The following is a 54,890-nucleotide window of genomic DNA, read 5'->3' on the forward strand; positions in this document are numbered from 1 at the left end:
GGGACGGCCCGCGTTCGGAGAGGACAGCGTGCCTGCGATCTTCAACCGGGTGCTCACGTTCCATCCGGATTTATCGCCATTGCCGCGACCTCTTCGCGGGGTAGTCGGCGCCTGCCTGTCCAAACGGCCCGAGAGCCGGCCCGCTGCCTCTGACGTGATGCTGGCCATCGTCCACTGACCCGGCGCTCGCCGGCTCCCCCGAAGCATGGCGGTGAGCGGACGCCGGGTCGCGACCGCTTCAGAACGGGAGTGAAGGGGCGGGTGGCGCCTCGGGTGCACCCGGCAACCCGCCGACACTCGGCAGCAGTGACTCGCATGCCTTCACCGCCGCCCCGTACTTCTTGGAGAGCACGTCGACGCGGTCACCCTTGATCGTGAGGTTGACGAGGCCATCGCCGGAGACGGTGACCTCGGGGAAGTCGGGCAGCGCGTGCGATCGCATACAGGCGGTGAACTCCTTGGCGTCCCCGGCGAACGGCGCGGACGGGGCTGCCGCCCACCCCATGACCGCGGCCAGGGCGGCGGCGAGCAGGACCGCTCTTCTGATTGTCGGGCCGAACATGATGGTTCCTCCATCGCTGTAGCCGAGTGGTGGGATCAGAGAACGTGGAAGGCGGTTACGAGGCGGGAACGACGGCGGTTACCCCGATGCCGAGTCTCTGCGCGGCGTGTTGCGCCGCCTGCTGGCCGCCGGGAAGGACCAGGAGCGGCTCATCGAGGCCCTGCTCGTCCTGGCCCACAGCCAGCAAGGACTGGACCGGAGACAGCCCGTCGACCTGGCCGCGATCACCTCGCAGGCGCTCAACCAGCCCCCACAACCGGGACGAGGGCAGGGGCGAAAGGCAAGACGAAAGCACCGTCGAGAGGCGGAGCGAAGGGCGGAGCGAGAGTCGGGGCGAGAGTCGGGGCGAGGCGCGAAGCAGGGGCCCGGTCGAGGGGCACGGCGAAGGGGGGTGGGTTCGGATCGAGGCCGTGCTTGACCCGGCGCTCGCGTCCGGCGACCGCGATCTGATCGAACGGCTGGTGACGAACCTGCTGGACAACGCTCGGAGGCACAATGCGCCCGGCGGCTGGATCAAGGTGTCGACCGCCACGCTGTCCGGCCGGGCTGTGCTCAGCGTCGCCAACAGCGGTCCGGTGATCCCGCCCGACCGGGTCCACACGCTCATGCAGCCGTTCCAGCGCCTGGAAACGGGCAGGAAGGCCACGGGCGACGGGCTGGGACTCGGCTTGTCGATCGTCGCCGCCATCGTCAAGGCGCATCACGGCCTTCTGGAGGTCCGGCCGCTGCCAGAAGGCGGGCTCGAGGTGACCGTCGTCCTGGTGTCCTGACCAGAGCCTGTCTCTTCCATCAGGTACGGCGCGGATGCCCGACTTGATAGGCAAGTCACCACTTGCCTATTGTGGGGCTGTGGCGGAAGATGTCTTCAAGGCACTGGCCGACCCCACCCGCCGGCGCATCCTCGATGAGCTGGCGGAACGGGACGGCCAGACCCTATTCGAGATTTGCGCACGGCTGGTGGCCAAGCACGGCCTGGGGCTGTCCCGCCAGGCGATCAGCCAGCACCTGGCCGTGCTGGAATCCGCCGGTCTGGTCCATTCACGGCGCCAGGGCCGATACAAGTTCCACGATCTGAATACCGAACCCCTTGAGCACATCGTGACCCGGTGGCTCAGGCCCGATACACCGAAGGGCACCCCATGAGGATCCACCTGTCCAGCGTCTTCGTCGACGATCAGGACAAGGCCCTGCGTTTCTATACCGACGTGCTGGGCTTCGTGAAGAAGACCGAGGTCCCGCTGGGCGAGGACCGGTGGCTGACCGTCGTCTCGCCGGACGATCCCGACGGGACCGAACTCCTGCTGGAGCCCGACGGCCATCCAGCGGTGAAGCCGTACAAGGCGGCGCTGGTCGAGGACGGCATCCCGGCCACCGCCTTCGCCGTGGACGACGTACATGCGGAGTTCGGCCGGCTGCGCGAGCTCGGGGTGCTCTTCACCCAGGAGCCGCTGGAAATGGGCCCGGTCACCACCGCGGTGCTGGACGACACCTGCGGCAACCTGATCCAGATCGTGCACCACACGTAGGACCTGCTCCTGTGGCCGGCAGCGGCAAGATCGAAGACACAAGCCTGCGACACAGTCCGGCCGGGATCACCCTGACGGCATGACGGCCCCGGCGGGATGGCATTCAGGGTGTGTACACGTACGGGGTGGTCGTCGTGAGGGGGAGGAAGCCGAGGCGCTGGAGGATGGGACGGCTGTCGTCGGAGGCGTCCACCTGGAGGTAGCGGTGACCGCGTTCGGCGGCGATGCGGGTGCGGTAGGCGACCAGGGCCCGGTAGATGCCCTTTCCGCGCCAGGCCTTCACGGTGCCGCCACTCCAGAGGCTGGCGAACTCGGTGCCGGGGTGCAGTTCCATCCGGGCGGCGCTGACCGGGGTGTCCCCGGCCATCGCCAGGACGGCGACGAGGCGGCCGGTGGCGAGTTGGGTGAGCAGACCGCTTCTCAGGCTGCCGGAGTCGGTGCCGAAGGCCTGGTCGTGGACGTCCATCATGAGGTCCACGTCGGCGGGTGCGGTCACCGGGCGCAGGTGGACGGACTCGGGGAGGTCGATGCCCGTGGGCAGGTCGGAGACCTGGGCGACCATGAGCGTCTCCATCGGCTCGGGCACGAAGCCGGCCGCCGCCAGCCGGTCGGCGAGGTCGGCCGGCCGGTCGTGGGCGTACAGCTTCCATTCGAACTCGCGGCCCAGGTCCGTGAAGTAGCGCACCTGCTCGGCGATCGCCGCCTCCGCCGTGGTGTCGTCGAGGTCCGACCAGAGGATGCCGGCCCAGCCGTCGCCGATGTGCCGGACCACCCCGCCCGCCCGCTCGACCCGGTCACTGGCGCCATCGGGCTGCGCACCGGAGCGGAGTTGACGGTCGAACGTCTCGAGCACCGCTTCGCGATCCATGCGCACACCTCAGCATCGCGGGAACGGGCCTCGCAACAGGAATTCCGAGTCGGCGATCAGGCGCACGACGAGCATCCGGCTGACCGGCCGGGTAGAGCTTGACGAGCATCTTGCCGTGCATCATCCGCAGGAAGGCGGCCTGCGCCTGCTCGATGCCCTCCAGCACGGTCGATTCCGTCCGCCAGCCGACCCGCCGCCTTGCCGATCCACTCCGGGAACAGGATCGACCACCGGCCGGCTCGGTGGCCGGACAGCCGGCGTCGCAGCCGAAGGCGGACACCGGCTTCGCCGCCGGCCGACCCGATCACCCGGACCGGCCGGACGTTGCGTTGCTTGACGCATCCTTGACGGCCCGGGGCGTCCCTTTCCGATTACTCGCGGGTATGCGACAGGTCGACAGGGATCGGAGCGAATGGGATGGCTACACCGATGCCCCGAGACCCGCGGGGCGTGCGCGAGCGGTGGTCGGCGTTCCGCGCCTCGGCGTACCTGCCGGCGACCGTCCTGGTGCTCATCGTCTCCGCCGGGGCCGGGCTGTTCGCGGGCTCCTACACGTACGCGATGGCGAACCCGACGCCGCATCAGGTCCCGATGGCCGTCGTGGGCACCGCCGGGCCGGTGAAGCGGGCGGCATTCGTGGCGGGGATGGAGAACGAGCTCAAGGCGGCGCTTCAACTGCAGAATTTCCCCACGTTCGAGGCGGCGGTCCATGCGGTGGACCAGCAGCAGGTGTTCGGCGTCATCCAGGTGGAGGGGCACCGGGCGCGGCTGAACGTGGCCAGTGCGGCGGGGGCCACGGTGGCGGAGTTGCTCTCGAAGGCGGCGCCGGAGGTGGGGGCGCGCATCGGGGTGCCGGTGACCGTACGGGATCTGAAACCGCTGCAGCCCGGTGATCCGCGAGGGCTGGCTCTCTTCTACATCTCACTCGCCGCGGTGGTCGTGGGCTTCATCGGAGCGGCCCAGCTCAGCACGCACGCGTCCGGGCTCGGGCCGGTGCAGCGGATCGGCTTCACCGTCGCCTACGCCCTGCTCGGCGGGTTCGCCATCGCGGCGGTGGTCGACTGGTTGCTCGGCGCGCTGCGCCTGCCGTTCATGGAGTCCTGGCTGATCCTGGTGTTGACGATGTTCACCTCAGGAATGGTGTTCACCATGTTCCACGCCCTCATCGGGCGCTGGGCCCTGGTGCCGACCTGGGGACTGATGGTGCTGGTCGGCAACCCGTCGTCCGGTGGTGCTGTGTCATGGCCGCTGCTGCCCTCGCCGTTCGGGGCGATCGGGCGCTGGTTGCCACCGGGCGCGTCGGTAAACGCCCAGCACACGGCCGTCTACTTCGGCGGAGACCAGCACCCGCTGCCGTTCCTCGTGCTGGCGGCGTGGGCGGTGGTGTCCTGCGCGGTGTTCCTCGCCTGGCGCCGCAGGCAGGAGCGCCGGGGATCAGGGTGAGGCGTGGCGGCACGCTCTGAGAAGAGCCAGGTACTCCTGCCGGGTGATTCGATGCACGGCCAGTCCGAGCCGGTTTCTCTCGGTGAAGCGGTGCAGGTCGTCCGGCGACCACGGACCGGGGATGTGGTGCAGCGGCTGGTTCCGGCCATCCATGACGAACAGGCCGGACAGTCCCTCGTGCTGGTAGAGGAGCAGGCTCGCCACCCCGCCGTCGGCGTGGCCGATCGCGATGTCGGGCAGCTTCTCCCTGCCCTGGTCGATGTGGAGCCCGCCGGCGGCGGTGATCGACAGGTTCGGGCCGACGGGCGGTCCGGCGATCGCGCCCATGCGGGCTCTGCGCCTGCGCAGGCCGGCCCGGATCGGACCGACTGCGAGCAGCATCGGGCTGAAGGCGACCATCAGCCACTTGACTTGGATGAGGTCGATCAGCAGCATGCCGACCGTCGCCAGCCCTCGCCAGGCGGTGCCCAATCCCGCCGAGACGAGGTACACCATGAGCACCAGCCCGGCCAGCCCCGCGCCGTAGATCAGCGGCATGCGCCAGCGGGCCGGGCGTGGCGCGCCCAGGCCGTGCAGCCGGCGCCAGCCGGGCGCGCGTCCGGAGAGCAGCGAGCGGACCTTCGGCCCCGGCTCGCGTTCGCCGTCCACGAGGGGGAGTCCCGCCTGCATGGCGAAGTCGCGCACCTGCGAGGGCTGCCAGTTGGCGGGCAGGTCGAGCATGACCAGGCCGTCGGCGTCGAGAGCGGCCAGCCCGGTCACCAGTTGCGTCGACGACCCGCTGTCCGGGGCTTCCATCACCTGGTCGTAGAAGTAGTGGTAGAGGGAGGCGGGCCTGACCCGCACGGACTCCCCGTCCGCGGAGGCGGTCAGTGCATCGCCGTCCCACGAAAGGACCGTGCTCGGGCACGGGGCGCCGGCGATGGCGCCTCCGCACGGAACCAGCCTCACGTCCACGTGATCACACCCCATGAACCCCTACCCACTATGACGAACGGGGCGGGGGCGGAGTTTCAGATCACGACTTTGACGACGCCGGTGAGCGCGAGCTGGAGGAGGGCCAGCGGCACCAGGCCGGCCCAGGCGAGCTTCTGGAGCTGGTCCTCGCGCAGGCGCGGGAAGCTCACCCGCACCCAGATGACCACGAAGGCCAGCAGGAACACCTTGACCAGTGTCCACAGCCAGCCGGGCAGCAGCGGTCCGTGCCAGCCGCCGAGGAACAGCACGGTGGTCAGGAAGGACAGCACGACGATCCCGGCGTATTCGGCGAGCATGAACAGGGCGAACCGCATGCCGGTGTACTCGGTCATCGGGCCCATGATGATCTCGGATTCGGCGATCGGCATGTCGAAGGGCGGGCGGCGCAGCTCGGCCAGCCCGGCCATGAAGAACACCACGCCGCCGATCGCCTGCCAGGGCAGCCACCACCACTGCCACGCCTCGACGATGCCGGGCAGGGACAGCGTGCCGGCGGCCATCGCGACCGAGGAGGCGGCCAGCACCAGCGGGAGCTCGTACGACACGAGCTGGGCGGCGGCCCGCATGCCGCCGAGCACGGAGTATTTGTTGGCCGACGCCCATCCGGCCATGATCGCGCCGAGCACGCCGATGCCCATCACCGCGAGCACGAAGAACAGGCCCAGCTCAAGGTCGACGCCGACGAAGCCGTCGTCGACGGGAATGGCGATCAGCACGACCAGGTAGGGCACGAGCGCCACGCCGGGGGCGATCATGAAGATGCGCCGGTCGGCGGCGGCCGGGATGACGTCCTCCTTCTGCGCGAACTTCACCCCGTCGGCGATGAGCTGCGCCCACCCGTGGAAGCCGCCCGCGTACATCGGCCCGAGGCGCGACTGCATGTGCGCCATGACCTTGTGCTCGGTCTGCCCGACGATCAGCGGCAGCACCAGGAAGATGACCAGGATGACGGCGAATCGCAGCACCACGTCAAGCATCGGGCGGCCCCCAGTCGGCCGGCACGCCGGGCGGCAGCGTCTTGCGGCGGCTCGGCGCGCCGTGCCCGGACTCGCCGGGCTCCTTGGCGCCGGGCCACGGCTTGGCCACGCGGGCGGCCAGGATGAAGTCCTTGCGCAGCGGATGCCCTTCGAACCCGTCGGGCAGCAGCAGCGGCACCAGGTTGGGGTGTCCGTCGAAGATCACCCCGAACATCTCGTACGTCTCCCGCTCGTGCCAGTCGGCGCCCCGGTAGACGGCCACGGCGGAGGGCAGGCGCGGGTCGGCGCGCGGCACCCGGGTGCGCAGCAGCAGGCGTTCGCGGGAGTCGGGGTTGTAGACGTGGGCCACGATCCCGAAGGCGTCCGGCGGCTCGTCGACGCCGGTCAGCCAGTCGAAGAAGGCGAATCCGAGCTCGTCGCGGGCGGCCGTCAGCAGCTCGATCCAGTCGGCGGGGGCGACGTCCACGACGGTGTCGCCGAAGGTGTCGGTGATCTCGGCGCGGTCGCCGAAGCGGCCGGCGGGGAAGCCCGTCACGTCTCGTCCCCGTGGGCGCGGGACCACAGATAGCGGTCGCCCAGCTTCTCGGCGGCGATCTTCTCCTGGAGTTTCATGATTCCGTAGAGCAGTCCTTCCGGCCTGGGCGGGCAGCCGGGCACGTAGACGTCGACGGGAACGATCTGGTCGACGCCGTTGGTCACGCAGTAGGAGTCCCAGTAGGGGCCACCGGTGTTGGAGCAGGCGCCGAAGGAGATGACGTACTTCGGGTCGGGCATCTGCTCGTAGAGCCGCTTCACGGCGGGGGCCATCTTGTCGGTGACCGTGCCGGAGACGATCATCAGGTCGGCCTGGCGCGGCCCGTTGGCGAACGGGATCACGCCGAACCTGATGAAGTCGTGCCTGCTCATCGACGTCGCGATGAACTCGATCGCGCAGCAGGCCAGCCCGAAGTTGAACACCCACAGCGAATAGCGCCGCCCCCAGTTGAGGACGAAACGCATGGGCTTGGGGGCCAACCGGGAGATCGGCCCCACTGTGGGCATCGGGAGATCCGTCGCTGCCATGAGGCCATTGTTACTCGGATCACTGGTGAGGCAAAGGTGACCTTCCGCCCGTCTCGCTAGGTCCAGCTCAGCACGCGCTTGCGCCAGGCGTAGAGGATGCCGAGGGCGATGAAGCCGAGGAAGACGAACATCTCCACCAGCGTCGTCACGCCGTAGCCGGGCGCGTCGAAGACGGTGGCCCACGGGAAGAGGAAGACGGCGTCGACGGCGAAGACGACGTAGAGGTAGGTGAAGACGTAGTAGCGGACCTGCGACTGGGCCCAGCCGTCGCCCACGGGGTCGACGCCGCACTCGTAGCTGGTGAGTTTCTCGGCGGTGGGCCGGGTCGGCCGGAGCAGGCGGTTGGCCAGCATGGCCCCGGCCACGATGGCGACGCCGATGGCGAGCAGCGCCGCGACCAGCAGGTAGGACCCGAAGTAACCGTCCATGTACGGCATGGTAGCTCGGTCAAAGCCTAACGCCCTATACCCCCAAGATTGGGCAAACGCCAAGATCTGCCCCATAAGCTGACATCCATGCCTAAACTCCGAATCTTCGGAGGAATCGCGCTGCTTGTCTGCTCCGCCACCGGATGCGGGCTGGCGGCCGCCTCCCCGGAGCACGACAACCTGGTCCCCGGCGATCCCACGAGGATCGAGTTCGTCGACCCCGCGACCGTGACCGGGCTGGCTCCCAGGACGCTGAGCGAGGGCGAGGCCGCCGGCAGACACGTCTACATCGGCTACCCCGAGTTGCCGAACGCCGCGGAGCTCAACGACAGGCTCCGCGCGGAGGCGCAGCGGCAGCTCCGCGCCTTCCGCGAGGCCACCCGCGCCGCGGGCTACCTCGCCCGTCCTGAGCTGAACGTGGACTGGCAGCTCACCGCCGCGGGCGACGTGGCCGGCGTGCGACTGCGCACCGGCGAGTTCCGCGGCGCCGACTGGGGCAACACCAACCGGACATTCTGGTACGACCAACGCAGCGGCCGGGCCACCGACTCCGCCGGGCTGCTGTCCGGCCAGTCCGCCCTGCGCGAGGTCGCCGCCCTGGTCAGGGAGCGGCTCAAGGAGCGCGGGCAGGAGGTCGACAGGGAGCAGGTGACGCCCGACCGCGACCGGTTCGACTCGATGGCCTTCAACGGGGCCGGAGATCTGGTCGTGGAGTTCGACGACTGCCAGATCGGGCCGTGCTCGCTCGGGCGCCTGGCCGTGGCCGTGCCCGCGCGCCAGGTGGAGCCGCTGCTGTCGGAGATGGGACGGCGTGCGCAGCAGGCCGCGCGCCTCGCCGCACAGCGGGTCTCGGTGAAGCGGCCGACGACCGCGCCGCCCGTCGGCCCCGTCGCGGCCAGCACCGACGCGGGCAGCGTGAACTGCGGCCGGACCAAGTGCGTCGCGCTGACCTTCGACGACGGGCCGGGGCCGTACACGGCCGAACTGCTCGACATCCTGCGCGAAGCGGACGCCCGGGCGACGTTCTTCCCGGTGGGCGGCAACGCCGTGGCCCGGCCCGAGCTGCTGCGCCGGATGAGCGCTGAAGGTCACCTGGTCGGCAACCACAGCTGGGCGCACCGCGACCTGTCGAAGCTGGCGACCAGCAAGATCGCCGACTCGCTGGACCGTACCGAGGAGGCGGTGACAGCCGCCATCGGCCAGCGGCCCACGCTCGTGCGCCCGCCGTACGGGGAGGTGAACCTGGACGTCAGGAACGTCGCCCACGAGCACGGCCTGTCGCTCGTGAGCTGGGACGTCGACACCTACGACCAGCGCGGCTCCAGCGCCCGCGCGATCGCCGACCGGGCGGTGGAGCAGGCGCATCCGGGGGCGATCGTGCTGATGCACGACGTCAACCGGGCGACCGTTGACGCAGTTCCGGACATCCTCAAACGGCTGCGCGGGAAGGGATACGCCTTCGTCACCGTTCCAGAGTTGTACAGCGGCCAGATGCGGGCCGGACGGCTTTACAGGTCGGGGGACGAACCCGTGCGCAAGCAGCCCCTGACGTAGGACATGCGGCGGAGGGACGTATAGTTGGCGCTCGTGACCCGAACCGTCCTCTTCGCACGCCTGCATGTGGACCTCTGCAGGCTCGCCTCAGGGCTGTGTCGTCGTTCTCCCAGCTCACCCTGACTTCTCCCGACCGCGTTTACCCGCTTTGTATGGCTTGCAAACGCGTGACCTTCTGAGGATCTAGCATGGAAACAGAGAACGCGCCAGAAGCACCGCGCCCCGGCGCGTCGAGGAGGACCGAGCTGTGACCAAGCAGGTTCAGCAACTCGATCGCGTGATCATCAGATTCGCCGGAGACTCCGGCGACGGCATGCAGCTCACCGGTGACCGGTTCACGGCCGGCACCGCCGAGTTCGGCAACGACCTGTCGACGCTGCCCAACTTCCCCGCCGAGATCCGCGCTCCCGCAGGGACCCTGCCCGGCGTTTCGAGCTTCCAGCTCCACTTCGCCGACCACGACATCCTCACTCCCGGCGACGCGCCCAACGTGCTCGTGGCCATGAACCCGGCGGCGCTCAAGGCCAACCTCGGCGACCTGCCGCGCGGCGCCGACATCATCGCCAACATCGACGAGTTCACCAAGCGCAACCTGCAGAAGGTCGGCTACGCCGCCAACCCGCTGGAGGACGACTCGCTGGCCGAGTGGCGGGTGCACGCCGTGCCGCTGACCTCGCTCACGGTCAAGGCCCTGGAGGGCTTCGACCTGTCCAAGAAGGACGCCGAGCGCTCCAAGAACATGTTCGCCCTCGGCCTGCTGTCGTGGCTCTACCACCGGCCGACCGAGCACACGATCAAGTTCCTCGAGCAGAAGTTCGCCAAGAAGCCCGAGATCGCCAAGGCCAACATCGCGGCCTTCCAGGCCGGCTGGAACTACGGCGAGACCACCGAGTCCTTCTCCGTCTCCTACGAGGTCAAGCCCGCCAAGCTCGCCCCCGGCGTCTACCGCAACATCTCCGGCAACCAGGCGCTGGCCTACGGACTGATCGCCGCCTCGGTGCAGTCCAAGCTGCCGCTGTTCCTGGGCTCCTACCCGATCACCCCGGCCAGCGACATCCTGCACGAGCTGTCCAAGCACAAGCGGTTCGGCATCCGCACCTTCCAGGCGGAGGACGAGATCGCGGGCGTCGGCGCGGCGCTGGGCGCGGCGTTCGGCGGGGCGCTCGGCGTCACCACCACGTCGGGCCCCGGCGTGGCGCTGAAGGCGGAGACCGTCGGCCTGGCGGTCACCACCGAGCTGCCGCTGCTCATCGTGGACGTGCAGCGTGCCGGGCCGAGCACCGGCATGCCTACCAAGACCGAGCAGACCGACCTGCTGATGGCCCTGTTCGGGCGTAACGGCGAGTCTCCGGTCCCGGTCGTGGCTCCGATGTCGCCGAGTGACTGTTTCTACGCGGCCATCGAGGCGGCCAGGATCGCCGTCAAATACCGCACGCCCGTCATGCTGCTGTCGGACGGCTACCTGGCCAACGGCTCGGAGCCGTGGCGGCTGCCGGAAGTGGCCGATCTGCCGGACATCTCGCAGGAGTTCACGACGGCTCCCAACGGCGAGGACGGCGAGTTCCTGCCGTTCAAGCGCGACACCGAGACGCTCGCCCGCCCCTGGGCCATCCCAGGCACGGCCGGCCTCGAGCACCGCATCGGCGGCATCGAGAAGGCCGACGGCACCGGCAACATCTCCTACGACCCGGACAACCACGACCGGATGGTCCGGGTGCGCGCGGCCAAGATCGCCGGGATCGACGTGCCGGACCTGGAGGTCGACGACGCCGACGGCGACGCCAGGGTGCTCGTCCTCGGCTGGGGCTCCACCTACGGCCCGATCGCCGCGGCCGTGCGGCGCATCAGGAAGAGCGGCGGCAAGATCGCCCAGGCCCACCTGCGCCACCTCAACCCGCTGCCCGCCAACACCGGCGAGGTGCTCAAGCGCTACGACAAGGTGCTGCTGCCCGAGATCAACCTCGGCCAGCTCGCGCTCCTGTTGCGAGCCCGCTACCTCGTCGACGTCATCAGCTACAACCGCGTGCGCGGGCTCCCGTTCAAGGCCGAGGAGCTGGCCGAGGTCATCCAGGACGTGATCGACAGTGACTGAGCTCATCAACGGGAAGGGCCTCACGCTCATCCCCAAGACCGATGCCAAGCAGACCCTCAAGGACTTCAAGTCCGACCAGGAGGTGCGCTGGTGCCCGGGCTGCGGCGACTACGCGATCCTGGCGGCGGTGCAGAGCTTCCTGCCGGAGCTGGGGCTGCGGCGCGAGAACATCGTGTTCGTCTCCGGCATCGGCTGCTCCTCCCGCTTCCCCTACTACCTCGACACCTACGGCTTCCACTCGATCCACGGCCGCGCGCCGGCGATCGCGACGGGCCTGGCCGCCTCCCGGCCGGACCTGAGCGTGTGGGTGATCACGGGTGACGGCGACGCGCTGTCGATCGGCGGCAACCACCTGATCCACGCGCTGCGCCGCAACGTCAACCTCAACATCCTGCTGTTCAACAACAGGATCTACGGTCTGACCAAGGGCCAGTACTCCCCCACCTCCGAAGTCGGCAAGATCACCAAGTCGACTCCGATGGGGTCGCTGGACAAGCCGTTCAACCCGATCTCGCTGGCACTCGGCGCCGAGGCCTCCTTCGTGGCCAGGACCATCGACTCCGACCGCAAGCACCTGCAGTCGGTGCTGCGCGAGGCCACCGCGCACCGCGGCACCTCGCTGGTGGAGATCTACCAGAACTGCAACATCTTCAACGACAACGCCTTCGAGCAGCTGAAGGACCCGGAGATCCGCGACGACATCACGCTCAGGCTGGAGCACGGGCAGCCGATCGTGTCGGCGTCCAAGGCGGTCGTCAGGGCCGGCAACGGCAGCCTCGACGTCGTCCCGAGGGCCGAAGCGAGCGAGGACCGGATCCTCGTGCACGACGCCCACAACCCCGACCCGTCGGTGGCCTTCGCACTGTCGCGGCTGGACGAGCCGGCCTTCGAGCACGTGCCGATCGGCATCTTCCGCCAGGTGGACCGCCCCGCCTACGACGTGCTGATGGCCGAGCAGCTCGAGGAGGCCGTGGCCCAGAAGGGCGCCGGCGACCTGGGCGAGCTGCTCATGGGTGGCGACACCTGGCGCATCGGCTGAGCGGTGCGCGCCGCCGCCCCCTGGCGGGGCGGCGGCGCCTCAGATCTTCGACAGCACCCGGTCGCTGACGAAGCAGAGCATCCCGAACTCCCTCGCCCGGCGTTGCGCGAAGTCGCACAGCTCGTCGCTGTCGGCGTAGTCCAGGGCGTAGAGGTCGATGTCGAGGCCGAGCAGCCGCTCGGCGACGGACGCGTGCACCTCCAGGACGTCGTCAGGCCAGGGCGCGTAACTCTCGTCGTCCACCCAGCGGGCCGAGAACGACTCGAACAGGATGCCGTCCACCAGGTCGGCGATCTCCGGCAGCAGGCCGAACCCCCGGTTGGCCAGCAGGTATTCGGGCCTGGCCTCCTCTTGGATGGCCGCGATGAGGATCAGCAGGTGGGGCAGGTCCTCGGGATAGTTGTGCTCGATGTTGAGCGTGTCGAGGAACAGGCCGCGAAAGCCGGTGGCCATGGCCTGGGTGGCCTGGTCCACGACGTGGGCCACCCAGCGCGGGTCCCCCACGTAGACGAAGGCGCCGCCCCAGTCGGGGTTGCGCTCGGGGCGGTGCCAGGGTGCTTGCGGCCCCACGTCCTCGGTCAGCGACAGGTAGCCCAGGGTCTGCACGCCGCGCTCGCGCAGCAGGTCGAGCTCCTGCCGGGAGTAGAAGTCGGCCTGCAGGACGACCTTGTCGAAGTGGGAGAGCCTGTCCAGCTCGCCCGCCCCGTAGTAGAACGCGATGGGCTGCGTCATGCCGTCCACGACTCCCGGTACCACTCGAAGGTGCGCCGGACGCCCTCCTCCAGCGGGACGCGCGGCTGGTAGCCGGTGAGCTCGCGCAGCAGGGTGAGGTCGGGGCAGCGGCGCGCCACCGACCCGGCGGGCGAGGGCAGCTCGCGGATCTCGGGGTTGACGCCCGCGATCCGGAGGACGAGCTTGGCCAGGTCGCCGATGTTGGTCTCCTCCGCGTCGTTGCCGATGTGCACGATCCTGCCCGCGGCCTCCGGAGTGGCCATGAGGCGGACCATCGCCTCGGTGGCGTCGTCGACATGGCAGAAGGCCCTGCTCTGGTCGGAGCCGTAGAGGGTGAAGGGGTTCTCGCCGCGCGCGGCCCGCAGCGACAGCTCGGGGATGACGTGGTCGGCGCCCATGCGCGGGCCGTAGATGTTGTGGAAGCGGCCGACGACGGCCGCGAACCCCTTGGCCCGCGCGGTGTGCAGCACCGCCGCCTCGCCGAGCATCTTGCTGATGGCGTAGGTGAAGCGCGGCGAGGCGACGTCCTCGATCATCAGCGGCACGTCCTCGGGGGTCGGCACGGGCACCACGCCCGCGCTCACCCCGCCCGCGTACGCCTCGCTGGTGGAGGCGAAGAACAGCCTGTCACCGGGCCCGATCCAGTCCAGCAGGTGCATCAGGGCCAGCGTGTTGACCCTGATGACCCTGGCCGGCTCGGACTCGACGTTGCGCACGCCGACGACGGCGGCGAGCATGTAGACCTGGTCCCAGCCGGGCTCCAGCGCCCGATACGAGGCGGGGTCGGTCAGATCCGCCGACCGCACGTCCACCTGGCCCGCGAGCTCGGCCAGCGCGAGATCCCGGCGCCCGCGGGAGAAGTCATCGCAGATGGTGACCTCGTGGCCGTCGGCGCGCAGCCGCCGGGCCAGGTGCAGCCCGATGAACCCGGCCCCGCCCAGCAGGAGCGCCCTCATGACCGGCTCCCCTGCGCGGTGTAGCCGATGCCGGCGTAGCGAGCCCCGCTCGCGGTCACCGCGGCCTCGTCGAGGATGCGCCAGGAGTCGAACAGCACGCGCAGCTCGGAGGCGGCGAGCCTGGTCTCCACCTCGATCTCCCGGTAGTCCGGATGGTCGTTGATGATGATCATCGCGTCGGCGGCGGCGAAGGCCTTGTCCAGGCTGACGGGCTCGCCGCCGTACTCGCGGATGACCTCGTCGGTGACGAGGGGGTCGTGTCCCCGCACCACCAGGCCCGCCGCCGCGAAGACCGGCAGCATGTCGGCGATGGGCGTGCCGCGCATGTCGTCGGTCGCGGGCCAGCCCTTGTACGCCCAGCCGAGCACCGAGAGCCTGAGCCCTTCCGTGCGGCCGAACTCCTGCCTGATCAGCTCCACGACCCGCCCCGCCACGTGCGCGGGCAGCTGCTCGTTCAGCGCCCTGGCCCTGCCCACGAGATACGGCTCGCGCCCGGTGCTCGCCAGCATGATGTACGGGTCCTTCGACAGGCAGCCACCGCCCACGTAACCGGGCTTGGCCAGGTCCGGCCTCGGGTAGTCGAGGTTGGTCGCCCTGATGACCTCCAGCGGGTCGAGCCCGTGCTGCTCGGCGATGAGCGCCAGCTCGTTGCCGAAGGCGTAGATCACGTCGGTGTGGCAGTTGTTGGAGAGCTTGACCATCTCGGCCGTCTCCAGGCCGGAGACGGGCACGATCTGCGTGGCCAGGCCCTGGAACAGCTCGACACCGGCGCGCAGGCTGTCGTCGTCGAGCGCCCCGATCACCTGGGGCAGCTCGACGAGCTCGCGCAGCGCCTGTCCCTGGATGGTGCGTTCGGGCGCCATGACGAGCCGGGGTCGCTCCCAGCGAGCTGCGAGCGCCGGCAGCACGATCTCGCGGCTGGCGCCGATGGGCACCGTGCTGCGGACGACGACCAGCGTGTCAGGGTGGCAGCGCCGCGCCACCTCCTCGGCCGCGGCGGCGAGGTTCCGCAGGTCGGGCACCCCCGTGGACAGGTCGACGGGCGTGGACACCGACAGGATCGCGGCGTCCAGCGGTTCGGCGGGGAGCCGGTCGGAGATGAAGATCCTCTCGCCGAGGAGGTCGTCGAAGGCCTCGGCGACGCCGGGCTCGAACACATGGATCCGCCCGCTGGACAGCGCTTCGACCACGCGCGGGCTGACGTCGACCCCGTGCACGATGTAGTCCTTGCGAGCCAGTGCCGCGGTCAGCGTCAGACCCACGTAGCCCATACCGACAACGCCGACTGTTTTCGGCATCCAGCGCTCCTTTCATTGTTTCGTTCACTGACAAGGGGGACTTATGCGATCAAGGTCGACCATGGTGACGTTCCCCGCGATACCGCTCCTGCGATAGTGAGCGCAGGCCGTCTTGATGTTCTCCGGTGATCTCGCGTAGTCGGTGGCGAGCACGGCCTTACCCTGCTTTCGCAGAGCCAGGGCATCGGCCAGATTCTCCTGGCACCAGCTTTCCCGGCATGGCCGATCGGTGGCTCTGAAGAACAGCTCTTCCATCCCGATGCCATCAATCGCCCCGACATATCCGGAAAAATGCCTAAGTTCGGGGGAATTCTGCGGAACGACGGAGAAGCCCGGACGAATCTTTTTCGCGTACGCGCTGATTTTGATGATCAGGTCGACCATTTTCCGGCCCAGCGTGGCCCGGGTCTCCCCTGGCACCCGTGCCAGGTCGATCTCCTCGTAGGCCAGCGGCGTGTCGAGATAGACCCCGTCGAAGCCGGCCCGCAGCGCCTGGTCGACCTTCGGCCTGATGACCTGGCTCCACCAGCCCGGCTCCCAGTACTTCACGAAGTGCTCGTCGGGCCAGTCCGCCCAGATGTTGAGCATCAGGTCGGCGTGCCGGTCTCTCAGCGGCTCGAACTCGGTCCTGAACTCCTCGATCGAGCCGATCTCGAAGTAGGCCAGCACGAGCTTGCCGCTGCCGCGCACCCGCGCGACCTCCTCGGCGGTGAAGGCGCCCTCGGCGGTGCCGTCCCGCGAGAGGTCGACGATCGCGAGCTGGTGCGGCGCGCGCGCGACGGCGTCCAGGCGGCCCTCCGGGTAGCGCTGCAGGACGTAGGTGAAGGAGGTGACCTCCCGCAACGCGGGCGCCGACCTTCCCTCGGCGCCGGTCACGCAGCCCGCCAGCGCGGTGAGGACCGCCAGCGCGGCGCCCACCGGCGGGAAGGAACAGCCCTTCATGCCATCGCCTTGATCGACTCGCCGAGCCCGTACTCCGGCTGCCAGCCCAGTACCTGCCAGGCCCTGCGGATGTCCGCCCTGCTCCAGCCGACGGCGGCGGAGCGGACCGACGCGGGCGCGCTCTCCCGCACCTCGCCCGTGAAACCCGCCTGCGCGGCCTGCATCGCCACCGCCTCGCGCACCGTGACGGCCCGGCCGCTGCCCACGTTGATGACCCGCTCGGCCAGCTCGGGCACGAAGGCGGCCCGCACGATCGCGCCCGCCACGTCCCGCACGTCCACGAAGTCGCGGTAGGCGCCTAGCGGCCCCAGCTCGATGCGCGGGGTGCGCTCAGCCACCGCCCGCCTCAGCATGTCGCCCGCCCTGCCCAGCACGCTCTCGGCGCTGATGCCGGGGCCGACCGGATTGAAGATCCGCAGGGACGCCCCGTCGACCCTGCCGTCCGCGGCCGCCTGCTCGACCAGCAGGCTGCCCGCCAGATGGCTGATGCCGTAGGCGCCGGCGGGCCGTGCCGGATCCCGCTCGTGCACGGAGTGGCCGTACTCGACCGGACCGTACTCGGCGGCCGAGCCCAGGCGGACGAACCTGGCCCGCGGCGCCGACTGGGCGATCGCCTCGATGAGGACCGCGGTGGCCGTCGCGTTGCCGCGCAACAGCTCGTCGTAGCCGCCCGACAGCCGGCCCACACAGTTGAGCACGGCGGACGGACGGGCGGCGCCCAGCAGGCCGGCGGCCTCGTCGGGCGTGGCCGCGAGCAGGTCCAGCACCGCCCGGCCGGGGCAGAGCAGTCTGGAGACCCGGGGGTCCTCCGACAGCAGGGCCTTGACCTGGCGCCCGAGGAATCCCGTGGAGCCGAAGAGCACGACGGTCGTCATCGCACCGGTTCCCGCGACGGGAGCAGCTGCGGCCTGATCTCGTCGAATCGGGCGTTGGCCTCGTCGTAGTCGTCGGGGCGGCCGATGTCGAGCCAGTAGCCGTCGAACTCGTAGATGCCAGGCGGTTTGTCCCGCGCGAGCAGGTCGAGAACCAGCTCGTCGAAGCCGAAGGACATGCCTTCCGGGTAGCTCGCGATCGTCTCGCGCGACAGCGCGTAGACCCCCATGCTCACCAGATAGCTGAGCAGGGGCTTCTCCCTGAAGCCGATGATGTGCCCGTTCTGCGCCTCCAGCACCCCGAAGTCGATCTTCACCACGCGAGGTGAGGTCGCCACGGTGAGCGGCACGTCCGAGGTGACGTGGCGGGCCAGCAGGTCGGCGTAGTTGAGGGTGGTGAGGACGTCACCGTTCATCACCAGGAAGTCGTCCGGCAGGCGGTCCCTGATGGGGAACAGCGGCCCGATCGTGGACAGCGGGGTGACCTCTTCGGTGTAGTCGACCGACATGCCCCACCGCGACCCGTCGCCCACGAATGCCCTGATCAGCGGGCTCAGGTGCCCCACGGCCAGCGTGGCGCGGGTGAACCCCTGGTGGGTGAGCTGCTGCAGGATGATGTCCAGGATCGCGTACTCCTCCCCGATGGGGACCAGCGGCTTGGGCAGCGCGGAGGTGTACGGGCGCAGGCGAACCCCCTTGCCACCTGCGAGTATGACGACGTGCATAGTGGATCCCTCCCATGGTGCGTGATCAGCGGTATCTGCGAACGTCCTTGAGGCTGGCGAGCATCAGGGACAGCAGGATGACGAGGAAGAGCAGGCCGGCGCCGAGGAAGAGCATGACGTCGGCCAGCGCGGACTGGGTGCCGGGCAGCAGGAGGCGCGCTCCCGGATGCACGGCGAGGGCCAGGCCCTGCGCCACGCACAGGTGCGCGACCTTGCCCTGGTTGGCCAGCAGGAAGGTGAGGAAGTAGGCGCCGCCGACGGTCACGTGCGCGGCGGCCATGGCGGCGCTCGCCGCCGACAGCGCGTGCGTGGCCCACAGGAAGGCGAGGGGCACCGCGGACAGGGCGGCCAGCGCGCCCAGGCAGATCAGCAGCCCCTTGGCGACCAGCCTCCGGGTGTGCGAGGTGAAATCCGCCGGATAGCAGAGCTCACGCAGCGCCGCTCTGGTCTGATCCTCGAACACGTGCGCCCGGTACTCCAGGATCCCCATGCCGAGCACCAGCCCCGCCCCGGCGATGGCCAGGTCGGTCCGGTCGAGCACGTAACGGGCCTCCGCCTGGAGCAGGAAGACCGCGCTCAGCGTGCTGTAGAGGAAGGAGGGCAGCAGGCCCCGGATGTCGACGCGGATGAGCGTGCGCAGCGCGGGTTCGGCGGCGGGCTCGTCGCGGCCCTCGGCCATCGTCAACAGGATGGCGGCGCCCACGATGGCGGCGATGCAGACGACACCCATGCAGACGGTCAGCAGGCCGACCCAGCTGTCGCCGATGGCGATGTAGGCGACGCCGGCCACCACCGCGGGCAGCATCATCACGGCGAGCCAGCCCTCGCGCCGGTAGAACAGCAGGATTCCGGAGGCGATCTGGAACGCCATCTGCATCACGCAGAGCGCGACGAGCGCGACCGGACCGTTCCTGACCGTGGCGATCACGGTCGCCGTCAGGACGGCGGCGCCGACCCCGAGCACGAGGCCGGTGCGTAGCACCCGTCCCGCCGAACGTGGGCAGCCGCGCCCCATGAGCGTGTAGGCGATCTGCGCGGCGGCGCTGCCGAGCACCCAGCCGATCCCCGTGGTGAGGACCAGCCCCGGCATCAGCCACTCCGTGCCCACCAGGCCCGAGGCAGCGGGCAGCAGTGCCGCGGGCAGGCCGTAGAGCAGCCCGTGCAGCATCTGCGCGGCCGGGCGGGCGCGCCGCAGCACGGCGCCCGCCGGTGGCCGGGGCGCGCCCTTGGCCACCATCCGCGCGTAGGCGGCCTCGGCGAGCGAGAAGATGTCGGCATGGCCGTACCTCTCCCGGGCGATCTTGTCGTTCAGCCCTTCGCTCTCCAGGATGGCGGCCACCTGCAGGGGCTCCACGGCCCGCGACAGCCTGGCGGCCATGGGCTCGATGAGATCGTCGATGTCGGCGTCGGACGCGGTGCCCTCGTTCGGGGCGAGGGTCGTCATGGGGCGGCTCCGCCCGCGGGGATGAGCTCCTCGTAGACGCCTCGGTAGTCGTCCAGGGACTGCTGGAGCGTGAAACGTTCCATAACGCGGCCACGGGCGATCGCGCCGAGCCGCCGGCGCAGGCCGGCGTCTTTCAGCAGGCGCACCGCGGCGTCGGCGGTGGCCACGTGGTCACGCGGCGGCACGATGAAGCCGGCGTCGCCGACCGCCTCCGCGACGCCGCCCACGTTGGTGCACACCACCGGTCTGCCGCAGGCCATGGCCTCGACCACGGTGTAGGGGAACCCCTCGGAGATGCTGGTGAGAGCGACGACGCTGCCCGCGTGATAGGCGGCGACCGGCGTCGAGACGCGGCCCTCGAACACCGCGTCGCCCTCCAGCTCCAGCTCGGCGATGAGGGCGAGACAGCTCTGGTAGTAGGTCTCGTTGCCTGTGGGCACGCCGCCGAAGATGCGCAGCCGGGCCTCGGGGATCTTGTCGCGGACGATCGCGAACGCGCGGATCAGGGTGTGCAGGTCCTTCAGCGGGTCCACCCTGCCCATGAAGACCAGCGTCGGCTCCTCGGGATCCGACTCGGCCAGGGGGAAGTCGTCGGGGTCCACGCCGTTGTACATGACGCGGATCCGGTCGGGGTCGGCGCCGTTGTGGAGCTGCCAGCGCCGGTTGTACGACGAGTGCGGGGCGATCCGGTCGGCGGCCACGTAGGCGGCGCCGGCCAGCCGCCTGAAGAAGCTGAGCAGCAGCACCCGGACCGCGTGCGAGACCGGCTCGTTGACGTACTGCAGATACCTCTCCCGCAGGTACACGCCGTGCTCCGACAGCACGATCGGCGTGCCGTAACGCCACTTGGCGGCCATCGCGACCAGCATGCTCAGCCCGTTCATCGCGACGTGGGTCAGGTCGGTGCGCAGCGGCGGCTCGGCCAGGGGGCGCAGCATGTGGCCCATCAGGTCGCCCGCCGTGATCGCGTCGGCCAGGTTGAGCCCGTCGGTCCTGTTCCAGTACCAGGTGTCCATGAGCTGGGTGAGCGACTCGTTCGCGGTGAGCGCGCCGGCCAGGTCGCCGCCGTCGCGGGCGAAGCCGTACAGCGATTCGAGCACCGACAGGAACTCGTCGCTGCCCGCCCCCATGACGGCGGGGGTGAGGACGATCTGGAGGAAACGCCCGTACGCCTCGCCGAACGCGGCACCCGGCGGCCGGGTGCTGCGCCGGTAGCTCTTCTTCCACAGCGGGAGGTTGATGACCTGTTCGAGGTTGGCGGGCAGGTCCCAGACGGGACGCTCCCCGCCGTCCACGGTCATCGTCACGACATCCCACCTGTTGTCGGGCATGCCCCTGATGAGCTGGTCCATCCAGACGCTCACGCCGCCCATCGCGAACGGGTAGGTGCCTTCGGAAACGAACGTCACCTTCACGGCCGCACGCTCGCCGGCACGGTGACGGGGACGCCCGCGGTCAGCGCGACGTGCGCGCTGGTGTCGGTGCCGTACGGCGTCGCCCCCGGCAGTGCCGCGTTGGTGGCGAAGACCGAGGCGTTCGCCGCCGCGGTGAAGGTGATCGTGCCGGCCGCCCGGTCGTAGACGGCGTTCACGCCCGCGAGCCCGGCGAAGTGCTGGGTGCGGCGCTCGACGTACTGGGCGAGCGCGCCCCAGTTAGGCGTGATCAGCGGCACGTTGTAGTAGCCGTTGTACTTGGCCAGCACGGCGTCCAGCCAGTCGAAGACCAGACTCTGGTTCCCTCCGTAGTTGCGCAGGTTGCCCTGGTGGAAGGTGTGGCTGTAGACCGACCCCGACATGACGTGCTGCATGGCCACGTCGCTCTCGTGACCCAGGACCTGGGCGTAGGTCTGGTTGACCGGCCAGTAGGGGAACGATCCCGAGGGGCCGTAGTAGGAGTTGTAGAAGAGCGTCTCCTCGTCCGGCGTGGTCGTGTGGTAGGCGATGTTCGTCGGCCAGTCGGGCACGACCATGAGCGAGGGCCGGAGCGGGTGGTAGATGCCGCAGTTGAAGCACGACGGCCGGTGGCTGGCGAACGACATGTTGCCGTGCAGATACTTCACGCCCAGGTCGTCGGCGGCCTGCAGCAGGTCCGGGTTCGAGGCGGCCAGGCCGTGGTCGGTGGGCGGGTCGATGTCGTTGTTCGGATCGGGGTGATAGACGCCCAGCCCCGAGTACTCGCCGGTCTTGAGCACCGTCGGGTCCACCTGCAGGCCCAGCGCGGCGGCCCTGGTGAGGTTGTCCTGGATCTCGGCGCGGCTGGTGGCGTAGTCGAGGACGTTCATCTTCGGATGCGTGAACGTGTGGTTGATCCAGGTGAAGGAGGAGGCGCGGCAGCGCGAGTAGCTGGTGAGCCCGTCCGTTCCCGGCAGGGTCAGCAGGCACATCGACGGCGCGGACGGGTCCGAGCCCTCGCCGTTGTAGGCGACGTTCAGCTTGAAGTTCGCGGCCAGCGGGTTGGCCGCGCGGAAGCTGTTCTGCTGGCCGTAGGTGCTCACCGCGTCGGCCCTGGACATCCGGTAGCCCGGGTCCTGCTCGAGCGTGCCGTTGGCGTACAGGTGGTCGGTGTGGCTGAACCAGTCGTCGACGTCGGCGTTGAGGTAGTGGCGCCGCTCGCCCAGGTGCAGCCCCTTGCTCGCCCACCGGAACACGCCGTAGGTCAGCAGGTCGGCCTGGGGCAGGTACTGGTTGGAGGTGAAGGTCAGCGCCATGCGCTCGCGGCCGTCGGTGGACGTGCTGCGCACCCCGAGGACGTCGCCGCCGTCGGTGATGATCGGGTCCGCCGGGCAGCCCCCGGCGATCGTGCTCCGGTAGACGTAGGACAGCGAGATGGGGATGTCGACCCCGGTCTTGAGGTAGTCGAAGACGCTCGCGCCCGCAGTGGTCAGGTCCGTGCTGATCGGGGTGCCGCCCACGCCGCCCTCGCTGCCGGCACGCAGGCAGTAGTCCTCGGGCCAGGTCCCGTAGGCCGTGTAGAGCGAGGCCTGGCGGACGCTGTAGTCACGCTCATAGGCCCATAGAACGTTCCATTCTGCGGCGTCGAAACCGCTGACGTAGCCGGAGCCGTCGAAGTAGAGCAGCGAGTTGTTGGTCAGCAGGATCGCGTTGTACCTGCCCGTACCGTCGGCCTGGAGCAGGTCGGCGGCGGCGAGCGGCTGGGTCCTGCTGTAGACGACGTCGTACGGCGCGCCCACGCGGTCGAGCACGGACTTCCAGGTCGCGACTCCCCAGTCGGCGGGGTCGACCGCGACGACGAGCGCCCGGAGCCCGACCCTGTCGCTGGCGGCGGCGGCCAGCGCGGAGGCCGACGTGGCGGCGCGGGCCGAGCGGTTGACCGGCAGGACTCCCTTCGCCTTCACCTTGGGCAGCGGGCCCAGCTTGTCCGCTTTCGGACGCTGGATCGGCGCCCGTGAGGGAGCGGGATGTCCTTTCGGATCCTTGGGCCCCGATACGGCGGCCTGAGGACTGGCGGCGAAAAGGCCGAAAGTCAACGTGATCGCACCGGCCAGCGCGATCGTTCTGCGTGATCCTACCGAATGGCGTTCAGTGAACAACCGAAATAAACGCACCTGTATCACCCATCTGAGCCCCAAACCCCTAATAACACGTAAGACCGACGCACACCCCACCGGCCAGCCTTGAGTGTGCGCAGATCGGGTTTCACTTGCGTTTCACCGAGATTTCCCAGACGGCGTTTACATAGCTTGAAGAATCAATATCCTCCCCGGTATAGGGAGGTCCGTGAACGGCACGGGAAGGGGAGCCCATGCAGTTCGGTGTTCTGGGAGCACTGGAAGTGGTGGACGGGGAACATCACTTATCAGTTCGCTCCATCAAGCAGCGCAGCCTGCTCGCCATGCTGCTGTGCCACCACGGCACTGTCGCGCGCAGCGACGTGCTCATCGACGCCCTGTGGGGCGGCGAGGCCGGCGACGCCGGCACCAAGCGCCTGCGGCTCCAGCTGCACCGCCTCAGGCGGATGCTGGGAGCGGGCGCGGAGATCACCCACCAGTCGACCGGCTACCTGCTGCGAGCGCCGCTCGACACGGTGGACGCCTGGAGGTTCGGCCGGCTCGTCCAGCAGGGGCGTCAGGCGCTCGCGGCCGGGCACCTCGCCAGGGGCGGCGACCTGCTGCGCGAGGCCCTCGGCCTGTGGCGGGGACCGGCGCTGTCCGGCCTGGACGACATCCCGTTCCTGCACCGCCAGGCCACCCGCCTGGAGGAGGAGCGGCTGGCCGCTCTGGCCGACCGCATCGACGCCGACCTGCAACTGCGGCGGCACGCGGACCTGATCGGAGAGCTCACCGTGCTGGTGCGCGAGCACCCGCTGCGCGAGAGGTTCCGCGGCCAGCTCATGATCGCCCTGTACCGGGGCGGCCGCCAGGCGGAGGCCCTGGAGGTCTACCGCGACGGCCGGCACATCCTCACCAGCGACCTCGGGCTGGAGCCCTCGCCGGAGCTGCGCCGGCTGGAGGTGGCGATCCTGACCAGCGACTCCTCGCTCGCCGTCACGCGCCCGCCCGTCGCCCACCGGACGGTCCACGCCCGCCGCGGCCACCGGCACGGGCACCCCGGGGCGAGCTGCCCGCACTGCTCCAGAGGCTCGCGATAGCTGGCGCATCGGCTGGTTTTTGGCGACTATGCCAGGGTGGCGAAGACGTGGTGGTATGTCGTGGCCGCGGTCGCCGCCCTGGTGCTCGCCGTGACGATCGCACAGGAGCTCGGCGAGCCCGCGCGCACGGCGCAGCGGCCCCCCGCGACAGCGCCCCCCACCAGCACGGCGCCCGCCGTGGTGCCCGCCGGATTTCCCGACGCCGCCTCCACGGGCGTGTCCCCGGGCACGGAGCTCGCGGTGGTGACCGGGGACCAGACCTTCGCCAGGGACGGCGAGGTCGTCGAGGGCAAGGAGTTCCGCGGCTTCGTCGAGGTGACCGGGCGCGGCATCACCTTCAGGAACTGCCTCTTCAGCGGCGGCGTCGCCGACAGGGTGCGCCCGCTGCTCGACACCGAGCACGCCCGCGACACCGTGATCGAGGACTCCGAGTTCCGCCCGGCGCACCCGTCACCGTCCGTCGACGGAATCTGGGCCGCCTCCACGAAGATCTACCGCTCGGAGTTCACCGGCACCGTCGACGGCGTGAAGGCCCACACCGGCACCCTGGTGCAGGACTCCTACATCCACCACCTGAGCTGGTTCGCCGCCGACCCCGACCAGGGCGGCGGCCCCACCCACAACGACGGTGTCCAGGCCTTCGCCGACCAGCGCGGCGTGAGCCTGGTGCACAACACCATCGACCTGTCCACGACCCGCGACCCGAACGCCGCCGTCCAGTCGTCGGCGGACGAGCTGCGCGTCGAGGGCAACTACCTCGACGGCGGCGCCTGCGTCGTCAACATCGACCACACGCCGCTCGGCCGCCCGCTGACCGGGCAGCGCGTCACCGGCAACCGGTTCGGCCGCGCCTCCGCGCACGACTGCCCCATCCTGCTGAGCACCCGATCGGAGCTCGCCGCCGGCTCGGGCAACGTGTGGCACGACACCGGGGAGCCCATCCCCGCTCCCGAACGTCACGACTAGCTGGAGGGCACATGTCCGCCTGGCACGACACGCGGGTCCTGGTCACGGGCGCCACCGGGTTCGTCGGCGCGCACCTGGTCAGGCGGCTCGCCTCCCTCGGCGCGCGGGTGCACGCGATCAGCCGCCGCCCGCCCGCGACCGCCGAGCACGGCGAGCACTGGCACGCGGCGGACCTGAGCGACGCCGCCGCGACCGCGGACCTGGTGGCGCGGACCTCCCCCGAGGTGGTCTTCCACCTGGCCGGCGAGGTCACCGGCGTGCGCGAGCCGCACGTGGTGGCGCCGACGCTCGCGGGCAACCTCGCCGCGGCCGTGAACCTGATGACCGCGCTGACCGGCACGCCGGTGCGCAGCGTGGTGCTCGCCGGGTCGGTCGAGGAGCCGCGTGACGGCCTCGCGCCGAGCTCGCCGTACGCCGCCGCGAAGGCCGCCGCCACCGGTTACGCCCGGATGTTCCACGCGCTGTGGCAGGTGCCGGTCTCGGTCCTGCGCGTAGCGATGGTGTACGGCCCCGGCCAGGCCGACACCGCCAAGCTGGTGCCGTACGTGACGCTGTCGCTGCTGCGCGGGCAGGAGCCCGAGCTGACCTCCGGCACCAGGATGGTCACCTGGGTGTACGTGGAGGACGTGGTGGACGCGTTCGTCCTGGCCGGCGCGAGCGGAGCGGCGGCCGGCCACGTGCTCGACGTCGGCACGGCCGAGCCGGTCTCCATCCGCGACACGGTGGAGCTGCTCGCCAGGGTGGTGGGCGGCGTGGCGAGACCGAGGTTCGGCGCCGTGACGGCCCGGCCGCTCGACCGCACGCAGCGCTCCGACCTGGGCCCGGCCGAGCTGGTCCTGGGGTGGCGTCCCGTGACCGGGCTGGAAGACGGCCTCCGCCACACCGTCGCCTGGTACGCCAAACACCTGTAACGGTCCATCTCGGGCGGCGATATGTCTCCTGGCGGCTTTCTGAGCAGGGGGCGGGATGCGTGCTGTAACCAACCTGACCGTGCACGGCATCGGCGAGACGACCCGCGGGCTCGACCCGGGCGAGGACCGGACCTGGGTGAGCGTGGCGCAGTTCGAGCAGGTGATGGACGCGGTGGCCGGACGCCAGGACGTGCGGATCACCTTCGACGACGGCAACGCCTCCGACGTCGAGATCGCCCTGCCCCGGCTGGTCGAGCGCGGGCTGCGGGCCGAGTTCTTCGTGCTGGCCGGGCTGCTCGGCGAGCCCGGCAGGCTCGACTCGCGCGGCGTGTGCGAGCTGCTGCGCGCCGGCATGCGGATCGGCTCGCACGGCTGGGCGCACCGCGACTGGCGCACGATGGACGCGGGGCAGGCCGCCGAGGAGCTCTCCGCCGCCCACAACCTGCTCGGCCAGCTCGTCGGCGAGCCGGTGTCCCGGGTGGCCATCCCGTTCGGCTCCTACGACAGGCAGGTGCTGCGCCGGCTCCGGCAGGCGGGCGTGACCCGCGCCTACACCAGCGACGGCGGCAGGGCCCGGCCGGACGCCTGGCTCCAGCCGCGCAACAGCCTCAGTCGCGACCTCGACGGCGGCTGGATCTCCCGCGTGCTGGGCGGCGGCCCGTCGATCCCGCGCCGGGCCGCCAAGCTGGCCATGCGCCTGTACAAGCGGGTGCGCTGATGGCCCGCGTCGCCGTGGTGATCGTCACCTACAACAGCGCGGACGTGCTGGAAGGCTGCCTGGCCTCACTGACCGCGGGCGCCGGCGAGGTCCAGCTCGCCGACGTGGTGGTGGCCGACAACGCCTCCAAGGACGACTCGACCGCCATCGCCGACCGCGCCGACCTGCCCGTCAAGGTGGTCCAGCTCGGCAGGAACGCGGGCTACGCGGCGGCGGTCAACGCCGGGATCGCGGCGCTCGACCTCGACGACGTCGACGGGGTGTACGTGCTCAACCCGGACTGCCGCCTGCGCCCGGGAGCGATCGCGCCGCTGCTCGCGTGCCTGCGCGAGCCGGGCCGGGGCATCGCGGTGCCGTACATGGTCAACCCGGACGGCTCTCTGCAGCCGTCGCTGCGCAGGATGCCGACCGTGGGCAGGGCGGTGGTCGAGGCGGTGATCGGCGGTGAGCGGGCCGGGCGGCTCGGCACGCTGGGTGAGCTGGTGACCGATCCGCGCGACTACGCCCGGCCCGGCGCGTTCGCCTGGGCGACCGGGGCGGCCATGCTGATCTCGCCGCGGGTGGTGCGCGAGGTGGGGGCGTGGGACGAGTCGTTCCTGCTCTACAGCGAGGAGACGGACTACTGCCTGCGCGCCGCCGACCTCGGGTGGAGCACCTGGTACGAGCCCGCCTCGGTGATCGAGCACATCGGCGGCGACTCCGGGGTGAACCCGATGCTGGCCGCGCTGCTCGTCGTCAACAAGGTGCGGCTCTACCGGCGGCGGCACGGACGGCTCTCCGGGCTGGCCTACTATCTGGCCGTGCTGGCAGGCGAGGCGCTGCGGGCCCTGGCCGGGCGGCGCACCTCGCGGGCCTCGGTCACGGCGCTGCTGCGGCCGTCTCGCCGGCTGACGGCGCTGCCCCGATGACGCGCCAGGACGGCCGCCCCGGTGACAGGAGCGCGCGGGAAGGCAGGGCCATGCGCGTCGTGCCGTTCGACGAGCTCGGCGCGGCGGAGCTGGACGCCTGGCACGCGCTGCGGGCCGCCAACCCGGCCCTGGACAGCCCGTACTTCCACCCGGGCTTCGCGGCGGCCGTGCACGCCAGCGGGCGCACCGTACAGGTGTCCGTCGGCACGGGCGGCGGCGAGGTCGCCGCCCTGCTGCCGCACCACCGCGAGGGGCGGGTGCTGCGGCCCGTCGGCTGGCCGGGCGCCGACTTCCAGGGGCCCGTGCTCGCGGCGGGGACCGCTTTCCGGCCGCTCGACCTGCTCGCCGGAGGGGCCACCTCGTACGAGTTCGACCATCTGGTGGACCAGACGCCCGGCTTCGACCCGTGGGTGATCTCCCGCAGGCCGTCGCCGTACCTGGACGTCACCGGAGGGCTGCAGGGCTACCTGGGCCGGGCTTCCAAGAGCGGCAAGGACAACATGGGCCAGGCCCGGCGCAGGGCCGCCAAGGCGGAGCGCGAGCACGGCACGGTCCGCTTCGCGGCGAACTCGACCGACCCTGGAGCGCTCGCCCTGGTGATCGAGCTGAAGCGGGCGCAGTACGCCGCGACCGGGGCCCGCGACTACTTCGCCGACCCCGACCGGGTGCGGCTGCTGGAGGGCCTGCTGCGCACCCGCGACGGGTCGTTCGGCGGCGTGCTGTCGACGCTGCACGCCGGCCCGCGGCTGCTGGCCGCGCACTTCGGGCTGCGCGCGGATGGGGTGCTGCACTGGTGGTTCCCGGTGTACGACCCGGAGTTCGCCAGGCTGTCGCCGGGCTGGATGCTGCTGCGCGAGCTGGTCGGCGCCGCGCCCGCTCTCGGGGTCTCACGGATCGACCTGGGCAGGGGCGAGGACGAGTACAAGCGCCGGGCCAAGACCGGCCAGACGCAGGTCTGCCAGGGGGTCGTGACCAGGAATCCGGTGCGCCGGGCCGCCGCCGTGGCGATGGTCCGCGCGAGATCGGCGGTGAGATCTGTCCGTTCTCGGACACAACCGTAACGTTCCAATCGACATGCCCGACATATCCGTTGGAGGCGGGGAAGATCGCTGCCCCACGGTCCACGGCGGAGGGCAGCTATGCGGATCAGCGTCTTCGGGCTCGGCTACGTGGGATGCGTCTCGGCGGCCTGCCTGGCCTCGATGGGGCACGAGGTCGTGGGCGTCGACGTCAACCCGGTCAAGGCGGACATGATCAACGGCGGCCGGGCGCCGATCGTCGAGGAGCGGATCGGCGAGCTGGTCGAGCGGGCGGTGCGCGACGGGAGCCTGCGAGCCACCACGGACGCGGCCGAGGCGGTCGCCGCGACCGAGGTCTCCCTCGTCTGCGTCGGCACGCCGTCGGCGCCGAACGGCAGCCTGTCGACGACCTACCTGGAGCGCGTCGCCGAGCAGATCGGCCGGTCCCTGAGCAAGGGACACGTCGTCGTCTTCCGCAGCACCATGCTTCCCGGCACCTGCGCCGAATTGCTCGTGCCGATCCTGGAGCTGTCCTCGGGACTGCGGGCCGGGGTGGACTTCGGGGTCGCGGTCAATCCCGAGTTCCTGCGCGAGGGCACCAGCGTGCGCGACTTCTTCGCGCCGCCCAAGACGGTGATCGGCGAGTCGGACGAGGCCAGCGGGGACGTGGTGGCCGCGCTGTACGACGGGCTGCCCGGCGAGGTGTTCAGGGTGCCGATCCCGGTCGCCGAAATGACGAAATATGCGGATAATGCGTTTCATGCGGTGAAGATTGGCTTCGCGAACGAGCTCGGCGCCGTCTGCCAGGCTCTGGGACTCGACTCGCACCAGGTCATGGACGTGTTCCTGGCCGATCGCAAGCTCAACATCAGTCCCGCCTACCTGCGTCCCGGCTTCGCCTTCGGCGGCTCCTGCCTGCCCAAGGACCTGCGCGGCCTGGTGTACGCCGCCAGGAAGGCCGACGTGTCGGTCCCGCTGCTGTCCCACGTGCTGCCGGCCAACGAGGCGCACCTGCAACGGGCCTTCGACCTCGTCACCGCGCCGGGACGGCGCAGGATCGGGCTGTTCGGCCTGTCGTTCAAGCCGGGCACCGACGACCTGCGCGAGAGCCCGCTGGTCGAGCTGGCGGAACGGCTCCTCGGCAAGGGTTACGACCTGCGCATCTACGACGCCAACGTGTCCCTGTCGCGGCTGATGGGCGCCAACCGGGCCTACATCGCCGAGCGGCTGCCGCACCTGGGCGACCTGCTCAGCGACTCGGTCGAGGAGGTTCTGCGCCACGCGGAGGTGTGCGTGGTCGGCTGCACCGACCCGGCCGTGCTGGAGGCGCTGGACGGCACAGGCGGCGGCGACGGCAGGGCGATCGTCGATCTCGTGCGGATGCCGGGCGCCGCGGCGCACCGCGACAGAAGGGACTACGTGGGCATTGGCTGGTAGAGCGCTCATCCTCGTCGAGAACCTCTCCGTACCCCTCGACCGGCGCGTCTGGCAGGAGTGCACCGCCCTGCGCGAGGCCGGCTGGGAGGTGCACGTGATCTGCCCGCTGGGCGCCAAGCACGACACGGAGCCGGAGGCCGTGATCGACGGCGTCCGCATCCACCGCTACCCGCTGCACGCCGCCACCGGCGGCCCGGCCGGCTACCTGCGCGAGTACGGCTCGGCCCTGTGGCACACCTTCCGGCTGGCCAGGCGGCTGACCGCGCGGTTCGGCCGGTTCGACGTGGTGCACGGCTGCAACCCGCCCGACCTGTTCTTCCTGGTCGCGCTGGCCATGCGGCGCAAGGGCACGCGGTTCGTCTTCGACCAGCACGACCTGGTGCCCGAGCTCTACCTGTCGCGGTTCGGCCGGGGGCGCGACCGCCTCTACCGGGCCGTGTGCGGGCTGGAGCGGCGGACCTACCGGGCCGCGCACGTGGTGATCGCCACCAACGAGAGCTACCGGCAGGTCGCGCTGTCACGCGGCGGCAAGCGGCCCGAGGAGGTCTTCGTCGTCCGCAGCGCGCCGGTGGTGGAGCGCTTCCACCAGGTGCCGCCGGACGAGTCGGCCCGGCGCGGCAAGCCGTACCTGCTGTGCTATCTGGGCGTGATGGGGCCGCAGGACGGCGTCGACTACGCGCTGCGCAGCCTGGCCCGGCTGCGTGACGAGCACGGCCGCAGCGACTGGCACGCCGTGTTCGTCGGCGGCGGCGACACCTTCGACGCGATGGTGGCGCTCTCTCGCGAGCTGGGCCTGGACGACTCCGTCGAGTTCACCGGCAGGATCCCCGACGAGGACCTGATGCGCTACCTGTCGACGGCGGACGTGTGCCTGTCCCCCGATCCGCTGAACCCGCTGAACGACGTCTCCACGATGAACAAGGTCATGGAGTACATGGCGATGGCCAAGCCGATCGTCTCCTTCGAGCTGCGCGAGGCGCGGGTGTCGGCCGGCGAGGCCGCCGTGTACGCGCCGGCCAACGACGAGTCGGAGTTCGCCAAGCTGATCTCCCGGCTGCTGGACGACCCGGAGGAACGGCGGCGGATGGGCGAGATCGGCAGACGGCGGGTGGCCGGGCCGCTGTCCTGGGAGCACTCGAAGAAGGCGCTGCTGGCCGCTTACGAGGCCGCCGTGGGATCGCGGTGACGGCTGCCGGCGTCCGTACCCCATCGCGCCCGGCTGCCGCGCAGCCTGGTGAGGACACGGTCGGCGGCCAGGACGGCGACGTAACAGGCGGCGTCGAGGGGGCTCACCGCGCGCCGGGCGACCAGCTCGCGCAGCGCACCCGCGCGCAGCGTGCGCGCCGGCCTGCCCAGCTCGGCGAGCTGCCTGTTGCCCTGCCGCACCCTGACCCGCCTGGCCAGGTGGGCGCGGACCGTGCGGGCCGGACGGACCACCGAGCGGGCCTCGGACACCACGGCCCGCTCCCCCGGGGCGAAACTGCCGTCCACCCAGCCGTCGTCGGAGATCACGTCCGGCAGCGGGAAGGCCCGCTCGTGGCCCTTCTCGGTGAGCACGTAGACGCCCACGCCCGCCAGGGCGCGGACGGGCGCGATCAGCCGGTCGTGCACCCGGTGCACCCGCCTGACCAGTGGCCCCGCGCCCGTGAGGTCCCATTCGGGCACCGGCGCGCAGGCGAGCACGCCGGGCCTGGCGGCCGCCTCCGCCAGCGCCCGCACCGACGCCGCGTCCAGCCGTACGTCCGCGTCCAGGTAGACGCGCGGGAAGGCGCGGCAGGCGGCGTCGCCCAGGCGCAGCGCGTTGACCTTGCCGGGCATCGAGGTCTCCAGCACCCGCACCCCCGCGCGGGCCGCGGCGCCCGCCGTGCGGTCGGCGCAGCCGTTGGCCACCACCACGACGTCGAACTCGCCGGGCGAGGTCCCGGCCAGCAGCGCGTCGAGCCCCCGCCCGATGACCGCTTCCTCGTTGTGCGCCGGGATCACGACACTGACCTTCGGCTTCATCACACCGCCTTCAGTAAGGACGACTCATGAGAGTGGAGCGAGGCGAGATCGAGGGCGTGCTGCTGTTCGCGCCCACGCCGCACCGCGACCAGCGTGGCCTGTTCACCAGGACGTTCGACGCGGCAGTGGCCGCCGAGGCGGGCCTGTCGCCGGGATCGTTCATCCAGGACAGCCAGTCCCGGTCGCGCCGCGGCACCATCAGGGGGCTGCACGGACGCTCCGGGAGGGGCGAGGCCAAGCTGGTGCGCTGTGCCAGGGGCGCGATCCACGACGTGCTGGTGGACGCCAGACCGGGCTCGCCCACGTTCGGGCGGCAGCTGACGGTCCGGCTCGACGACGAGGCGTTCGTGACGCTGTACGTGCCTCCGGGGCTGCTGCACGGCTTTCAGGCGCTCACCGAGCCCGCCGACACCTGCTACCGCATCGACCGCGAGCACGATCCAGACGAGGATCTCGCCGTCCGCTACGACGATCCGGATCTGAAGGTAGCGTGGCCCCTGCCGGTCACCGGGGTCAGCGACCGCGACCTGGGCGCGGGCTCCTGGGCCGGGCTCCTGGGCCGGCTCGGCGGCTGAGAGGTGGCGGCGATGCGCGGACTCCTGGTGCTGGTCGCGCTGCTCTCGTTGGTGGTGGCCTGCCAGGAGGCGCCCGCCGTCACACCGGCTCCCACCCCTGACGGTCCCCGGCCGAGCATCCAGCGGCCCGACGGCAGCTCCTGCCCCGACCACCCCACACCGGCCTGCACGGGCGCGCCGCGGCAGCGCGAGCTGACCCCGCTGCAGCTCAACACCGAGAACGTCGCCTACCGCGTCCAGACGCCCGGCACCGTGCTCGACGGCGTGCACATCGCCGGGCCCCTGCTCATCCACGCCGACGACGTGACCGTCAGGAACAGCGTGATCGACGGTCACGTCACCAACGCCGACGGCGAGCGGTCCTTCCGCTTCGCCATCGAGGACACCACGGTCGGCACCACGAAGGCCTGCGGCCCGCTGCCCGCCATCGGTCACGACAAGTACACCGCGACCAGGGTGCTGGTGCAGGGCCACAGCGACGGCTTCCGCGTCTCCGGCGACGACGTGCGGATCCGCGACTCGTTCGTGAAACTCTGCTCGGACTCCGGCGACCACTCCGACGGCATCCAGGCCTACAACGGCGGCAAGGGGCTGCTCTTCCACCACAACACCGTCGACCAGCGCGACGCCAAGGACATCACCGCGCCGATCTTCCTGGTCGACGAGAAGTCGAGTGACGTCGTCGTCACCGGCAACCTGGTCATGGGCGGCACGTTCAGCATCCAGGTGCGCAACGCGGGCGGCAAGCAGGTGGTGCGCGACAACAAGCTGGTCGACAGATCGTGGGTCTACGGCCCCGTCGACTCCGAATGCGGCCGCACCGACTGGGCCGGCAACGAGCTGGTCACCATAGACGCGGACTATCGGGTCACCTCGATCGTCGGCCCGCTGCGCTGCGAGGGGGCGAGCTGATCGGCCCGTACGGCGCGTAGCAGCGCGCCCGCCGCGCCGATGAGCACGAACGACAGCCCGGTGACCGTGGCGAACGACAGCAGGTCGAAGGTGAACGACCCGACGAGCGGCACCAGCAGGCAGGCCGCGATGGTCAGCCCGAGATCGCGGGTCCCGGGGTCGGCGGTCAGGTGCCTGGCCTTGAGCGCCGCGTAGAAGGCCACCACGAACAGGCCGGCGTACGCCAGCGTGCCGATCAGCCCGGTCTCCACCATCGACAGGATGTACTGGTTGTCGAAGATCTGGTGCTTGGGGGCGTACCAGGTGCCGAGCCCGCGGCCGAGCCAGAAGTGCCTGCCGATCTCGTGCGAGGCGACGGCGTAGTCGTGTGTCCTGTACTGGATGCTCTCGTCGTTGGACAGGTTGGAGAACAGCCCGAAGATGGTGCCGAGCAGTCCCGGCACGGCCAGCCTGATGACCACCAGGAACCCCGCGGCCACCAGCAGCGCGTGCAGCCGCCTGCGGCCGGACCAGCCGGCGAACAGCACCACGCCGACCACGAGCAGGCTGAGCATGGCCGAGCGCGACACCGAGAACATCAGGCCGAGCCCGATCAGCAGCGTGCACGCCCACCAGCGCAGCGCGGGCTCGGCGCGCAGGCGCGCCTTGGTGGCGTAGTGCGCGGCCAGCGGGAGCAGCATCGCGCAGGTCACGCCGAACTCGATGGGGTGGCCGGTGGTGGCGGCCACCCGGCGCAGGTCGGCCCGCTCCAGCACGAACGAGTCGCCCTCGGTGGAGTAGCGCAGGATCGGCAGCTCCAGCATCCTGGTCAGGTCCACCGAGAACAGGAACTGCAGCGCCCCGATCACCGAGATGACCGCCCCGCCGACCACCAGCGTCTTGAGCAGGAAGTCCAGCCGCCGGTGCCCCCGCGCGCCGTCGCACACGGTGAGCGCGATGCCCACGCTCGCCACCACCAGCACGAAGGCGTGGTCGGTCAGGTTGAGCTCGTCCGACTCCATGTACCCCCACGTGGCGAAGCCGTAGGTGGCGACCATGGCGGTGAAGTAGGCGAACAGGGCGGTGCGCACCGGGTTGCGGCCCTTGGCGACCCCCAGCGTGAGCGTGAGCTGCGCGCACAGCCACAGCAGGGCCGCGGCCAGGCTCACCACGTTGGCGGGGGTGAGCGAGAGCGGCAGGAGCTTCAGCACCAGCCGCGCGGGCACGATCAGCAGCGCCACGGCGAAGACCGCGGCGATGGTGGCGCCGTCGGCGCGTCCGTGGACCGGCGGGGCGTCGGGAAGCCGCGCGACCACCGGCTACGACCCCGCCTTCTCGGCGGAGACGAGCTCCCTTTCGGCCGGCTCCCGCTGCGGTCGCCGGCCGGCCAGACGTGCCCGCACCGGGCCGGTGAGGCTCTCCGCGGCGAACGAGGCGCACAGCGCGGCGATGATCCCGAGGCCGAGGGCCGCGGCTCCGGAGCGGAGCTTCCTGCCCTGCTGCGCGACGGGCGTGGTGGGCGGCACGGCCGCGCTCATCGTGATGTACGTCTCGCGCGGCGCCTGCACCTGCCGCTGGCGCAGGTCCAGCTCCCGCTGGATCCGATCCATGACCTTCAGCGTGATGGCCGTGGCCGCCTCCGGGGTGCGGCTCTCCCCCTCGACGAAGACCAGCGGGCCGGTCGCCAGGGACTCCAGGTTGTTGGTGCCGTTGGTGACCGCGTACGTGGTGTCGCCCTCTGCGGTGCCCATCGCGGCGACCATGTCGGGCGTGCTCATCGCGCTGATCAGCATCGAGGCCGCCACGTCGAGCCCGTGGTCGAAGTTCAGCATCGGATTGACCCGGGGAATGGGCTGGTCGGGATCGGGCGGAAGCGTTCCGCCGCTGGTGGGTGCGGTAAGCAGGAGAACCGCGGTGGTGGTGTAAGTGGTCGGGATCGTGGAGTAGGCGTAGAAGGCGCCGCCGACCGCCAGCAGGAACGCCGGTAAGGCGACGTACCACCGCCGGACCAGGACGAGGATGGTCCCCCAGAAATCCACGCGCCCTCCCCTGCGAGTTCCGCCTCATGGATGTCGCGTTGAACCCGGTGGAGCGTTACATAAAACCCTGTAACGCCATCCTTAATACCGCGATATGGGGATTACAGGTAACTCAGCATGGGGGGACTGGAGATTGCCTTCATGAGCGAGCTGGCCGTCGTGACGCCCACCTACGGCCCCGACGCCGAGCTCTTCGCCCACCTTCACCGATCGGTCCTGGAGCACACCTCCGACGACACGGTCCACCACGTGATCGTGCCCCCCTCCGACCGCCCGCTGTTCGCCCGGCACGAGGGTCCGCGCTGCCGGCTGTGGACGTACCGGGAGATCCTGCCGCGCCGCTACCTCGGCCTGCCGGGCACGGGGCTGTGGATCAACGCCGGGCGGCCCTGGCCGCCGCTGCGCGGGTGGGTGGTCCAGCAGGCCGTGAAGGTCGCCGTCACCGCCCGGCTGGACGCGAAGGTCGTGCTGGTCGCCGACTCCGACGTGGTGCTGGTCAGGCAGGCCCGGCCCGAACACTTCCGCCGGGACGGGCGGGTGTCCCTCTACCGGGTCGACGACGGGGTGCACGAAGGCATGGCGGACCACGTCACCTGGCACCGCGCGGCCCGTGAGCTGCTCGGGCTGCCGGGCGCGGCACCGCTGCCGCTGCCCGACTACATCAGCTCGCTGACCTGCTGGGACCCGGTCATCGTGCGCGCCATGCAGCAGCGGATCGCCGAGACCACCGGGCGCGACTGGCTCGACGCCTTCGCGTCGTACCTGCAGGTGTCGGAGTTCATCGTCTACGGGGTGTTCGTCGACGAGGTGCTCAAGATGTCGCCGCCGGTCGACACGTCGATCTGCCACAACCGTTGGGACCGCACTCCGCTGGACGACGCGGGAGCCGTCGCCTTCGCCGACCGGCTGGGACCGCGCGCGATCGGCATGATGATCTCGGCCAAGTCGCGGACCCCCCTGGCCGCCCGGCTGGCGGCCATCCAGCGGTGCGCACAGGTCACCGGACTCGATGGGAGCCATCCGTGAGCCAGCTGGCGGTCATCACACCGTCCTACGCCCAGGACGCCGAGCTGTTCGCCCTCCTGCACCGGTCCGTCCTCGAGAACACCTCGGAGGACACCGTCCACCACGTCTTCGTGCCGCCGGGCGACCGGGAGATCTTCGCCCGGTACCAGGGGCCGCGCTGCCACGTGTGGGTCCGCTCGGAGCTGCTGCCCAGCAGGTACGTCCGCCTGCCCGGGACCGATCTGTACGTCAACTACCGCCGCCCGTGGCCGCCGCTGCGCGGCTGGGTCATGCAGCAGACCGTCAAGATCGCCGCGGCGGACCTGATCGACGCCGACGCCATGCTCATCGTGGACTCCGACGCCGTGCTGGTACGGCCCACGAGCGCCGCGGCGTTCACCGTGGACGGGCGGCTCTGCCTGTACCGGCTGGAGGGCGGTGTGACCGCCGAGATGGAGCGGCACGTGGTGTGGCACCAGGTCGCCCGCGAGCTGCTAGGGCTGCCGCCCGCTCCGGCGCCTCCGCTGCCCGACTACGTGACGGCGCTGACGTTCTGGGACCCCGCCGTGGTGCGGGCCATGCAGCGGCACATCAGCGAGGTCACCGGGCGCGACTGGATCGACGCGTTCAACTCCCGGCTGCACATCTCGGAGTTCATCCTCTACGGCGTCTTCGTCGACGAGGTGCTGAAGACGTCACCGCCGGTCAACACCACGATCTGCCACCTGAGCTACAACCACGAGCCCTGGGACGAGGCGACGGCCGTGGCCTTCGCCGACCGGCTGGCGCCGGACGCGATCGGCATGATGATCTCGGCCAAGTCGCATACGCCGATGGACGCCAGGCTGGCGGCCATCCGGCGGTGCGCTCAGGTGGTGGAGTCGAGCTGATCGTCGCCCGGCACGACGATCTCGATCGGGCCGGTGTCGTCGACGGCCCGGGGTGCCACCGAGCCGTTGCGACCCTCCTGGGCGGCCTCCAGCTCGGCCACGGTCAGCGGGAAGACGGCGGCGGCCGGCGCGTGCGCGCCGTTGCTCTCCTGGCCGGGCCTGGCGTCCGGTGCCGCGCCCGGCGGTCGATCGTCAGGAGGGCCGGAGTCTGGCGGCGGGCTGTCCGCGGCCTCGCCGGGAGTGCGGCGGGAGGCGCGCAGCCGCGGGACGGCGTAGGCCACGGTGAGCCCGGCGACCACCGCGAGCAGGCCGCCTCCGGCGGCGGCCACGAGCCGGTCCTGGACGAGCGGCCTGGGGCTGGAGGCGGGCATCACGTCGAGGATCCCGATGTGCGTGCTGATCGGGGCGGACAGCGCCACCTGCCGTCTGGCCAGCTCCAGCCTGACGCGCTGCTGCGCCCGCCGCATGGTCTCCCTGACGAGCTGCGGCGAGGTGCTCTCCACCTCCACGTAGACGAACGGACCGTTGGTGCTGATGCCGAGCAGGTCCGGGTTGGTGCGGCCGTCGTTGATGGTCAGCTGGGTGGGACCGCCCTCGGTCACGCCCACCTCGGCGGCGACCTCGGGCGTGTTCGTGGCGAGGATGAGGATGCCGGCCGTGGTCCGCAGCGCGTCGTTGAACTGCAGCAGCGGGTTGGTCAGGCCCGGCTTCTGCTGCGGCTCGGTCTCCAGCGTCCCGCCTGACGCGGGCACGGTGAGCACCATGGACGCCGTGGACACATACCGGCTCGGCACGAGGAAGAATCCGGCCAAGGCCAGGACGATGGCGGCCACCGCGATGGGCGGCCCGACGAACCTCTTCCTGGCCAGACCATAGATGGTCTTCCAGAAGCCCACTATTTCCGCCCCCGTCAGATATTCCAGTACAAACAGGAAATCGCGCTGTTCAGCTGGCGCGTTACACCAGGCGAGCCATCGACAGCAGCTTGCGGCTCCGATGCGCGACCGTGCGCCGCTGCCGCCTCACGTACATGCTCAGCACCGCCGCCCGCGCCCGGCGGCGCTGGTCGTCGGTGAGCTCCGCCTCCCGCACCCACGCCAGCAGCTCGCGGCACTGCAGGGTGTTGGCCAGGCGCGACTGCCAGGAGGGCACGCCGAGCCGCCGGGCCACGCCCGAGATGCGCTCCAGCCGCCAGTTGCGGTGCGCCAGCACCTCCGGCACGTGCGCCCACGGCCCGGCCAGCGCGAGCTTGGCCGCGAACACCTCGTCCTCGCGCAGCATGTTCCGCCGGGGGATCCCGGTCGCGGGCCCGCGACGCAGCAGCCCGTAGAGCGGGTCGATCAGCAGGTGGCTCTCGTTCAGCAGCCTGAGCATCTCGGCGAAGCGCGCCACGGGGTCGTCGCCGGCCAGCTCGGTCCCCTCGTAGGCGGCGCTCCTGGTCACCCCGTCAGGCCCGGTGTAGGCGACCTCCGTGGTGACCAGGATGATCCGCTCGTCCTTGGCGAACTCCGCCAGGGCGCGCGAGACGCAGGCCGGTTCGAGACGGTCGTCGTCGCCGATCCAGCGGACGAAGGCGCCGCGCGAGACCTGGGCCGCGTGCCTGAAGTTGCCGAGCAGCCCGATGTTCTCCGGATGGCGGTGGTAGGCGATCCTCGGCTCGCCCGCCGCCAGGTCGCGGCAGAGCTCCTCGGTGCCGTCGGTCGAGGCGTTGTCGGAGATGACCAGCTCCAGGTGGGGGTGGTCCTGGGCCAGCACGGACCCGACAACGCCCTCCAGCCGGTCGGCGCCGTTGCGCACCGGCAGCGCGATCGAGACCAGTTCAGAGTCGAGCATGGGCCCTCCCTTGACGCACCAGTTGCTGGAGTACGGCACGCGGCACCGCGACGAGCGCGAACACCAGCAGCCCCGCCCCACCGGCGACGCAGAGCTGCACGAACGGCCCGTCGACGACCATGGCCAGGCCCGCCATGGTGACCCCGGCGACGGCGGCCGCCAGGACCGGCCTGGCCAGCCCGGACAGGAACAGCCGCGGCGGCACGCCCGCCCGGTGCAGCGCCCCGGCCAGCAGCGGCAGCGCCAGCAGCACCGCCACGACGGCGTGCGCCATCGCCGCGCCCTCGATGCCGTCCAGCCGCGCCCCGACCAGGAGCGCCGGCACCAGCGCCACGGCCCAGCACAGGTTCACCCACATCGTGGCCCTGGTGGCGCCGAGCGCGGCCAGAATGTCGGTGATCAGTAGGTTCAGCATGCGCACGGCCATCACGATCGCCAGGAACCGCAGCACTTGCGCGGCCGGCAGCCAGTGCGGCTCGAACAGCACCCCCACCAGCGCGGGCGCGAGCGTGCCCATGAGCACCGCGATCGGCAGCACGATCGAGGCCAGCAACGGGACCGCGCGCCGCACGCCCGCCTCGATCGAGGCGGTCCCCTCCTCCGCCAGCCGCGAGAAGCTCGGCAGCGCCACATAGCGGATGGCGGTGCCGACCAGCCCGGGCACCCAGCTGGAGATGTTGAACGCGAGCAGGTAGAGACCGAGCTGGGCCGGCCCGAGCACGTCGCCGACGATGACGATGTCCACGTTGAGCAGCAGCCCCTCGACGCCGAGGCCGACGCAGAGCGGTAACCCGAAGGCGAGCAGCCGGGCCGCCACCGCGCGGTCGAAGCCGAACGAGATCCGCACCCTCGCGAGCACGACGACCAGCACGCCGGTGAGGGCGGCGCCGCTGAGCTGACCCCAGGCGAAGCTGTAGGCCCCGGCGCCGTTCGCGGCCAGGGTGATGGAGACGGAGGCATTGGCGGCGAACCCGGCGAGGTTGGCCCAGGCCAGCTTGTCCTGCTCGAACCTGCGCATCAGCGCGGCGCTGCGGACCGCGGTCAGCCCGTAGACGACGTTGGTCGCCATGAGGATGCGGATCACCCAGGTGGCGTCCTCGCTGCCGGCCAGCTGCGCGTAGAACGGCGCGATCAGCCAGAAGATCCCGTAGAGGGTGAAGCTCGACGCGATGGCCACCACGGTGGCGGTGGGCGCGATCTCCGCCAGCCGGCCGCGCCACTGCACGGTCGCCGAGATGACCCCGGCGTCGTTGATGTGGATGACGAACTGGCTGATGGCGAGCGCGATCGCGAAGACGCCGAAGTCCTCGGGCATCAGGATCCTGGCCAGGACCAGGCTCATCACGAACGAGCCCGCCTTCATCACCACGTTGCCGAGCAGGCTCCAGCGCAGGCCGCGCCCGGCCTTGCGCTCGATGTCACCCAGGTCGCTCACGAAGCGTCCTCGACCCTTTCCAGCCAGATCTCCCGCCAGAACGGCACGAACTCGCGCGGGCAGTTGGCGTTGTAGACGCCCTCGCAGACCAGGTCGTCGAGGACGATGCAGGGAGTCTTCATGCTGAGCAGCCGGCCGGTCTTCTCGTCCAGGCAGCGCTCGACCCGGGCGCGCACGCGCGCCGTCCTGCCGCAGTAGCGGGCCATCTCCTCCTCGAAGCCGAGGCCCCGGTTGAGCAGGTCGTCGTTGAGCGTGTCGAGGATCTCGTCCTTGGACCTGATCCTGACCAGCTCGCCCGGCCGCAGGTCGAGCTCGCCGGTCGGGGTGCTGCGGCCGGCCCGTCCCTCGACGAAGCCCCAGCGCAGCCCGCCCCTGATCCACAGCCGCCTGGGCAGCGCCTTCCTGGTGAGCCCCTGGAAGCGGTTGAACAGCCCGACGAGGAACGTCCGCAGCACCCGGAGCGCGCCCGCGTTACCGCTGCGCACGTCGGTGACGTACTGCCCGACGTCGCGGAACGGCAGGCGGGCCGGGGCCGCCCTGAGCAGCTCGGTGGCCTGGCAGGAGTAGGCGTCCGCACCCTTGCGGGTGTTGATCTGGAGCAGCGGCAGCAGCTCCGGCTCCGGTCCGGCGGGGCGCTGGGGTGCGTCCGGCTCGACCGGCTTGAGCCACGCCTCCTTCCAGTACAGCGAGCAGGCGGTCTGGCAGCCGCCGTGCGAGCCGCCGTCGCAGCGCGCCCCCGTCAGGTGGACGGCGCGTTCCATGCGCCGCATGCCGCTGCGGCTGATCGTGTCGCAGAGCTTGTGCGCCACCTTGTGCACGGTCATCCGCTGCCCGCAGAAGCGCAGCATCTCGGGCATGAACGGCAGACTCTCCAGCTCTCCGCGCTCGTCCAGCGTGGCCAGGATCTCCGCCTCGCCGCGTACCTCGACCAGGTCCCCCACCCGCAGGTTCATCCACCCTCTCCCACCCGTTTGAGCAGCCCCGCGCTGTCCAGGGCGGCGGCCGCCTCGGCGACCGCCCGGAAGGACAGCCCCGACCGTTCGGCCACGTCGAGCAGGCTGTGGCAGCCGTCGGAAAGGTTCAACACCCATAACATCGCCATCTGGGCCTGTTTCGTGTCACTGCGCCCGCCGAGAGATCCGTACAGGCCGCGCCTGCCGAGCTGCGGCTCGCCGTAGGGGCTGAGGTTCGCGTAGCGGCCGTCGCGCTCCAGCACGCTCACGGCCTCCTCCAGCGCCTCCAGCGTGCCGGCCAGCGCCTGCGGCGAGACGAAGCCCGGGTCGTCGCCGGAGGTGTGATACTCCGGGTAACCCGCGTACGGGGTCCTGGTCAGGCTGCCGAACGGCAGGTCGAAGCCTGGCGAGCAGAACTGCCGCTCGTCGTAGCCGTACGGCGAGAAGTCCAGGATCGTGTGCGGCCGGTCGGCCAGCACGTGCGCCATCACCCGATCGATCCCGGTGTCGCCGCGCCTGCTGCGCTTGTAGGTGAGCGCGCCGCGGTCCCCGGCGCAGGCGAGCGTGAGCCCGGCCACGATCCGGCCCACCCGGTCGCGGTTGCGCGCCAGCCAGGTGATGGCCCCGATCGTGCCGGGCGCGAACAGGAACCTGTAGGTGAGGCGCGGCGACTCCAGCCGGGAGGCGAGGGCGGTGGCGACGGCGATCCCGGCGAGGTTGTCGTTGGCCAGCGACGGGTGGCACACGTGGCAGGAGATGATCACCTCCTGGTCGGTCTGCCCCCGCACCACGTGCTCGGCGTACGTCAGGTGCCCGTCGGCGAGCGTGGAGTCGATCACCACCTCGTAGGGGCCCTCGCCGAGCCCGTCGAGCACCCGCCGGCTGAGGCAGAACCCCCACGTCTCGGCGTAGTAGGCCGTCCGGTACGGGACCAGGTCCGGCTGCTCGGGCAGCGTGTGCAGGTGCGGGCGCAGCTCCTGGAGCGTCATCGTGGCCGACACCGGCACGCTGTAGCCCACCACGTGCAGGTTGGAGCGCTGGAAGTCGACGACCCTGGCCCCCGAGGGGTCCTTGATGTAGGCGTCGCGAATGTTCCACTCCTTCGGCACGGTCCAATCGAGCACCTGCGTGCCCGTCGGGACCTCGTGCACGTCCAGCGGCACGTGCTCGCCGACGATCTCCAGCGTGCGCCGCACGCCGTCGCCCGTAATGGAGCGGCACAGCGGGTAGAGCCGCTCCACCAGGGCGTGCATCTCCTCACCCGTCACGTCCGCAGCTCCGCGGAGACCGTGCCCGCCTCACGGCGGTCGGCGAGCCGGGCCAGCCGGGTGAAGCGCCGCTCGAAGTCGGTCGCCCCCAGCCCGTAGTCCCGGTAGGCGTCGGCCAGCTCGACGGCCCCGGCCTTCACCGTCCACCGCGCGTGGAAGCCGGGCAGCGCCGCCCTGATGCGGGAGAAGTCCACCCGGTACGAGCGCGGGTCCGCCCCGTTCTCGCCGGTGATCAGCACTTCCGAGCCGGGCACGGCCTCGACGACGTGGGCGGCGATCTCGGCGACGGTCAGGTTGTTCTGCTCCCCGCCGACGTTGAACGCCGTGGCGTGCACGGCCTCGCGCGGCGCGGCCAGCGCGGCGGCGAAGGCGTCGGCGATGTCGGCCGCGTGCACCAGCGGCCGCCACGGCGTGCCGTCCGACAGCACCCGCACCGTGCTGGTCAGGTGGGCATGGCCGACGAGGTTGTTCAGCACGATGTCGGCCCGCAGCCGCGGCGAGAACCCGAACGCGGTGGCGTTGCGCAGGAACACCGGGGTGAAGTCGGCGTCGGCCAGCTCGACCAGCTCGTCCTCCACGCGCACCTTGGACTCGGCGTACGGGGTCACCGGCCGCAGCGGGGCGTCCTCGCCGAGCAGCTCGTCACCCCCGGACGCGCCGTACACCGAGCAGGTGGAGGCGTACAGGAAGCGGCGCACGCCCGCGTCGCGCGCGAGCCTCGCCAGCCGGACCGAGGCGTGGTGGTTGATGTCGTAGGTCAGCTCGGGCGCCAGCGCGCCCAGCGGGTCGTTCGACAGCGCAGCCAGATGGACGACCGCCTCGATGCCGTCGAGCATGGCGGGCGTCACATCGCGCAGGTCGGCGCGGTGGCCGGGCGGGTCGTCCGGCGCCGGGCCGAGCACGCAGTCGGCGAACAGCCCCGAGTCCAGGCCGACCACCTCGTGGCCGGCCGCGGCCAGCGTCGGCGCCATCACGGTGCCCAGGTAGCCCTGGTGCCCGGTGAGGAGAACGCGCATGTCGATCAGCCTCCAGCTAGGTCAAGAGTGAGTTTGCGCACGTAGAAGGCCTCGGCGTAACGCGAGTGACATTCGATGCCGCGGATCCTGGCCAGCCCGAGGAAGGCCTCCCTGTCGAACCAGGGCCGGCGGCGCTGCGAGACGTAGTGCTGCCACAGCAGGGCGACCTTGCGCTCGGCGAGCGCCGGGTCGAGCGGCTGGTAGGCGTTGGGGCGGCCGAGATCGCCGTCCCATTTGACGATCTCGTACCCGAGGGTGAGGTGGTCGCGGAAGGCCGTCGGCACCAGCTCGGCGAGCCCTCGGTGATCCTGGTGGGCGTCGCCCGGCTGGGGCGCGAGGATCAGGTCGGGCACCGTGCGCATGGCGAGCTCCTCCACCGCCTGCTTCGCCTCGTCCCAGTGCGACGGCAGCCGTCCGTCGGGCACCTTGCCGACGGTGACCGTCAGGTCGGCGCCGGGGCAGAACGCGGCCAGCGCGGCCCGCTCCTCCGGCTCACGCGCGGTCCCGCCGCCCGACAGCACCAGGGCGTCGACCCTGATGCCGGGGCGGACGGTGCAGACGGCCAGCAGGGTGGCGCCCGCCCCGATCGCGATGTCGTCGCAGTGCGCGGCCACGGCGACGATCCTGCTCAGGCCGCTCGGCAACATGTGGATCATGCCGCCTGCTCCCACAGGGCCCACGGCCGGTCGCCGCGGGAGTAGGCGCGGTCCAGCTCCAGCCGCTGGTTGACGGTGTCGGTCGGCCGCCAGTAGCCCCGGTAGGGGTAGGCGAGCAGGCGCCCGCGCTTGGCGAGCTCCTTGCAGCCGTCCACCAGCAGGTCTCCGCCTTCGGGGATGTGGTCGAAGATCTCCTGGCTCAGCACGAAGTAGCCGCCGTTGACCCACAGCGGCATCTCGGTGACGGCCGTGATCTGCCCGACCAGGCCGCCCTCGGCCACCTCGACGCAGTGGAAGGTGCCCGGTGGCGGCACGACCATCAGGGAGGCGCCCATGTCCGAGGCGGCGAACCTGTCGATCATGTCCGGCAGGGGCGCGTCGCTGAGCACGTCGGCGTAGTTGGCCAGGAAGACCTCGTCGCCGTCGAGGTGCTCGCGGACGCGGCGCAGCCGCTCGCCGATCGACGACTCGACGCCCGTGTGGACGAACGAGATCGTCCAGTCGGAGATGTCGTTGGCCAGCAGCTCCACCTGGCCGCCCCGCAGCACGAAGTCGTTGGAGGCGGTCTCCTCGTACCGGAGGAAGAAGTCCTTGATCTGGTGCGCGCCGTAGCCCAGGCAGAGCACGAACTCCTTGTGCCCGAAGTGGGCGTAGTAGCGCATGACATGCCAGATCAGCGGCCTGGGTCCGACGAGTTGCATGGGCTTGGGCACGTCGCCGGACGCGCCACTGCGCATCCGCGTGCCGTACCCGCCGCAGAAGAGGACGACCTTCACACGACCTCCAGGTAAGGGATGGGGAAGACCAGCCGGCCGCCCCACTCGTGGACATAGGCGAGCTGTTCCACCAGCTCGGCGCGCAGGTTCCAGGGCAGGACGAGGACATAGTCCGGCCGGTCGGCGGCGATCCGCTCCGGCTCCAGGATCGGGATGCGCGCGCCGGGCGTGAACTTGCCGTGCTTGTACGGGTTGCGGTCCACCGTGTAGGCGAGCAGGTCGGGCCGGATGCCGCAGTGGTTCAGCAGCGTGTTGCCCTTGCCCGGCGCCCCGTAGCCGACCACCGTCCTGCCGTCCTCGGCCGCGCCGATCAGGAAGCCGAGCAGGTCCCGCCTGACCTTGGCGACCCTGGCCGCGAAGTCGATGTAGCCGGAGATCTCGTGCAGCCCGGCGGCCTTCTCCAGCGCCAGCACGTCGCTCACCCGCTGGGCGGGCGTGCCCGACGGCCTGGCCCACAACCGGATGGAGCCGCCGTGCGTCGGCAGCAGCTCGACGTCCACCAGCGTCAGTCCCCCGGTGGCCAGCGCCCGCTGCGCCGAGGCGACCGTGTAGTACTGGAAGTGCTCGTGGTAGATGGTGTCGTACTGGTTCTGCTCGATCAGCGTGAGCAGATGCTGCACCTCGATGGAGACCCATCCGTCGTCGGCCACCAGCGTGCGCAGCCCTTCGGTGAAGCCGATCACGTCCGGGATGTGCGCGTAGACGTTGTTGGCCACCACGTAGCCGGCCCTGCCGTGCTCCGCCACGACGGCGCGGGCCGTCTCGGAGGTGAGGAAGGCCGTGTGCGTGGGCACTCCCCGCTGCCTGGCGGCCTCGCCCACGTTCACCGACGGCTCGATCCCCAGGCACCGCACCCCGCGCTCGACCACGTGGCGCAGCAGGTAGCCGTCGTTGCTGGCCACCTCCACCACGAACGAGTCCGGCGTCAGCCGCAGCCCGGCCACGAAGGCCCGCGCGTGCTCCACCCACGAGGTCGAGTAGGAGGAGAAGTAGGCGTAGTCGGTGAACGTCTCCTCAGGGGTGATCAGCGGCGGGATCTGCGCCAGCCAGCACGAGGCGCACACGCGAAGGTGCAGCGGGTAGGCGACCTCGGGCTCGTCGAGCTCGGCGGCGGTGAGGATGCGCTCGCAGGGCGGCGTGGCCCCCAGGTCCACCACCGAGGCGAGGTCGCTCGACCCGCATAACCGGCAGGCTGTCATTCGCACACTCCTGGACAAGTTGGTATTTCGCTCCGACCGGCACTGTCGTTACTGTGCGCCTCATGGATCCCCTCGGCATCGACGGCGCCTGGTATCACACGCCGCGCGTCCACACCGACCCTCGCGGCGCGTTTCATGAAGCCTTCAAGTCCGCCGACCTGCCGCACGGGTTCGAACTGGCGCAGGTCAACTGCTCGGTGTCCAGCCGGGGGGCGCTGCGCGGCGTGCACTTCGCCGACGTCCCGCCCGGTCAGGCCAAGTACGTCATGTGCACGAACGGCAGCGTCATGGACGTGGTCGTGGACCTGCGAGCCGGATCCCCCACCTTCGGCCGCTGGGAGGCGATGACGCTGGACGACCAGACGCACCGGGCCGTGCTCATCGCGGAAGGGCTCGGGCACGCCTTCCTGGCCCTCAGCGATCAGGCGACGGTCGTCTACCTGTGCTCCCAGCCCTACGCTCCCGGCCGCGAGCACGGGGTGCACCCGCTCGACCCGGACCTCGGCATCGCCTGGCCGCAGGACATCGAGCCGGTGCTGTCGGGCAAGGACGCCGAGGCGCCCACGGTCGCCGCCGCGCTCGCGTCCGGGCTGCTGCCGGACTACGACACGTGCAAGCGGTTCTACTCCACGCTGCACTGAGGGCCCGCCTTCCCGCACAGCACCGGCCAGGCGGCGTGCAGCGCCTCCCGCCAGTGCCGGATCGGCTCGCACCGGGTACAGGCCAGAACGCTGCTGGCGGGCCGCGGCGCCGGGCGCGGGAAGGCCGTGCCGGGCACCGGGCGCACCCGGGCCGGGTCGGCGCCGAGCAGCGCGAAGACCTCGCCGGCGAGCCCGTGCCAGCTGGTCTCCCCGGCGCTGGTGCCGTGATAGATCCCCGGCGGCAGCTCCGACCGCGCCAGCCGGACCAGGAAGTCGGCCAGGTCGGCGGACCAGGTGGGCTGGCCGTGCTGGTCGTCCACCACGTCCACGGTGGGCCGCGTGCCGGCCAGCTTGATCATCGTTCGGACGAAGTTGGGCCCGCCCGCGCCGTACAACCAGGCGGTGCGGACCACGTAGTGGCCGTGCTCCAGCGCGGCCTGTTCGCCGGCGAGCTTGGTCCGGCCGTAGGCGTTGACCGGTCCGGTGGGCGAGTCCTCGGTGTACGGCCTGCGGCTCGTGCCGTCGAAGACGTAGTCGGTGGACAGGTGCAGCAGGCGCGCCCCCGCGCTCTCGCAGGCCTGCGCCAGCGTGCGGACCGCGTGACCGTTGATGGCCAGCGCCTCGTCCTCGTGCGTCTCGGCGTCGTCCACCGCCGTCCAGGCGGCGCAGTTGATCACGACCTCTGGCCGGTAGGCGGAGACCAGGTCGTGCACCGCCCGGCTGTCCCGCAGGTCCAGCTCCGCTCGGCGGAGTGCGAGCACCGGCTCCCCGGTGGCCGTCGTCCGGTCCAGGACGTCGGCGGCCAGCATGCCGCCGCCCGTGATGAGCCACCTCATAAGCCCGCCCACCATTCGCGGTTGTCGGCGTACCACTGCACGGTGTTCCTCAGTCCCCGCTCGAAGCCGATCGCCGGGTCGTAACCGAGGGCGCGCAGCCTGCCGTCGTCGAGGGAGTAGCGCCGGTCGTGCCCCTTGCGGTCCTCGACGTGCTCCACGAGGTCCCAGCCCCTGCCGCACGCCTCCAGCAGGCGGGCGGTCAGTTCCTTGTTCGTCAGCTCCGCGGTGCCCGCGATGTGGTAGACCTCGCCCGGCTGTCCCACGTCGGCCACCAGCCGGATGCCCGCGCAATGGTCCTCGACGTGGATCCAGTCGCGCACGTGGCCGCCGTCGCCGTAGAGCGGCACCTTCCTGCCGCGCAGCAGGTTGGTGATGAACAGCGGGATGATCTTCTCCGGGAACTGCCTCGGGCCGTAGTTGTTGCCGCACCGGGTGATCGACACGTCCAGGCCGTAGGTGATCGCGTACGAGCGCGCGATCAGGTCCCCGCCGGCCTTGGCCGCCGCGTACGGCGAGCGTGGCCGGAGCGGGGCCGACTCATCCCAGGAGCCGACCTCGATCGAGCCGTACACCTCGTCGGTCGACACCTGGACGACCTTCGGCACCCCGGCGTCGAGGCATGCCTGCAGCAGCGTCTGCGTACCGAGCACGTTCGTGCGGACGAACTCCGCCGCCCCTTCGATCGACCGGTCGACATGCGACTCGGCCGCGAAGTTGACCACCAGGTCGTGCCCGGGCACGACCTCGCGCAGCAGGTCCGCGTCGCAGATGTCACCGTGCACGAAGGTGTGCCGCACGCCTTCGAGATTGGCGAGGTTGCCCGCGTAGGTGAGTTTGTCGAGCACGGTCACGCCGGCGTCCACGTCCGTGTCGCGCAGCCCGCGGACGAAGTGCGAGCCGATGAAGCCCGCACCGCCCGTCACCAGGATCGTCTTCATGAACTGATTTGTACCTTGCTGTGATCGCCCAGCACGAGACGATGGGCTCTGGGTGTGTTGGGCGCCGGGGTGACCTCGACGTCATGGCCGATGAGTGACGACTCGATCCGGCCGACCCCCTGGATGGAGGCCCTGGGCAGCACGATCGAGTACTCGATCTCGCTGCCCGTGATGGCGCAGTCGGCGCCGATCGAGGTGAACGGGCCGACGTAGCTGTCGCGGATGACCGCTCCGGCGCCGATGATCACCGGGCCGACCAGGCGCGAGCGCTCGACCACGGCTCCCGGCTCCACCCGGACGCGCCCGATCAGCTCGCTTGCCTCGTCCACCTTCCCGTGCACCCCGGCGTCGAGCCACTCCAGCACGAGGCGGTTGACCTCCAGCATGTCGGTGACGTTGCCGGTGTCCTTCCAGTAACCGGTGATCACCGAGGACTCCACGCGCAGGCCCGCCTCCAGCAGCCACTGGATGGCGTCGGTGATCTCCAGCTCGCCCCGCCACGACGGCTTGAGCTCGGCCACCGCCGCGTGCACGGCCGGACTGAAGAGGTAGACGCCGACCAGCGCCAGGTCGCTCTTGGGGTGCGCCGGCTTCTCCTCCAGGCCGACGACCCGGCCCTGCCCGTCCAACTCGGCGACCCCGAACTGCCCCGGGTCGCCCACCCTGGTGAGCATGATCTGCGCGGCGGGCCGCTCGCGGGCGAAGCGGTCCACGAGGTCGCTGATGCCGCCCACGACGAAGTTGTCGCCGAGGTACATCACGAAGTCCTCGTCACCGAGGTAGTCGCGGGCGATCAGCACGCCGTGCGCCAGCCCGAGCGGCGCCTCCTGGCGCAGGTAGGTCACCTCCAGCCCGAACGCCGAGCCGTCGCCGACCGCCGCCTCGATCTCGGCCTGCGTGTCCCCCACCACCAGCCCGGCCTCCCGGATCCCGGCCGCCGCGATCGCCTCCAGGCCGTAGAACAGCACCGGTTTGTTGGCGACCGGCACGAGCTGCTTGGCCGAGGTGTGCGTGATGGGTCGTAGCCGTGTGCCCGACCCCCCGGCGAGCACGAGTGCTTTCACCGTCAGTAAGCCCCTTCTCCGCGGGTCACGACGGACCAGGTCTTCCAGAGGATCTGCAGGTCCAGGATGAGCGACCAGTTCTCCACATACCGCAGGTCGAGCCGGACCGACTCGTCCCAGGTGAGGTCGGAGCGGCCGCTCACCTGCCAGAGCCCGGTCATGCCGGGCTTGACGACGAGGCGGCGGCGCACGTCGGTGCGGTACTGGGCGACCTCTTCCGGCAGCGGCGGGCGCGGACCGACCAGCGACATCTCGCCCCGGATGACGTTGAGCAGCTGGGGCAGCTCGTCCAGCGAGTAGCGGCGCAGGAAGGCGCCGACCCGGGTGATCCTTGGATCGTTCCGCATCTTGAACAGCACCCCGTCGAACTCGTTCGATTCGATCAACGAGTCCTTGAGCAGCTCGGCGCCCATCACCATGGTCCGGAACTTCACCAGCGGGAACTCCTTGCCCCGCCTGCCCACTCTGGTCTGGTGGAACAGCGCGGGCCCGGGACTGGTCAGCCTGATCAGGACCACGATGGCCAGCAGCGGCAGGGCGAGCAGCAGCAGCGCCGTTCCCGCGACCACCCGGTCGAACACGCTCTTGACGAACTGCCTGGTGCCGTCGAACTCCGGATGCTCGACGTGCAGCAGCGGCATCCCGGCGACCGGGCGGATGCTGATGCGCGGTCCCGCCACGTCCATCAGGGCGGGAGCCACGAACAGGTCGGTGCGCTCGGTCTCCAGGCTCCAGGCCAGCCGGCGCAGCGCCGCCCCGTCGAGCTCCGGGCAGGCCAGCACCGCGACCGCGTCCGCGTGGGTCCGCTCCACCACCTCAGCGACGTCGCCGAAGGTGCCCAGGACCGGGATCCCGTCCAGCTCGGCGTCCATCCGGTCCGGCGGCAGGCAGGCCCCTACGACCCGCATCCCGTGGTACGGCTGGCGGCGGAACTGCATCACCAGGTCGAGAATCGACTCCCGGTGCCCGACCGCGATGACCTGGCGCATGTAGTCGCCGACGGCTCTCCTGCGGTGCAGGCGTTTGCGCATCTTGTACCGGAAATAAAGGGTGGCGAGAAGTGCCAGAGGCAGCATCGCCATGACGAAGCTCCGCGCGATCACGGTCTGCGTGGCGTAGGCGCCGATGGCCACGGCGGCCATCAGGCCCACTCCGCCGTTGAAAACGGCCTTGAACTCCTCCGTGCCCTCACCGTTCGCGCGCTGGCGGTGGGCGCCGCCGAGCATGAGCGCGACAGGCCAGGCGAGGACCAGGCCGAATCCCAGCATGAACTCGACCAGAGGGATGTAGATTCCGTTCATCAGCCGGACGCCCAGCACGCACAGGCAGGCCAGCAGCGCGCAGGCGAAATCGCCGCACAGCAGAAGCCGTAGGTACGCCCGCGTCCAGATGCTCGACGCGTGGCGCGGGACGGCCTCGAGGAGTACGACAGCGGACTCCCCAGTCCCCACCCTCATAGCACCACCCTGATAAATCGGTGCACTTCGTTAACATGACGTTCCTTGCACCTCATGGGTTGACAGCACCCCATGCACAATCAAGGGCGGCGACCCCCACTAAAGAGTAAAGATCCACCATGTGTTGGGGAATATCGCTATATGTCCACAAGCGGACGAAGATCGGAGCGACTCAGGGCTTGACGGAACGATCCAAAAGTGATGCGTTCGGTGCAGAAAGAGCGATGTTTACGGCCGCATTTCGGCAGGTTCCCGCATCGGATACCGGCTAGTCGTACTCCAGATCCGGCAGTGCGGATGGAGGATCCGGACTCCGCCATACGACCACAACGCCGTCATGTGCCGAATCAGCCGCCATCGTCAACCGATCCAGATCGAAATCCGGCAGATAGCGAAGCCGCGCCAGAAAGGTCGCGTCCGTGGCCGAACGCGGCACCACGCAACCCTCGCCGTCACGGTCGAGCAGAATGTAGAGGACGTCGGCCTCGGATTCGGTCACCACACGGACCTCGACGACGTCTTCCCACGCGAGCGCCTCGACGCTCCCGTCCGCGTAGTGACGGGTCACGCCCTCTTCCGTGACATACACGTAGGAGTCCGGCATCGGATTGCCGTGCATGGGCGCGATTCTTGCGAGTAGTGGGGTTGTACCGCAAGGGTTCGCGCTTATGGGTGCGGACGAGGGATGCGGGGGTTTCCGCCCTATGGGTGCGGATCTCCGCCCCACGAGTGGCTGAGGTGCGCCGCGACCGCCGCTCTGGCGGCCTCAGCCGGCCCCTCCGCGATCGCGTCGAGCAGCTCTCGATGCTCGCCGACCAGCACGTCCCTGTCCTCGTAGACCCGGCGCAGCCGGACCAGCCCGAGCCTGGTCTCGGCGGCGAGCGAGCCGTAGAGCCGCTCCAGCCGGGGACTGCCCACCGCCTCGATCAGCGCCTGGTGCAGCGCCATGTGCTCGGCCACCGACTCCGACCACGGCGCGTCGGCGCCCAGCGCGTCCATCCGGGCCAGCGCCGCCTCCGCCTCCGGCACCCGCCGGCCGGCGATCGCCCCGGCCATCAGGTCCTCCAGCGGCCTGCGTACGTACATGAGGTCGTCCAGGTCCGCGCTCGTCACCTCGGGGACGTAGGCGCTGCGGTTGCGCTCGCGCCTGAGCAGCCCCTCGTGCACCAGCCGGGCCAGCGCCTCGCGCACTGTCGGCCTGGCCACGCCGTAAGCGGCGGCGATCTCCTGCTCGGGCAGTGGCGTGCCGGGCGCCATCTCGCCGGAGAGCACCCTGCGGCGTAGCGCGTCGGCCAGCGCGGCGACGGCTGAGAGGGGTTTGATCGGCAACGTCACGGCTGCGACTCTAACGCCCCGTGGCCCGCGCCACCTCCCGAGCGCCCACTGCCGGCGAGCTCTTCGCCTCAGGCAGCGCCACGACCACCAGGCTGACGGCGAGCAGTCCCAGGCCTGCGATCGAGATGGGGGCCAGTCGCTCCCCGAGCACCACCAGGCCGAGCAGTGCCGCGACCGCCGGCTCTGCCAGCGCCAGCGTGGCGGCCGTGGCCACCGGGGTGGTGCGCAGGCCTCTGCCGTACAGGAAGTAGGACAGGGCGGTGGTGCCGAGGCCGAGGTAGAGGACGGCGAGCAGGCCGCGCGGCTCGGCGAGCCAGCCCAGCCCCTGCCAGAGCAGGACCGGCAGCATGATGACGGCGGCCCCGCCGAACAGCACCCCCATCACCGCGCCCGACGGCGCGCCGCGCCCGATCGCCCGGGCGGCGCTGACCGCGTAGAAGGCGTACAGGAGCCCACCGAGCAGGGCGAACAGCACCCCGGACAGCACCTGGCCGCCTGCCTGCGCGCCACCGCCGGCGATCAGCGCCACGCATCCGGCCACAGCCGCGGCGGTGGCCAGCACCCATCGGACGCTCGGCCGCTGCCCGTGCATCGCCCAGGAGAGCAGTCCGGTGAAGACCGGGCCGCTGCCGATCGCGACGACCGTGCCGATGGCCACGCCCGTGCGTGCCACCGCGGCGAAGAAGCACAGCTGGTAGGCGGCGACGGCGACGGCGGCGAGCAGCAGGCTCGGGCGGCGGAGCGCCCGGCCGATCCCCGCCCCCGCGAACAGCGCCAGCGCGGCCCCGCCGATGACCAGCCTGGCGGCGGCCAGGGCGATGGAGTCGGCGGAGACGAGCAGGCCCGCGGTGCCGGCCGTGCCCCACAGCACGGCGGCGGCCACGACGGCGACAGGTCCGTTCTTCATGCTCAACATTGTCTGACAACTATACAATGCCGTCCAGTAGCTGGTCGAGCAGGCGGCCGGCGGGCTGGGCCACTTCGGCCGCGTACTCCTCGACCACCGCGAGGCCGTCGTGGATGCCGGACGTGCTCTTGCGAGGCAGCTCCAACAGCACCTCGTCCTCCGCCGTGATCGAGCCCTCGACGTGGAAGGCGTCGCCGGAGACGGCGATGGAGACCTCGAACCGCACCTCCCGCCCGTCGGGCAGGACGAACGCGGCGCCGGTGCGCGCCCCGGCGGGCGGCACGAAGAAGGAGAAGGACCGGCTGCGCGCGAAGGGATGGCGTAACTCGGCGAGGATCCCCGTCGCCCGGCTCAGCGCCGCCAGCAGCGCGGCCGCGGCCAGGCTCTCGCTGTCCACCCAGGCAGCGTAGATCAGCGGGTCAGTCGGTGGCCAGGCGGGCGTGCCGCTCGACGTCGTAGCGGACGCCGTCGTAGTGCAGCTTGCCGCGCTCGACGCCCTCCGCAAGGAAGCCCGCCTTGGTGGCCACCCGGCAGGAGGCGGTGTTGCCGGTGCGGTGGCCCAGCTCCAGCCGGTAGAGGCCGCGCTCGCCGAACGCCCAGCGCGCCAGTTCCTCGGTCGCCGCCGCGGCGACGCCCCGCCCTCGGGCCTCCGGCATCGTCCAGTAGGAGACCCAGCCGTTGTCGTGGCCGTCGACGCCGGTCACCGCGACGTTGCCGGCGACCTGGCCGTCCAGGGTGACGGCGAAGGCGTGCCCCACCCCTGACCAGCCGGCGATCCAGCCCACCGCGTCCTGCAACGTCACGATCGGCCAGGCCGCCTGCCTGCGCATGTCAGGAGAGCGGAAGGCCCGCAACACCACAGGCGCGTCGTCCTCACACCACTCACGCAGTCGCACATATCCCATTACTGCCCGATTTTATGCGCCGCCTCGAATGCCGTGACGAGCGGCTTGGGCGCGGTCAGGCACCACGCCTCCGCAGTCAGCTCGAACAGCTCGTCCATCTCGATCCGGTCGAGGTGGACCACGACCCATCCGAACCGGCCGGCGGTGAACTGGATCTCGAAGACGTCGGGCCGCTCGGCCACCAGCGCGAGCTGCTCCTCGATCG

At 70.8% G+C, this 54,890-nt stretch carries 61 protein-coding genes (2 of these 61 cut by a window edge); 22 read left to right on the plus strand and 39 right to left on the minus strand.

The annotated features are described in order from the left end of the window. Window positions 1-178, plus strand: partial view of a serine/threonine-protein kinase gene (locus tag V5E28_RS24970; protein WP_336209604.1) — the 3' end only. Its footprint begins 1,004 nt before the window's first position; the window shows 178 of its 1,182 coding nt (coding positions 1,005-1,182); its start codon lies off the left edge, out of view; its stop codon occupies window positions 176-178. A 60-nt stretch (window positions 179-238) separates the two neighbouring features. Here the strand turns inward: V5E28_RS24970 and V5E28_RS24975 are convergent, their stop codons facing one another. Further along, the gene (locus V5E28_RS24975; protein ID WP_336209605.1) at window positions 239-562 is read right to left on the minus strand and encodes a hypothetical protein; all 324 of its coding nucleotides are present in this window, start codon (window positions 560-562) and stop codon (window positions 239-241) included. 55 nt (window positions 563-617) lie between these two features. Then, window positions 618-749 (minus strand): hypothetical protein, encoded by a 132-nt coding sequence (locus tag V5E28_RS24980; protein ID WP_336209606.1) that lies wholly within the window; start codon window positions 747-749, stop codon window positions 618-620. Between the two features lie 223 nt (window positions 750-972). On the opposite strand from V5E28_RS24980, the gene V5E28_RS24985 reads away from it, so the two are divergent. Genes V5E28_RS24985 through V5E28_RS24995 form a run of 3 tightly spaced genes read left to right on the plus strand, consistent with a single transcriptional unit; the run spans window position 973 to window position 2,088 of the window. Beyond that, window positions 973-1,332: a sensor histidine kinase gene (locus V5E28_RS24985; RefSeq protein WP_336209607.1), complete on the plus strand. Its 360-nt coding sequence runs from the start codon at window positions 973-975 to the stop codon at window positions 1,330-1,332. A 34-nt stretch (window positions 1,333-1,366) separates the two neighbouring features. Next, window positions 1,367-1,705, plus strand: coding sequence for an ArsR/SmtB family transcription factor (locus tag V5E28_RS24990; RefSeq protein ID WP_442945863.1), 339 nt, complete (start codon window positions 1,367-1,369; stop codon window positions 1,703-1,705). Continuing rightward, window positions 1,702-2,088, plus strand: a complete 387-nt coding sequence (locus V5E28_RS24995; RefSeq protein WP_336209610.1) for a VOC family protein — start codon at window positions 1,702-1,704, stop codon at window positions 2,086-2,088. The genes V5E28_RS24990 and V5E28_RS24995 overlap by 4 nt, the downstream gene beginning before the upstream one ends. Before the next feature lie 103 nt (window positions 2,089-2,191). On the opposite strand, the gene V5E28_RS25000 is transcribed toward V5E28_RS24995, so the two are convergent. Further along, window positions 2,192-2,956: a GNAT family N-acetyltransferase gene (locus tag V5E28_RS25000; protein WP_336209611.1), complete on the minus strand. Its 765-nt coding sequence runs from the start codon at window positions 2,954-2,956 to the stop codon at window positions 2,192-2,194. Window positions 2,957-3,385: 429 nt separating this feature from the next. Between V5E28_RS25000 and V5E28_RS25005 the strand changes: the two genes are divergently transcribed. After that, window positions 3,386-4,399, plus strand: a complete 1,014-nt coding sequence (locus V5E28_RS25005) for an ABC transporter permease (RefSeq protein WP_336209612.1) — start codon at window positions 3,386-3,388, stop codon at window positions 4,397-4,399. Here the strand turns inward: V5E28_RS25005 and V5E28_RS25010 are convergent. The 5 genes from V5E28_RS25010 to V5E28_RS25030 are packed head-to-tail and all read right to left on the minus strand — an operon-like array spanning window position 4,391 to window position 7,841. After that, entirely contained in the window at window positions 4,391-5,353 is a 963-nt protein-coding gene (locus V5E28_RS25010) for a hypothetical protein (protein ID WP_336209614.1), read from the minus strand. The two genes, V5E28_RS25005 and V5E28_RS25010, sit on opposite strands and share 9 nt — an antisense overlap. Before the next feature lie 56 nt (window positions 5,354-5,409). Next, window positions 5,410-6,351, minus strand: a complete 942-nt coding sequence (gene nuoH / locus V5E28_RS25015) for an NADH-quinone oxidoreductase subunit NuoH (protein ID WP_336209616.1) — start codon at window positions 6,349-6,351, stop codon at window positions 5,410-5,412. After that, window positions 6,344-6,886 (minus strand): NADH-quinone oxidoreductase subunit C, encoded by a 543-nt coding sequence (locus tag V5E28_RS25020; protein WP_336209618.1) that lies wholly within the window; start codon window positions 6,884-6,886, stop codon window positions 6,344-6,346. Before V5E28_RS25020 ends, nuoH begins: the two co-directional genes overlap by 8 nt. Continuing rightward, window positions 6,883-7,413 carry an NADH-quinone oxidoreductase subunit B gene (locus V5E28_RS25025; protein WP_336209620.1) on the minus strand — a complete coding sequence of 177 codons (531 nt, stop codon included), beginning with the start codon at window positions 7,411-7,413 and terminating at the stop codon, window positions 6,883-6,885. The genes V5E28_RS25020 and V5E28_RS25025 overlap by 4 nt, the downstream gene beginning before the upstream one ends. A 56-nt stretch (window positions 7,414-7,469) precedes the next feature. After that, window positions 7,470-7,841 (minus strand): NADH-quinone oxidoreductase subunit A, encoded by a 372-nt coding sequence (locus tag V5E28_RS25030; RefSeq protein WP_336209621.1) that lies wholly within the window; start codon window positions 7,839-7,841, stop codon window positions 7,470-7,472. Window positions 7,842-7,928: 87 nt separating this feature from the next. Between V5E28_RS25030 and V5E28_RS25035 the strand changes: the two genes are divergently transcribed. From V5E28_RS25035 to V5E28_RS25045, 4 genes are all read left to right on the plus strand, one after another. Beyond that, a complete protein-coding gene (locus tag V5E28_RS25035) occupies window positions 7,929-9,395 on the plus strand; it encodes a polysaccharide deacetylase family protein (protein WP_336209623.1) in 1,467 nt (488 codons plus the stop codon). A gap of 33 nt (window positions 9,396-9,428) precedes the next feature. Next, entirely contained in the window at window positions 9,429-9,518 is a 90-nt protein-coding gene (locus tag V5E28_RS49610; RefSeq protein WP_442945864.1) for a putative leader peptide, read from the plus strand. Window positions 9,519-9,642: 124 nt separating this feature from the next. After that, window positions 9,643-11,487 carry a 2-oxoacid:acceptor oxidoreductase subunit alpha gene (locus tag V5E28_RS25040; RefSeq protein WP_336209625.1) on the plus strand — a complete coding sequence of 615 codons (1,845 nt, stop codon included), beginning with the start codon at window positions 9,643-9,645 and terminating at the stop codon, window positions 11,485-11,487. After that, complete coding sequence (locus tag V5E28_RS25045) at window positions 11,480-12,526, plus strand: 2-oxoacid:ferredoxin oxidoreductase subunit beta (protein WP_336209626.1); 1,047 nt, start codon at window positions 11,480-11,482, stop codon at window positions 12,524-12,526. The genes V5E28_RS25040 and V5E28_RS25045 overlap by 8 nt, the downstream gene beginning before the upstream one ends. Window positions 12,527-12,565: 39 nt before the next feature. On the opposite strand, the gene V5E28_RS25050 is transcribed toward V5E28_RS25045, so the two are convergent. From V5E28_RS25050 to V5E28_RS25090, 9 genes are read right to left on the minus strand one after another with little or no spacing between them, the layout of a single operon-like run. Beyond that, on the minus strand, window positions 12,566-13,258 hold the full coding sequence (locus tag V5E28_RS25050; protein WP_336209628.1) for a hypothetical protein: 693 nt from the start codon (window positions 13,256-13,258) through the stop codon (window positions 12,566-12,568). After that, on the minus strand, window positions 13,255-14,214 hold the full coding sequence (locus tag V5E28_RS25055) for an NAD-dependent epimerase/dehydratase family protein (protein ID WP_336209630.1): 960 nt from the start codon (window positions 14,212-14,214) through the stop codon (window positions 13,255-13,257). The genes V5E28_RS25050 and V5E28_RS25055 overlap by 4 nt, the downstream gene beginning before the upstream one ends. Next, complete coding sequence (locus V5E28_RS25060) at window positions 14,211-15,512, minus strand: nucleotide sugar dehydrogenase (RefSeq protein WP_336209632.1); 1,302 nt, start codon at window positions 15,510-15,512, stop codon at window positions 14,211-14,213. Before V5E28_RS25060 ends, V5E28_RS25055 begins: the two co-directional genes overlap by 4 nt. A gap of 24 nt (window positions 15,513-15,536) precedes the next feature. Continuing rightward, complete coding sequence (locus V5E28_RS25065) at window positions 15,537-16,454, minus strand: endo alpha-1,4 polygalactosaminidase (RefSeq protein ID WP_336209633.1); 918 nt, start codon at window positions 16,452-16,454, stop codon at window positions 15,537-15,539. Next, a complete protein-coding gene (locus V5E28_RS25070) occupies window positions 16,451-17,329 on the minus strand; it encodes an NAD-dependent epimerase/dehydratase family protein (protein WP_336209634.1) in 879 nt (292 codons plus the stop codon). The genes V5E28_RS25065 and V5E28_RS25070 overlap by 4 nt, the downstream gene beginning before the upstream one ends. Further along, window positions 17,326-18,051 carry a sugar phosphate nucleotidyltransferase gene (locus tag V5E28_RS25075; RefSeq protein ID WP_336209635.1) on the minus strand — a complete coding sequence of 242 codons (726 nt, stop codon included), beginning with the start codon at window positions 18,049-18,051 and terminating at the stop codon, window positions 17,326-17,328. The genes V5E28_RS25070 and V5E28_RS25075 overlap by 4 nt, the downstream gene beginning before the upstream one ends. Before the next feature lie 25 nt (window positions 18,052-18,076). After that, a complete protein-coding gene (locus V5E28_RS25080) occupies window positions 18,077-19,495 on the minus strand; it encodes a hypothetical protein (protein WP_336209636.1) in 1,419 nt (472 codons plus the stop codon). Next, entirely contained in the window at window positions 19,492-20,910 is a 1,419-nt protein-coding gene (gene pelF / locus V5E28_RS25085) for a GT4 family glycosyltransferase PelF (protein ID WP_336209638.1), read from the minus strand. The genes V5E28_RS25080 and pelF overlap by 4 nt, the downstream gene beginning before the upstream one ends. Then, window positions 20,907-22,850, minus strand: coding sequence for an Agd3-related carbohydrate deacetylase (locus V5E28_RS25090; RefSeq protein WP_336209639.1), 1,944 nt, complete (start codon window positions 22,848-22,850; stop codon window positions 20,907-20,909). Before V5E28_RS25090 ends, pelF begins: the two co-directional genes overlap by 4 nt. Before the next feature lie 407 nt (window positions 22,851-23,257). On the opposite strand from V5E28_RS25090, the gene V5E28_RS25095 reads away from it, so the two are divergent. The 8 genes from V5E28_RS25095 (at window position 23,258) to V5E28_RS25130 (ending at window position 31,248) form a co-directional block, all read left to right on the plus strand. Next, window positions 23,258-24,103, plus strand: coding sequence for an AfsR/SARP family transcriptional regulator (locus V5E28_RS25095; protein WP_336209640.1), 846 nt, complete (start codon window positions 23,258-23,260; stop codon window positions 24,101-24,103). A 36-nt stretch (window positions 24,104-24,139) separates the two neighbouring features. Continuing rightward, complete coding sequence (locus tag V5E28_RS25100; RefSeq protein WP_336209641.1) at window positions 24,140-25,069, plus strand: hypothetical protein; 930 nt, start codon at window positions 24,140-24,142, stop codon at window positions 25,067-25,069. An 11-nt stretch (window positions 25,070-25,080) separates the two neighbouring features. Further along, window positions 25,081-25,980 carry an NAD-dependent epimerase/dehydratase family protein gene (locus V5E28_RS25105; protein WP_336209642.1) on the plus strand — a complete coding sequence of 300 codons (900 nt, stop codon included), beginning with the start codon at window positions 25,081-25,083 and terminating at the stop codon, window positions 25,978-25,980. A 55-nt stretch (window positions 25,981-26,035) separates the two neighbouring features. Continuing rightward, on the plus strand, window positions 26,036-26,698 hold the full coding sequence (locus V5E28_RS25110) for a polysaccharide deacetylase family protein (RefSeq protein WP_336209644.1): 663 nt from the start codon (window positions 26,036-26,038) through the stop codon (window positions 26,696-26,698). Then, window positions 26,698-27,606 carry a glycosyltransferase family 2 protein gene (locus V5E28_RS25115; RefSeq protein WP_336209645.1) on the plus strand — a complete coding sequence of 303 codons (909 nt, stop codon included), beginning with the start codon at window positions 26,698-26,700 and terminating at the stop codon, window positions 27,604-27,606. The genes V5E28_RS25110 and V5E28_RS25115 overlap by 1 nt, the downstream gene beginning before the upstream one ends. Continuing rightward, window positions 27,603-28,667, plus strand: coding sequence for a GNAT family N-acetyltransferase (locus tag V5E28_RS25120; RefSeq protein ID WP_336209646.1), 1,065 nt, complete (start codon window positions 27,603-27,605; stop codon window positions 28,665-28,667). The genes V5E28_RS25115 and V5E28_RS25120 overlap by 4 nt, the downstream gene beginning before the upstream one ends. Window positions 28,668-28,745: 78 nt before the next feature. Continuing rightward, a complete protein-coding gene (locus V5E28_RS25125) occupies window positions 28,746-30,062 on the plus strand; it encodes a nucleotide sugar dehydrogenase (RefSeq protein ID WP_336209647.1) in 1,317 nt (438 codons plus the stop codon). After that, window positions 30,052-31,248 (plus strand): glycosyltransferase family 4 protein, encoded by a 1,197-nt coding sequence (locus V5E28_RS25130; RefSeq protein WP_336209648.1) that lies wholly within the window; start codon window positions 30,052-30,054, stop codon window positions 31,246-31,248. Before V5E28_RS25125 ends, V5E28_RS25130 begins: the two co-directional genes overlap by 11 nt. Here the strand turns inward: V5E28_RS25130 and V5E28_RS25135 are convergent. Continuing rightward, a complete protein-coding gene (locus tag V5E28_RS25135; RefSeq protein ID WP_336209650.1) occupies window positions 31,221-32,066 on the minus strand; it encodes a glycosyltransferase in 846 nt (281 codons plus the stop codon). The genes V5E28_RS25130 and V5E28_RS25135 overlap by 28 nt on opposite strands. A gap of 26 nt (window positions 32,067-32,092) precedes the next feature. Between V5E28_RS25135 and V5E28_RS25140 the strand changes: the two genes are divergently transcribed. Continuing rightward, window positions 32,093-32,641, plus strand: a complete 549-nt coding sequence (locus V5E28_RS25140) for a dTDP-4-dehydrorhamnose 3,5-epimerase family protein (RefSeq protein WP_336209652.1) — start codon at window positions 32,093-32,095, stop codon at window positions 32,639-32,641. A 12-nt stretch (window positions 32,642-32,653) separates the two neighbouring features. Then, window positions 32,654-33,553 (plus strand): hypothetical protein, encoded by a 900-nt coding sequence (locus tag V5E28_RS25145; protein ID WP_336209653.1) that lies wholly within the window; start codon window positions 32,654-32,656, stop codon window positions 33,551-33,553. Here V5E28_RS25145 and V5E28_RS25150 read toward each other — a convergent pair. Then, window positions 33,502-34,848 (minus strand): O-antigen ligase family protein, encoded by a 1,347-nt coding sequence (locus tag V5E28_RS25150; protein WP_336209655.1) that lies wholly within the window; start codon window positions 34,846-34,848, stop codon window positions 33,502-33,504. The two genes, V5E28_RS25145 and V5E28_RS25150, sit on opposite strands and share 52 nt — an antisense overlap. 3 nt (window positions 34,849-34,851) lie before the next feature. After that, complete coding sequence (locus tag V5E28_RS25155) at window positions 34,852-35,571, minus strand: hypothetical protein (protein ID WP_336209657.1); 720 nt, start codon at window positions 35,569-35,571, stop codon at window positions 34,852-34,854. Window positions 35,572-35,712: 141 nt separating this feature from the next. Between V5E28_RS25155 and V5E28_RS25160 the strand changes: the two genes are divergently transcribed. Together V5E28_RS25160 and V5E28_RS25165 are read left to right on the plus strand one after the other, a co-directional pair. Continuing rightward, window positions 35,713-36,597: a DUF6492 family protein gene (locus V5E28_RS25160; protein WP_336209658.1), complete on the plus strand. Its 885-nt coding sequence runs from the start codon at window positions 35,713-35,715 to the stop codon at window positions 36,595-36,597. Next, on the plus strand, window positions 36,594-37,466 hold the full coding sequence (locus V5E28_RS25165; RefSeq protein ID WP_336209659.1) for a DUF6492 family protein: 873 nt from the start codon (window positions 36,594-36,596) through the stop codon (window positions 37,464-37,466). Before V5E28_RS25160 ends, V5E28_RS25165 begins: the two co-directional genes overlap by 4 nt. Here V5E28_RS25165 and V5E28_RS25170 read toward each other — a convergent pair. The 9 genes from V5E28_RS25170 to V5E28_RS25210 form a co-directional block, all read right to left on the minus strand. Beyond that, complete coding sequence (locus V5E28_RS25170; protein WP_336209660.1) at window positions 37,445-38,362, minus strand: hypothetical protein; 918 nt, start codon at window positions 38,360-38,362, stop codon at window positions 37,445-37,447. The genes V5E28_RS25165 and V5E28_RS25170 overlap by 22 nt on opposite strands. A 61-nt stretch (window positions 38,363-38,423) precedes the next feature. Then, window positions 38,424-39,299 (minus strand): glycosyltransferase family 2 protein, encoded by an 876-nt coding sequence (locus V5E28_RS25175; RefSeq protein ID WP_336209662.1) that lies wholly within the window; start codon window positions 39,297-39,299, stop codon window positions 38,424-38,426. Then, window positions 39,286-40,734: an oligosaccharide flippase family protein gene (locus V5E28_RS25180; protein WP_336209664.1), complete on the minus strand. Its 1,449-nt coding sequence runs from the start codon at window positions 40,732-40,734 to the stop codon at window positions 39,286-39,288. The genes V5E28_RS25175 and V5E28_RS25180 overlap by 14 nt, the downstream gene beginning before the upstream one ends. Beyond that, entirely contained in the window at window positions 40,731-41,687 is a 957-nt protein-coding gene (locus tag V5E28_RS25185; protein ID WP_336209666.1) for a hypothetical protein, read from the minus strand. Before V5E28_RS25185 ends, V5E28_RS25180 begins: the two co-directional genes overlap by 4 nt. Further along, window positions 41,684-42,955 (minus strand): DUF4910 domain-containing protein, encoded by a 1,272-nt coding sequence (locus V5E28_RS25190; RefSeq protein WP_336209668.1) that lies wholly within the window; start codon window positions 42,953-42,955, stop codon window positions 41,684-41,686. Before V5E28_RS25190 ends, V5E28_RS25185 begins: the two co-directional genes overlap by 4 nt. After that, entirely contained in the window at window positions 42,952-43,971 is a 1,020-nt protein-coding gene (locus V5E28_RS25195; protein ID WP_336209669.1) for an NAD-dependent epimerase/dehydratase family protein, read from the minus strand. Before V5E28_RS25195 ends, V5E28_RS25190 begins: the two co-directional genes overlap by 4 nt. Window positions 43,972-43,976: 5 nt before the next feature. Further along, the gene (locus V5E28_RS25200; protein WP_336209670.1) at window positions 43,977-44,627 is read right to left on the minus strand and encodes a PIG-L deacetylase family protein; all 651 of its coding nucleotides are present in this window, start codon (window positions 44,625-44,627) and stop codon (window positions 43,977-43,979) included. Further along, on the minus strand, window positions 44,624-45,403 hold the full coding sequence (locus V5E28_RS25205) for a sugar phosphate nucleotidyltransferase (RefSeq protein ID WP_336209671.1): 780 nt from the start codon (window positions 45,401-45,403) through the stop codon (window positions 44,624-44,626). Before V5E28_RS25205 ends, V5E28_RS25200 begins: the two co-directional genes overlap by 4 nt. Then, window positions 45,400-46,602 carry a class I SAM-dependent methyltransferase gene (locus V5E28_RS25210; RefSeq protein ID WP_336209672.1) on the minus strand — a complete coding sequence of 401 codons (1,203 nt, stop codon included), beginning with the start codon at window positions 46,600-46,602 and terminating at the stop codon, window positions 45,400-45,402. The genes V5E28_RS25205 and V5E28_RS25210 overlap by 4 nt, the downstream gene beginning before the upstream one ends. A 62-nt stretch (window positions 46,603-46,664) precedes the next feature. Between V5E28_RS25210 and V5E28_RS25215 the strand changes: the two genes are divergently transcribed. Next, window positions 46,665-47,243, plus strand: a complete 579-nt coding sequence (locus V5E28_RS25215) for a dTDP-4-dehydrorhamnose 3,5-epimerase family protein (protein WP_336209673.1) — start codon at window positions 46,665-46,667, stop codon at window positions 47,241-47,243. On the opposite strand, the gene rfbD is transcribed toward V5E28_RS25215, so the two are convergent. The 10 genes from rfbD to V5E28_RS25265 all read right to left on the minus strand — a co-directional run. Continuing rightward, the gene (rfbD, locus tag V5E28_RS25220; RefSeq protein ID WP_336209675.1) at window positions 47,225-48,079 is read right to left on the minus strand and encodes a dTDP-4-dehydrorhamnose reductase; all 855 of its coding nucleotides are present in this window, start codon (window positions 48,077-48,079) and stop codon (window positions 47,225-47,227) included. The two genes, V5E28_RS25215 and rfbD, sit on opposite strands and share 19 nt — an antisense overlap. Further along, on the minus strand, window positions 48,076-49,017 hold the full coding sequence (rfbB, locus tag V5E28_RS25225) for a dTDP-glucose 4,6-dehydratase (RefSeq protein WP_336209676.1): 942 nt from the start codon (window positions 49,015-49,017) through the stop codon (window positions 48,076-48,078). The genes rfbD and rfbB overlap by 4 nt, the downstream gene beginning before the upstream one ends. Continuing rightward, entirely contained in the window at window positions 49,014-50,081 is a 1,068-nt protein-coding gene (locus tag V5E28_RS25230; RefSeq protein WP_336209678.1) for a glucose-1-phosphate thymidylyltransferase, read from the minus strand. Before V5E28_RS25230 ends, rfbB begins: the two co-directional genes overlap by 4 nt. 2 nt (window positions 50,082-50,083) lie before the next feature. Continuing rightward, window positions 50,084-51,538 carry a sugar transferase gene (locus tag V5E28_RS25235; RefSeq protein WP_336209679.1) on the minus strand — a complete coding sequence of 485 codons (1,455 nt, stop codon included), beginning with the start codon at window positions 51,536-51,538 and terminating at the stop codon, window positions 50,084-50,086. Between the two features lie 268 nt (window positions 51,539-51,806). Next, entirely contained in the window at window positions 51,807-52,157 is a 351-nt protein-coding gene (locus V5E28_RS25240; RefSeq protein WP_336209680.1) for a hypothetical protein, read from the minus strand. A gap of 83 nt (window positions 52,158-52,240) precedes the next feature. Then, window positions 52,241-52,873, minus strand: a complete 633-nt coding sequence (locus tag V5E28_RS25245) for a GntR family transcriptional regulator (protein ID WP_336209681.1) — start codon at window positions 52,871-52,873, stop codon at window positions 52,241-52,243. A 10-nt stretch (window positions 52,874-52,883) separates the two neighbouring features. Then, a complete protein-coding gene (locus V5E28_RS25250; RefSeq protein WP_336209683.1) occupies window positions 52,884-53,780 on the minus strand; it encodes an EamA family transporter in 897 nt (298 codons plus the stop codon). Between the two features lie 19 nt (window positions 53,781-53,799). Beyond that, a complete protein-coding gene (locus V5E28_RS25255) occupies window positions 53,800-54,177 on the minus strand; it encodes a hypothetical protein (protein ID WP_336209685.1) in 378 nt (125 codons plus the stop codon). Window positions 54,178-54,199: 22 nt separating this feature from the next. Continuing rightward, entirely contained in the window at window positions 54,200-54,685 is a 486-nt protein-coding gene (locus V5E28_RS25260) for a GNAT family N-acetyltransferase (RefSeq protein ID WP_336209687.1), read from the minus strand. After that, on the minus strand, window positions 54,685-54,890 hold the 3' portion of the coding sequence (locus tag V5E28_RS25265; protein WP_336209688.1) for an MmcQ/YjbR family DNA-binding protein. It continues 151 nt past the right edge of the window; only the last 206 of its 357 coding nucleotides appear in the window; the start codon falls outside the window, past its right edge; the stop codon is at window positions 54,685-54,687. The genes V5E28_RS25260 and V5E28_RS25265 overlap by 1 nt, the downstream gene beginning before the upstream one ends.

It is taken from the genome of Nonomuraea sp. LPB2021202275-12-8, from assembly GCF_037044575.1.
Classification (GTDB): Bacteria; Actinomycetota; Actinomycetes; order Streptosporangiales; family Streptosporangiaceae; genus Nonomuraea.

Coding starts and splice junctions, on each gene's coding strand:
- V5E28_RS25000 (WP_336209611.1), bottom strand. CDS start 2,956: ATGGATCGCGAAGCGGTGCTCGAGACGTTCGACCGTCAACTCCGCTCC.
- V5E28_RS25240 (WP_336209680.1), bottom strand. CDS start 52,157: ATGCACGGCAATCCGATGCCGGACTCCTACGTGTATGTCACGGAAGAG.
- nuoH (WP_336209616.1), bottom strand. CDS start 6,351: ATGCTTGACGTGGTGCTGCGATTCGCCGTCATCCTGGTCATCTTCCTG.
- V5E28_RS25140 (WP_336209652.1), top strand. CDS start 32,093: ATGAGAGTGGAGCGAGGCGAGATCGAGGGCGTGCTGCTGTTCGCGCCC.
- V5E28_RS25260 (WP_336209687.1), bottom strand. CDS start 54,685: ATGGGATATGTGCGACTGCGTGAGTGGTGTGAGGACGACGCGCCTGTG.
- V5E28_RS25185 (WP_336209666.1), bottom strand. CDS start 41,687: ATGAACCTGCGGGTGGGGGACCTGGTCGAGGTACGCGGCGAGGCGGAG.
- V5E28_RS25200 (WP_336209670.1), bottom strand. CDS start 44,627: ATGATCCACATGTTGCCGAGCGGCCTGAGCAGGATCGTCGCCGTGGCC.
- V5E28_RS25115 (WP_336209645.1), top strand. CDS start 26,698: ATGGCCCGCGTCGCCGTGGTGATCGTCACCTACAACAGCGCGGACGTG.
- V5E28_RS25145 (WP_336209653.1), top strand. CDS start 32,654: ATGCGCGGACTCCTGGTGCTGGTCGCGCTGCTCTCGTTGGTGGTGGCC.
- V5E28_RS25030 (WP_336209621.1), bottom strand. CDS start 7,841: ATGGACGGTTACTTCGGGTCCTACCTGCTGGTCGCGGCGCTGCTCGCC.
- V5E28_RS25060 (WP_336209632.1), bottom strand. CDS start 15,512: ATGCCGAAAACAGTCGGCGTTGTCGGTATGGGCTACGTGGGTCTGACG.
- rfbB (WP_336209676.1), bottom strand. CDS start 49,017: ATGAAGACGATCCTGGTGACGGGCGGTGCGGGCTTCATCGGCTCGCAC.
- V5E28_RS24995 (WP_336209610.1), top strand. CDS start 1,702: ATGAGGATCCACCTGTCCAGCGTCTTCGTCGACGATCAGGACAAGGCC.
- V5E28_RS25195 (WP_336209669.1), bottom strand. CDS start 43,971: ATGCGCGTTCTCCTCACCGGGCACCAGGGCTACCTGGGCACCGTGATG.
- V5E28_RS25120 (WP_336209646.1), top strand. CDS start 27,603: ATGACGCGCCAGGACGGCCGCCCCGGTGACAGGAGCGCGCGGGAAGGC.
- rfbD (WP_336209675.1), bottom strand. CDS start 48,079: ATGAGGTGGCTCATCACGGGCGGCGGCATGCTGGCCGCCGACGTCCTG.
- V5E28_RS25080 (WP_336209636.1), bottom strand. CDS start 19,495: ATGACGACCCTCGCCCCGAACGAGGGCACCGCGTCCGACGCCGACATC.
- V5E28_RS25095 (WP_336209640.1), top strand. CDS start 23,258: ATGCAGTTCGGTGTTCTGGGAGCACTGGAAGTGGTGGACGGGGAACAT.
- V5E28_RS25005 (WP_336209612.1), top strand. CDS start 3,386: ATGCCCCGAGACCCGCGGGGCGTGCGCGAGCGGTGGTCGGCGTTCCGC.
- V5E28_RS25215 (WP_336209673.1), top strand. CDS start 46,665: ATGGATCCCCTCGGCATCGACGGCGCCTGGTATCACACGCCGCGCGTC.
- V5E28_RS25210 (WP_336209672.1), bottom strand. CDS start 46,602: ATGACAGCCTGCCGGTTATGCGGGTCGAGCGACCTCGCCTCGGTGGTG.
- V5E28_RS25125 (WP_336209647.1), top strand. CDS start 28,746: ATGCGGATCAGCGTCTTCGGGCTCGGCTACGTGGGATGCGTCTCGGCG.
- V5E28_RS25135 (WP_336209650.1), bottom strand. CDS start 32,066: ATGAAGCCGAAGGTCAGTGTCGTGATCCCGGCGCACAACGAGGAAGCG.
- V5E28_RS25160 (WP_336209658.1), top strand. CDS start 35,713: ATGAGCGAGCTGGCCGTCGTGACGCCCACCTACGGCCCCGACGCCGAG.
- V5E28_RS25070 (WP_336209634.1), bottom strand. CDS start 17,329: ATGACGACCGTCGTGCTCTTCGGCTCCACGGGATTCCTCGGGCGCCAG.
- V5E28_RS24975 (WP_336209605.1), bottom strand. CDS start 562: ATGTTCGGCCCGACAATCAGAAGAGCGGTCCTGCTCGCCGCCGCCCTG.
- V5E28_RS25175 (WP_336209662.1), bottom strand. CDS start 39,299: ATGCTCGACTCTGAACTGGTCTCGATCGCGCTGCCGGTGCGCAACGGC.
- V5E28_RS25065 (WP_336209633.1), bottom strand. CDS start 16,454: ATGAAGGGCTGTTCCTTCCCGCCGGTGGGCGCCGCGCTGGCGGTCCTC.
- V5E28_RS25105 (WP_336209642.1), top strand. CDS start 25,081: ATGTCCGCCTGGCACGACACGCGGGTCCTGGTCACGGGCGCCACCGGG.
- V5E28_RS25050 (WP_336209628.1), bottom strand. CDS start 13,258: ATGACGCAGCCCATCGCGTTCTACTACGGGGCGGGCGAGCTGGACAGG.
- V5E28_RS25110 (WP_336209644.1), top strand. CDS start 26,036: ATGCGTGCTGTAACCAACCTGACCGTGCACGGCATCGGCGAGACGACC.
- V5E28_RS25235 (WP_336209679.1), bottom strand. CDS start 51,538: ATGAGGGTGGGGACTGGGGAGTCCGCTGTCGTACTCCTCGAGGCCGTC.
- V5E28_RS25025 (WP_336209620.1), bottom strand. CDS start 7,413: ATGGCAGCGACGGATCTCCCGATGCCCACAGTGGGGCCGATCTCCCGG.
- V5E28_RS25055 (WP_336209630.1), bottom strand. CDS start 14,214: ATGAGGGCGCTCCTGCTGGGCGGGGCCGGGTTCATCGGGCTGCACCTG.
- V5E28_RS25035 (WP_336209623.1), top strand. CDS start 7,929: ATGCCTAAACTCCGAATCTTCGGAGGAATCGCGCTGCTTGTCTGCTCC.
- V5E28_RS24990 (WP_442945863.1), top strand. CDS start 1,367: ATGCCCGACTTGATAGGCAAGTCACCACTTGCCTATTGTGGGGCTGTG.
- V5E28_RS25250 (WP_336209683.1), bottom strand. CDS start 53,780: ATGAAGAACGGACCTGTCGCCGTCGTGGCCGCCGCCGTGCTGTGGGGC.
- V5E28_RS25075 (WP_336209635.1), bottom strand. CDS start 18,051: ATGCACGTCGTCATACTCGCAGGTGGCAAGGGGGTTCGCCTGCGCCCG.